The organism is Terribacillus sp. JSM ZJ617 (genome assembly GCF_044383785.1).
In the GTDB taxonomy this organism is placed as follows: Bacteria; Bacillota; Bacilli; order Bacillales; family Amphibacillaceae; genus Terribacillus.
Genome location: NZ_JBISEQ010000007.1, coordinates 57672 through 114503 on the forward strand (window position 1 = coordinate 57672; position 56832 = coordinate 114503).

General features: G+C 43.6%; 57 protein-coding genes, 1 pseudogene and 1 riboswitch (2 of these 59 running past the window's edge). Of the genes and pseudogenes, 39 read left to right on the forward strand and 19 right to left on the reverse strand.

What is annotated here, in order from left to right:
• The 5 genes and pseudogenes from ACH6C1_RS17820 to ACH6C1_RS17840 all read left to right on the forward strand — a co-directional run.
• A pseudogene (locus ACH6C1_RS17820) lies at positions 1–349 on the forward strand (GNAT family N-acetyltransferase); its annotated part reaches 155 nt to the left of the window's first position; the annotation flags it as partial.
• Between the two features lie 37 nt (positions 350–386).
• Entirely contained in the window at positions 387–578 is a 192-nt protein-coding gene (locus ACH6C1_RS17825) for a hypothetical protein (protein WP_374079518.1), read from the forward strand.
• A gap of 117 nt (positions 579–695) precedes the next feature.
• Positions 696–1124, forward strand: a complete 429-nt coding sequence (locus ACH6C1_RS17830) for a hypothetical protein (protein WP_374079520.1) — start codon at positions 696–698, stop codon at positions 1122–1124.
• 179 nt (positions 1125–1303) lie between these two features.
• Positions 1304–2173 carry a methyl-accepting chemotaxis protein gene (locus ACH6C1_RS17835; protein ID WP_141230061.1) on the forward strand — a complete coding sequence of 290 codons (870 nt, stop codon included), beginning with the start codon at positions 1304–1306 and terminating at the stop codon, positions 2171–2173.
• Between the two features lie 14 nt (positions 2174–2187).
• Entirely contained in the window at positions 2188–3648 is a 1461-nt protein-coding gene (locus ACH6C1_RS17840; protein ID WP_374079523.1) for an aldehyde dehydrogenase family protein, read from the forward strand.
• Between the two features lie 51 nt (positions 3649–3699).
• Here the strand turns inward: ACH6C1_RS17840 and ACH6C1_RS17845 are convergent, their stop codons facing one another.
• The 4 genes from ACH6C1_RS17845 to ACH6C1_RS17860 form a co-directional block, all read right to left on the reverse strand.
• Positions 3700–4176 carry a cupin domain-containing protein gene (locus ACH6C1_RS17845; protein WP_095218754.1) on the reverse strand — a complete coding sequence of 159 codons (477 nt, stop codon included), beginning with the start codon at positions 4174–4176 and terminating at the stop codon, positions 3700–3702.
• 117 nt (positions 4177–4293) lie between these two features.
• Complete coding sequence (locus ACH6C1_RS17850; RefSeq protein ID WP_483887695.1) at positions 4294–6186, reverse strand: rhamnogalacturonan lyase; 1893 nt, start codon at positions 6184–6186, stop codon at positions 4294–4296.
• A 142-nt stretch (positions 6187–6328) separates the two neighbouring features.
• Complete coding sequence (locus tag ACH6C1_RS17855) at positions 6329–7681, reverse strand: M20/M25/M40 family metallo-hydrolase (protein ID WP_374079525.1); 1353 nt, start codon at positions 7679–7681, stop codon at positions 6329–6331.
• Between the two features lie 18 nt (positions 7682–7699).
• Complete coding sequence (locus ACH6C1_RS17860) at positions 7700–8911, reverse strand: hypothetical protein (protein WP_374079527.1); 1212 nt, start codon at positions 8909–8911, stop codon at positions 7700–7702.
• 158 nt (positions 8912–9069) lie between these two features.
• Between ACH6C1_RS17860 and ACH6C1_RS17865 the strand changes: the two genes are divergently transcribed.
• On the forward strand, positions 9070–10257 hold the full coding sequence (locus ACH6C1_RS17865) for a GGDEF domain-containing protein (protein WP_374079529.1): 1188 nt from the start codon (positions 9070–9072) through the stop codon (positions 10255–10257).
• On the opposite strand, the gene ACH6C1_RS17870 is transcribed toward ACH6C1_RS17865, so the two are convergent.
• The gene (locus tag ACH6C1_RS17870) at positions 10246–11196 is read right to left on the reverse strand and encodes a LysR family transcriptional regulator (protein ID WP_374079531.1); all 951 of its coding nucleotides are present in this window, start codon (positions 11194–11196) and stop codon (positions 10246–10248) included. The two genes, ACH6C1_RS17865 and ACH6C1_RS17870, sit on opposite strands and share 12 nt — an antisense overlap.
• 179 nt (positions 11197–11375) lie before the next feature.
• Here ACH6C1_RS17870 and ACH6C1_RS17875 point away from each other — a divergent pair, with 179 nt between their 5' ends.
• The 3 genes from ACH6C1_RS17875 (at position 11376) to ACH6C1_RS17885 (ending at position 13269) form a co-directional block, all read left to right on the forward strand.
• A complete protein-coding gene (locus tag ACH6C1_RS17875; RefSeq protein ID WP_095218749.1) occupies positions 11376–12278 on the forward strand; it encodes an RluA family pseudouridine synthase in 903 nt (300 codons plus the stop codon).
• Positions 12279–12406: 128 nt separating this feature from the next.
• Positions 12407–12742, forward strand: a complete 336-nt coding sequence (locus tag ACH6C1_RS17880) for a PadR family transcriptional regulator (RefSeq protein ID WP_095223520.1) — start codon at positions 12407–12409, stop codon at positions 12740–12742.
• The gene (locus ACH6C1_RS17885; RefSeq protein ID WP_374079534.1) at positions 12739–13269 is read left to right on the forward strand and encodes a DUF2812 domain-containing protein; all 531 of its coding nucleotides are present in this window, start codon (positions 12739–12741) and stop codon (positions 13267–13269) included. Before ACH6C1_RS17880 ends, ACH6C1_RS17885 begins: the two co-directional genes overlap by 4 nt.
• 80 nt (positions 13270–13349) lie before the next feature.
• Here ACH6C1_RS17885 and ACH6C1_RS17890 read toward each other — a convergent pair whose 3' ends face one another.
• Positions 13350–16886 (reverse strand): alpha-L-rhamnosidase, encoded by a 3537-nt coding sequence (locus ACH6C1_RS17890; protein WP_374079537.1) that lies wholly within the window; start codon positions 16884–16886, stop codon positions 13350–13352.
• 318 nt (positions 16887–17204) lie between these two features.
• On the opposite strand from ACH6C1_RS17890, the gene ACH6C1_RS17895 reads away from it, so the two are divergent.
• The 6 genes from ACH6C1_RS17895 (at position 17205) to ACH6C1_RS17920 (ending at position 24169) form a co-directional block, all read left to right on the forward strand.
• On the forward strand, positions 17205–18383 hold the full coding sequence (locus ACH6C1_RS17895) for a M20 metallopeptidase family protein (RefSeq protein WP_374079539.1): 1179 nt from the start codon (positions 17205–17207) through the stop codon (positions 18381–18383).
• A 221-nt stretch (positions 18384–18604) separates the two neighbouring features.
• Positions 18605–19786, forward strand: coding sequence for a M20 metallopeptidase family protein (locus ACH6C1_RS17900; RefSeq protein ID WP_374079541.1), 1182 nt, complete (start codon positions 18605–18607; stop codon positions 19784–19786).
• 293 nt (positions 19787–20079) lie between these two features.
• Positions 20080–21333 carry a metal-dependent hydrolase family protein gene (locus tag ACH6C1_RS17905; RefSeq protein WP_374079544.1) on the forward strand — a complete coding sequence of 418 codons (1254 nt, stop codon included), beginning with the start codon at positions 20080–20082 and terminating at the stop codon, positions 21331–21333.
• Between the two features lie 142 nt (positions 21334–21475).
• Positions 21476–23131 carry an SLC13 family permease gene (locus ACH6C1_RS17910; RefSeq protein ID WP_374079547.1) on the forward strand — a complete coding sequence of 552 codons (1656 nt, stop codon included), beginning with the start codon at positions 21476–21478 and terminating at the stop codon, positions 23129–23131.
• Between the two features lie 52 nt (positions 23132–23183).
• On the forward strand, positions 23184–23720 hold the full coding sequence (locus tag ACH6C1_RS17915; protein ID WP_374079549.1) for a Rossmann-fold NAD(P)-binding domain-containing protein: 537 nt from the start codon (positions 23184–23186) through the stop codon (positions 23718–23720).
• 137 nt (positions 23721–23857) lie between these two features.
• Positions 23858–24169 (forward strand): carboxymuconolactone decarboxylase family protein, encoded by a 312-nt coding sequence (locus tag ACH6C1_RS17920; protein ID WP_095223527.1) that lies wholly within the window; start codon positions 23858–23860, stop codon positions 24167–24169.
• Between the two features lie 34 nt (positions 24170–24203).
• On the opposite strand, the gene corA is transcribed toward ACH6C1_RS17920, so the two are convergent.
• A complete protein-coding gene (corA, locus tag ACH6C1_RS17925) occupies positions 24204–25160 on the reverse strand; it encodes a magnesium/cobalt transporter CorA (RefSeq protein WP_374079552.1) in 957 nt (318 codons plus the stop codon).
• Between the two features lie 280 nt (positions 25161–25440).
• Between corA and ACH6C1_RS17930 the strand changes: the two genes are divergently transcribed.
• The gene (locus tag ACH6C1_RS17930; RefSeq protein WP_176465764.1) at positions 25441–25791 is read left to right on the forward strand and encodes an IDEAL domain-containing protein; all 351 of its coding nucleotides are present in this window, start codon (positions 25441–25443) and stop codon (positions 25789–25791) included.
• Between the two features lie 64 nt (positions 25792–25855).
• On the opposite strand, the gene ACH6C1_RS17935 is transcribed toward ACH6C1_RS17930, so the two are convergent.
• Entirely contained in the window at positions 25856–26566 is a 711-nt protein-coding gene (locus ACH6C1_RS17935) for a GntR family transcriptional regulator (RefSeq protein WP_374079554.1), read from the reverse strand.
• A gap of 136 nt (positions 26567–26702) precedes the next feature.
• Here ACH6C1_RS17935 and ACH6C1_RS17940 point away from each other — a divergent pair, with 136 nt between their 5' ends.
• From ACH6C1_RS17940 to ACH6C1_RS17950, 3 genes are read left to right on the forward strand one after another with little or no spacing between them, the layout of a single operon-like run.
• Positions 26703–28031, forward strand: coding sequence for a 6-phospho-alpha-glucosidase (locus ACH6C1_RS17940; RefSeq protein ID WP_374079556.1), 1329 nt, complete (start codon positions 26703–26705; stop codon positions 28029–28031).
• A gap of 11 nt (positions 28032–28042) precedes the next feature.
• Positions 28043–28768: a chitin disaccharide deacetylase gene (gene chbG / locus ACH6C1_RS17945; protein WP_374079558.1), complete on the forward strand. Its 726-nt coding sequence runs from the start codon at positions 28043–28045 to the stop codon at positions 28766–28768.
• A gap of 19 nt (positions 28769–28787) precedes the next feature.
• Complete coding sequence (locus tag ACH6C1_RS17950) at positions 28788–30188, forward strand: PTS transporter subunit EIIC (protein WP_374079560.1); 1401 nt, start codon at positions 28788–28790, stop codon at positions 30186–30188.
• Positions 30189–30195: 7 nt separating this feature from the next.
• On the opposite strand, the gene ACH6C1_RS17955 is transcribed toward ACH6C1_RS17950, so the two are convergent.
• Complete coding sequence (locus ACH6C1_RS17955; RefSeq protein WP_374079562.1) at positions 30196–30432, reverse strand: DUF2164 family protein; 237 nt, start codon at positions 30430–30432, stop codon at positions 30196–30198.
• Positions 30433–30518: 86 nt separating this feature from the next.
• On the opposite strand from ACH6C1_RS17955, the gene ACH6C1_RS17960 reads away from it, so the two are divergent.
• Genes ACH6C1_RS17960 through ACH6C1_RS17970 form a run of 3 tightly spaced genes read left to right on the forward strand, consistent with a single transcriptional unit; the run spans position 30519 to position 31748 of the window.
• Positions 30519–30737, forward strand: coding sequence for a YdbC family protein (locus ACH6C1_RS17960; protein WP_374079694.1), 219 nt, complete (start codon positions 30519–30521; stop codon positions 30735–30737).
• A gap of 1 nt (position 30738) precedes the next feature.
• Complete coding sequence (locus ACH6C1_RS17965) at positions 30739–31371, forward strand: uracil-DNA glycosylase (RefSeq protein ID WP_374079564.1); 633 nt, start codon at positions 30739–30741, stop codon at positions 31369–31371.
• 11 nt (positions 31372–31382) lie between these two features.
• The gene (locus ACH6C1_RS17970; RefSeq protein WP_374079566.1) at positions 31383–31748 is read left to right on the forward strand and encodes a VOC family protein; all 366 of its coding nucleotides are present in this window, start codon (positions 31383–31385) and stop codon (positions 31746–31748) included.
• Between the two features lie 260 nt (positions 31749–32008).
• On the opposite strand, the gene mreBH is transcribed toward ACH6C1_RS17970, so the two are convergent.
• On the reverse strand, positions 32009–33016 hold the full coding sequence (gene mreBH / locus ACH6C1_RS17975) for a rod-share determining protein MreBH (protein ID WP_366249066.1): 1008 nt from the start codon (positions 33014–33016) through the stop codon (positions 32009–32011).
• Between the two features lie 500 nt (positions 33017–33516).
• On the opposite strand from mreBH, the gene ACH6C1_RS17980 reads away from it, so the two are divergent.
• The 3 genes from ACH6C1_RS17980 (at position 33517) to ACH6C1_RS17990 (ending at position 36365) form a co-directional block, all read left to right on the forward strand.
• Positions 33517–34365 (forward strand): CAP domain-containing protein, encoded by an 849-nt coding sequence (locus ACH6C1_RS17980; protein WP_374079568.1) that lies wholly within the window; start codon positions 33517–33519, stop codon positions 34363–34365.
• A gap of 71 nt (positions 34366–34436) precedes the next feature.
• Positions 34437–34808, forward strand: a complete 372-nt coding sequence (locus ACH6C1_RS17985) for a DnaJ family domain-containing protein (protein ID WP_374079571.1) — start codon at positions 34437–34439, stop codon at positions 34806–34808.
• A 12-nt stretch (positions 34809–34820) separates the two neighbouring features.
• Positions 34821–34922: riboswitch (SAM riboswitch) on the forward strand.
• Between the two features lie 78 nt (positions 34923–35000).
• Positions 35001–36365 (forward strand): LLM class flavin-dependent oxidoreductase, encoded by a 1365-nt coding sequence (locus ACH6C1_RS17990; RefSeq protein ID WP_374079573.1) that lies wholly within the window; start codon positions 35001–35003, stop codon positions 36363–36365.
• A gap of 19 nt (positions 36366–36384) precedes the next feature.
• Here ACH6C1_RS17990 and ACH6C1_RS17995 read toward each other — a convergent pair whose 3' ends face one another.
• Positions 36385–37413, reverse strand: a complete 1029-nt coding sequence (locus tag ACH6C1_RS17995; protein WP_374079575.1) for a S66 family peptidase — start codon at positions 37411–37413, stop codon at positions 36385–36387.
• Positions 37414–37536: 123 nt separating this feature from the next.
• On the opposite strand from ACH6C1_RS17995, the gene ACH6C1_RS18000 reads away from it, so the two are divergent.
• Genes ACH6C1_RS18000 through ACH6C1_RS18010 form a run of 3 tightly spaced genes read left to right on the forward strand, consistent with a single transcriptional unit; the run spans position 37537 to position 39222 of the window.
• On the forward strand, positions 37537–38016 hold the full coding sequence (locus ACH6C1_RS18000) for a low molecular weight protein-tyrosine-phosphatase (protein ID WP_374079578.1): 480 nt from the start codon (positions 37537–37539) through the stop codon (positions 38014–38016).
• Positions 38013–38363, forward strand: coding sequence for a hypothetical protein (locus ACH6C1_RS18005; RefSeq protein WP_374079581.1), 351 nt, complete (start codon positions 38013–38015; stop codon positions 38361–38363). Before ACH6C1_RS18000 ends, ACH6C1_RS18005 begins: the two co-directional genes overlap by 4 nt.
• A gap of 37 nt (positions 38364–38400) precedes the next feature.
• Positions 38401–39222, forward strand: a complete 822-nt coding sequence (locus ACH6C1_RS18010) for a YihY/virulence factor BrkB family protein (RefSeq protein WP_366249072.1) — start codon at positions 38401–38403, stop codon at positions 39220–39222.
• Between the two features lie 18 nt (positions 39223–39240).
• Here the strand turns inward: ACH6C1_RS18010 and ACH6C1_RS18015 are convergent, their stop codons facing one another.
• Complete coding sequence (locus ACH6C1_RS18015; RefSeq protein ID WP_374079584.1) at positions 39241–41079, reverse strand: heavy metal translocating P-type ATPase; 1839 nt, start codon at positions 41077–41079, stop codon at positions 39241–39243.
• Positions 41080–41315: 236 nt separating this feature from the next.
• Here ACH6C1_RS18015 and ACH6C1_RS18020 point away from each other — a divergent pair, with 236 nt between their 5' ends.
• The 3 genes from ACH6C1_RS18020 to ACH6C1_RS18030 are packed head-to-tail and all read left to right on the forward strand — an operon-like array spanning position 41316 to position 43791.
• Positions 41316–42197: a transporter substrate-binding domain-containing protein gene (locus tag ACH6C1_RS18020; protein WP_095223545.1), complete on the forward strand. Its 882-nt coding sequence runs from the start codon at positions 41316–41318 to the stop codon at positions 42195–42197.
• 23 nt (positions 42198–42220) lie between these two features.
• Positions 42221–43105 carry a transporter substrate-binding domain-containing protein gene (locus ACH6C1_RS18025; RefSeq protein WP_374079588.1) on the forward strand — a complete coding sequence of 295 codons (885 nt, stop codon included), beginning with the start codon at positions 42221–42223 and terminating at the stop codon, positions 43103–43105.
• A complete protein-coding gene (locus ACH6C1_RS18030; RefSeq protein ID WP_095223547.1) occupies positions 43102–43791 on the forward strand; it encodes an amino acid ABC transporter permease in 690 nt (229 codons plus the stop codon). The genes ACH6C1_RS18025 and ACH6C1_RS18030 overlap by 4 nt, the downstream gene beginning before the upstream one ends.
• Positions 43792–43825: 34 nt before the next feature.
• On the opposite strand, the gene ACH6C1_RS18035 is transcribed toward ACH6C1_RS18030, so the two are convergent.
• Positions 43826–45001: an MFS transporter gene (locus ACH6C1_RS18035; RefSeq protein ID WP_095223548.1), complete on the reverse strand. Its 1176-nt coding sequence runs from the start codon at positions 44999–45001 to the stop codon at positions 43826–43828.
• 134 nt (positions 45002–45135) lie between these two features.
• Here ACH6C1_RS18035 and ACH6C1_RS18040 point away from each other — a divergent pair, with 134 nt between their 5' ends.
• The 8 genes from ACH6C1_RS18040 (at position 45136) to ACH6C1_RS18075 (ending at position 53563) form a co-directional block, all read left to right on the forward strand.
• Positions 45136–45540, forward strand: a complete 405-nt coding sequence (locus tag ACH6C1_RS18040) for an OsmC family protein (RefSeq protein ID WP_374079590.1) — start codon at positions 45136–45138, stop codon at positions 45538–45540.
• A gap of 64 nt (positions 45541–45604) precedes the next feature.
• Positions 45605–46399: a YfkD famly protein gene (locus ACH6C1_RS18045; RefSeq protein WP_374079592.1), complete on the forward strand. Its 795-nt coding sequence runs from the start codon at positions 45605–45607 to the stop codon at positions 46397–46399.
• A 54-nt stretch (positions 46400–46453) separates the two neighbouring features.
• Positions 46454–46600, forward strand: a complete 147-nt coding sequence (locus ACH6C1_RS18050) for an SE1561 family protein (RefSeq protein WP_164072015.1) — start codon at positions 46454–46456, stop codon at positions 46598–46600.
• A gap of 89 nt (positions 46601–46689) precedes the next feature.
• Positions 46690–47481, forward strand: coding sequence for a delta-lactam-biosynthetic de-N-acetylase (gene pdaA / locus ACH6C1_RS18055; protein ID WP_374079594.1), 792 nt, complete (start codon positions 46690–46692; stop codon positions 47479–47481).
• Positions 47482–47750: 269 nt separating this feature from the next.
• On the forward strand, positions 47751–48638 hold the full coding sequence (locus ACH6C1_RS18060) for a LysR family transcriptional regulator (RefSeq protein ID WP_374079596.1): 888 nt from the start codon (positions 47751–47753) through the stop codon (positions 48636–48638).
• Between the two features lie 12 nt (positions 48639–48650).
• On the forward strand, positions 48651–49523 hold the full coding sequence (locus tag ACH6C1_RS18065; protein ID WP_374079598.1) for a DNA-3-methyladenine glycosylase family protein: 873 nt from the start codon (positions 48651–48653) through the stop codon (positions 49521–49523).
• 111 nt (positions 49524–49634) lie between these two features.
• Positions 49635–51215, forward strand: a complete 1581-nt coding sequence (gene mbcS / locus ACH6C1_RS18070; protein ID WP_374079600.1) for an acyl-CoA synthetase MbcS — start codon at positions 49635–49637, stop codon at positions 51213–51215.
• Between the two features lie 212 nt (positions 51216–51427).
• Positions 51428–53563, forward strand: a complete 2136-nt coding sequence (locus tag ACH6C1_RS18075; protein ID WP_374079603.1) for an ATP-dependent Clp protease ATP-binding subunit — start codon at positions 51428–51430, stop codon at positions 53561–53563.
• 38 nt (positions 53564–53601) lie between these two features.
• On the opposite strand, the gene ACH6C1_RS18080 is transcribed toward ACH6C1_RS18075, so the two are convergent.
• The 6 genes from ACH6C1_RS18080 to ACH6C1_RS18105 all read right to left on the reverse strand — a co-directional run.
• The gene (locus ACH6C1_RS18080) at positions 53602–54297 is read right to left on the reverse strand and encodes a hypothetical protein (protein WP_374079605.1); all 696 of its coding nucleotides are present in this window, start codon (positions 54295–54297) and stop codon (positions 53602–53604) included.
• On the reverse strand, positions 54294–54575 hold the full coding sequence (locus ACH6C1_RS18085; RefSeq protein WP_374079608.1) for a hypothetical protein: 282 nt from the start codon (positions 54573–54575) through the stop codon (positions 54294–54296). The genes ACH6C1_RS18080 and ACH6C1_RS18085 overlap by 4 nt, the downstream gene beginning before the upstream one ends.
• Before the next feature lie 17 nt (positions 54576–54592).
• Entirely contained in the window at positions 54593–55153 is a 561-nt protein-coding gene (locus ACH6C1_RS18090; protein WP_374079610.1) for an ATP-binding cassette domain-containing protein, read from the reverse strand.
• Positions 55154–55155: 2 nt separating this feature from the next.
• The gene (locus ACH6C1_RS18095; protein WP_095223558.1) at positions 55156–55509 is read right to left on the reverse strand and encodes a GntR family transcriptional regulator; all 354 of its coding nucleotides are present in this window, start codon (positions 55507–55509) and stop codon (positions 55156–55158) included.
• Positions 55510–55653: 144 nt separating this feature from the next.
• Entirely contained in the window at positions 55654–56205 is a 552-nt protein-coding gene (lepB, locus tag ACH6C1_RS18100) for a signal peptidase I (protein ID WP_374079613.1), read from the reverse strand.
• An 80-nt stretch (positions 56206–56285) separates the two neighbouring features.
• Positions 56286–56832: the 3' portion of a glycosyltransferase family 8 protein gene (locus ACH6C1_RS18105; RefSeq protein ID WP_374079616.1), read on the reverse strand. It continues 305 nt past the right edge of the window; the window shows 547 of its 852 coding nt (coding positions 306–852); its start codon lies beyond the right edge, outside the window — the gene reads right to left on this strand; the stop codon is at positions 56286–56288.

A 56832-nucleotide genomic window follows, 5' to 3' on the forward strand; every position in this document is an offset into this window, starting at 1 on the left:
TTCTGCTGCTGATGATACTGGTTATTATTTTGTCATTCTTATGGATGAAAATATAATCGGTATTGTCATGCTGTCAGAGGTAGTGCGCTGGAATCTTCAGAGCTGCTGGATAGGCTATTTTCTTGATAAGGATCAAAACGGAAAAGGGTATATGACAGAGGCAGTCCGTCAGGTAGTGGCTATTGCTTTTGATGAATTGGAATTTCATCGGTTAGAGGCAGGTGTCATGCCGCATAATATCGGCTCTATCAAGGTGCTGCTAAAGGCAGGCTTCCATAAGGAAGGTATCGCAAAACAGAACGTCAAAATCAATGGAAAGTGGCAGGATCATCAAACTCTTGCTATCATTAACCCTCGGGACCTCATTTGAAGGAGAGGGAAGATAGATGAACAAATGGCTGCTTATAGCTGGGGTATTGGTGGAAATCATCGGTATTCTATTGATATTGTTCTGGCGAGTTGACGATATGGTTGCGATTATTAGTGGTATAGTAATTATTGTTATAGGGATAGTACTTTTCCAAATCGGATATTGGCGTATTATAAAAGCTCGCAAAAAAGGAATGAAGAGAAGATAAAGAAGTCAGCTGGTGGGGAAACTCAATCAGCTGGCTTTTTTTATCTGAAATTTACGCTAGGTCTGCCTGCTGTTCTGCTATGCTAATGTTATCCACTGAAAAGGAGTGTTACCAATAATGAAGAGCAAGTCTTCCTCTATTGCGATCTCTCTTACATGCTGCTGTATCTTCCTCTCTTGTAATACAGTTGAAGCCTCATTAGACCCTAACTCATCTGTATCTATAAATAACAAAAGAGCAGACATTTTTATTTGCAGTTCAGATCCAGTCTATCAAGAGACTAACGGAAAATATTCAACAGAAGATTTCCAAAACGCAATACCGGCTGAAATGCCAGTAGCAGAAGAATCTTGGCTGGAAACTTTGTGGAATACCTTTTTTAATAAAGACACGCAAGAAACAATCTCTTCTGATACAGAACAAGCGGGTCCACAAATGATTCCGTATAAGCGAGAGCCAATAAGCCTTTATCCGCATAATTCCTACATTCATTGTTTGCTGTCTGCCCATATGAACACAGATCCATATGCGAATCTTCCCTATTAAGCTAGTCCATTAAGTCTATAAAATATTAAATATTTGTATGTTTTGTTGATTTAATAGGGATTAATACCTTGAATTATATTATTTATTAATAATCCATTTTTACCAAATTACTTTACAAATGTGGAATATTGCCGATATATAGTAATAGAGTGAAATTTTATGAATAGGGGCTTGATGTAATGAGTATGCAAGTACATGAGCAGACGGAACAGGCAATACATCCGATGTTGGACGCCTTTGTAAAGGTAGGGCCGTTCTTGCAGGATCTAATCAATGAAGATGTCACGATTGGTATCTATAATACGGAGAAGTTGATTATCAATTTCCCTGCCAAGACCTTTTCATTGAATGTTACACCTGGAGACCCATTAATGGATGGGGATATCGTAACAGCGGCTATTCGCCAGAACAAAAATCAATATGCAGTCGTACCGGAGGAGCTTTTCGGAATCAGTATTATCGCCCGTGCTATTCCGCTTCACGATGAAGCAGGAAATGTAATAGGCGGTATCGGAGTCGGTTTGAGCATCGAAAGTGCGAATCAATTGTCCTCAATTGCTTCTAATCTTTCTGATGTTATTGGCGACGTGACTGCAACAATCCAGGATATGGCGCAATCCATCTCTGGTTTGGCAGAAGGCATGAATTACATATCAAAGAAAGCTTCAGAGGTAACAGATAGCGTGGATACGATTGAGGAAGTATCCAACGTCGTTAAGGGTATTGCGGATCAGAGCAACTTGCTTGGTCTCAATGCTGCTATTGAAGCTGCGCGTGCTGGAGAACAGGGACGCGGATTCAGTGTGGTTGCAGATGAAATCCGCAAGATGGCAACTGGCTCCAAGGATCAGGTAACAGAAATCCATCAGATTACCGAGAAAATCAAGACTGTTATCGGCAAGCTGAGCAATTCAATTCAAGAAGCAAATGCAGAATCAGACACACAATCAGCTGCCATCGAAGAGCTGACAGCGACGATGGAAGAGATTAACGCTAATGTACAAACTCTAGCAAATCTAGCAAAAGAGAATATCTCAATCAAAGACTAATAGAGGTGACCGACATGGAAAATTTCAAGCATTTGAACAGTCAGTATATTAATGGAGAATGGCGTGAGGGTCAGAGCAGTGTAAAAATGGAGAATCGCAATCCATATAACGGTGAGCTAATTGCTACCTATCAAGCTGCAAGCTTAGATGATTTAAACGAAGCATATGAAGCATCTGCCCGTGTGCAGAAAGAATGGGCGAAAACAAACCCGGTAGCACAACGCGCTGTCTTCGAAAAAGCTGTTGCTTATCTCGAAGCAAACCATGAAGCATTTGTTGAGACTATCATCGAGGAAATTGGCGGTACAAGATTAAAAGCTGAATTCGAGATCGGTCTCGTTACAAATATCATCAAGGAAGCCTCAACATTCCCATTCCGAATGAACGGCCAAATCCTGCCGTCCCCGATTGATGGCAAGGAAAACCGTGTTTATCGTGTTCCTGTTGGAGTGGTGGGCGTTATCAGCCCATTCAACTTCCCATTCTTCCTATCCATGAAGTCTGTTGCGACTGCATTGGCAGCTGGAAATGGTGTTGTATTAAAACCGCATGAACATACTGCAATTACTGGTGGTACGATGATTGCGAAGCTATTCGAGGACGCTGGTCTTCCAAAGGGCTTGCTCAATGTCATTGTGACAGAAATCAGTGAAATTGGTGATAACTTCGTAGAGCATTCAATTCCTCGTGCGGTATCCTTCACAGGGTCTACTAAAGTCGGTAAACATATCGGAATGGTAGCCGGTAAGAATTTGAAAGAGGCGCATTTGGAGCTTGGCGGTAACAGTGCATTGGTAGTTTTAGAGGATGCAGATATGGAACTTGCAGTCAGTGCAGCTGTATTCAGCCGTTTCACTCACCAAGGTCAGATCTGTATGTCTGCCAATCGTCTGATTGTGCATGAAGATGTGTATGATGAATTCGTTGAAAAATACTTGGCGAAGGTTTCCACGCTTACTTGCGGTGACCCGAAAGATCCAAGCACAATCATCGGACCGCTTATTAACGAACAGCAAGTGAAAACGACTGTAGCGTTGATTGAAAAAGGTATCGAAGAAGGTGCAACACCGCTAATCAAAGGTAAAGTGGAAGGTAACATTGTTGAGCCAGTAGTATTCGGCGATGTAACGCCAGATATGACACTTGCAAACGAAGAACTATTTGCCCCAGTCGTCAGCATTTTGAAAGTGAAGAGCGATGAAGAAGTGCTTGCCTTTGCAAATAACAGCGATTATGGCTTGAGCGGTGCTATACATACAAGAGATGTGGAGCGCGGTGCAGAGCTTGCGAAACAAATGGATACGGGTATGATCCACATCAACGACGGTACAATCAATGATGAACCTACTGTTGCTTTTGGCGGGGTGAAGAATTCCGGCCTTGGCCGCCTGAATGGCGATTGGAGCCTTGATGCATTCACAACAACAAAATGGATAAGCATTCAGCACGATCGCAGACAATATCCGTATAGCTAATGATAGAAGCCCCACAGCTCATAAGGCTGTGGGGCTTTTTTTTATGTGCAGCTACTCTGCAGCCATGGCATCCTGTTTGGTTCGATGAACTGTGCCATATGGATGTTCAGGCGGTGCATAAATAGTATAAAGCTTCAAAGGTGTACGACCGGTATTTATCACATTATGCCATGTTCCAGCAGGGACAAAGATGGCATAATCATCTTGGACATATTGCTGATATTGTAAGTTGTCTTTCCTAGGGCCCATTTGGACTAGTCCATGCCCGGATTCAATGCGTAGGAACTGATCAACATTCGGATGCCTCTCCAAACCGATATCTTCTCCTGGTCGGATACTCATCAATGTCACTTGAAGATGTTTTCCGGTCCAGATAGCTGTCCGGAAGAATCGATTATTTTCTGTAGCTTGTTCGATGTCGACAACATATGGTGAATTTCCGTGATCGTGTATTTGCTGCTGCCACTGATAATTGCGCCAGTCATTTGGACTCGGGGGCCAGTGATAGTGCGGATATCCAGGGTACATTTATCCTTCTCCTTTGATGCAGTTATATCGTATCCTATGCTATTGCTCACTGAGAGTTCTTGGTGGTTTAAAGCAAAAGAAAGAGTACAGGAGGTTTTCCTGTACCCTGAAAAACGATCATTTAGCTTTGATTACGTCAATCCGTGGCATCTCCGGCTGTTTCATATCATTTCCCAAGAAATAACTTGTATGAGGTGGCTGGTTATAAGCAACATTCTGCCAAGCAATGCCTAAGCGGTAAACAGGATCGTGCATTAAGGTAGGGAGTTTTTCTTCGGTTATGTCTGTTGTCGTATAAAGGACGAGAGCGCTGCTGTCTTCTGTACGCCAGATGGCTTCCTCACGCCAGTCACCGATTAAATCAGCCTGCAGGGCAGGATTTCCTTTTGTTCCATTGTTGGAGTAAGTTCCTTCGGCATCGAGTAATGGATCCAATTTTTCTGTTTCCGGGTTCCATTTTCCGATTACGCCAGTACCAGTCTGGATGCTTTCATCGAAAGTATGATCAAGTATTTCACGTGTCAAGTCGCCGTCCCACCAGATAGCAAAATTGGCAGGAGGGATATTTGTGGAAATTTTCTCCCCTGAAGCAGCGTAGAGTCCACCTGTCGGGCTGTTCCATGCACCGTCAATTGCCCACATTTCTGCTCCTGGATAGCGAGGGTCAATGTCAGATGCAAGACCGCGCCCTACATCTATATTTGTAGGGATCCCCCAAATTAGTTCTCCTGTACGGGCATCGCGGAACTCTAATCCTGCTTCATTTGGATATGATTCATGTACTTGGAATACTTCAAGCCCTGGTCTGCTTGGGTCTAAATCGCTAAGATGCATTGCATCACCGTGACCAAGACCAGTCGAATAAAGACCAGTGCCATCGTCGTCCAATGCCATCGCGCCATAGATGATTTCATCTTTGCCGTCTTCATCCACGTCTCCGATACTTAAATTATGATTACCTTGCTGTGCATAAGCTTCGTTTCCAGGTGTTTCACTATTGAACATCCATTGCTTTTTCAGTTTGCCATCTTTATAGGTATAGGCCGCAATTACTGTCTTTTCATAGTAGCCTCTTGCTTCAATGATACTCGGTGTTTTGCCATCCAGATAGGCGACTCCGGCAAGGAAACGGTCCCCTCGGTTCCCGTAACAGTCACCCCAATCACAAATATCCCCCCGGGCTGGTTCATAGTCGACTGTCTGCTTGATCTTACCCGTGTTGCCTTCGAATACAGTCAAATATTCTGGCCCTTCGAGTATATAGCCTGATGCATTGCGATGATCCGCGTCAGGATCGCCGATAACTTTTCCTTTTGAATCTGTTGTTCCGTCAGCTGTTTTGACGACAAGCTCAGATTTTCCGTTACCATCAAAATCGTAAACGAGCATTTGTGTGTAATGGGCACCTGCACGGATATTATGGCCAAGATCAATTCGCCATTTATGCGTCCCATCCATTTCATAAGCATCGATTAAAACATTGCCTGTGTAGCCTGAGCGGGAATTATCCTGTGCATTGGATGGATCCCATTTCAAAATGATTTCCCATTCTCCGTCACCATCCAGATCTCCGACGCTGGCATCATTGGCATTATAAGTATAGGACTTCCCATCCGGTGTTTTACCATCAGCTGGCTTTTGGAGGGGGATATGCAGCTGATTGTTTTGCCATACTTTGATCTTATCCTGATCTACGCCTTTTCCGATTGCTTCTACACGATATACACTATTTACAGTACCATCTTTATCCAGGAAATTCGTGCTGTGTTTCACAGGTTTCCGAGTGATTTTCTTACCGTCGCGATATACATGAAAGGAGGTTTTTTTCGTATCGTTCCCGAGGAATCTCCAGCTTAAGAAGACACCATCCTCTGTCTGGACGGCAACAGCGCCACGTTCCAAATATTCCATTTGCCTTTTAGGCAGTTTCTTGGCATCGGCAGAGAAGGGGATTGCGAATGTCAGAAGCAGGACGAGCAGCAAAAGCAGACATTTTTTCAATATAACCATTCCTCTCCTTATTTGTTGAAGCGCTTTCATTTTAATGCAGTAGGAAGGTTAATTCTTATTAGACAAGGCAGGGCATTCTCAAATATGGTTGTAAATATCTTAAAAGCCATGCCTGAATAGGCATGGCTCATCAGTTAAATTATTATTTAGCAGTCCCTAATGTATGAATCACATGAGCTGTACAATTGATGCCGTTCAGGAAATAATCCACATCAAGATTCTCGTTCGGCGAATGGTTATGCTGATCAAAATTCGCATAAGGAACGATGATAGATGGCAAGCCTAGTATACCTGTCCACACATAATCCGGAAGGGAGCCACCCATACTCGGCTGAATGAGCGGGTCTGTTTGGTAAGCATTCTCGACTGCGCTGATTACTTTCTGAACAATCGGCAGCTCCGCTCTTGTGCGTGAGGGCTGCATGCTGCCCAAGTATGTAACCTCTACGTCAGGGGCATAGGCTTGAACATGCTTTTGGATCTTTTCAAAGATATCGTTTGGATCCTGATCCACAACGAGCCGAATATCCATTTTGAGACGAGCAGTGGAAGGGATGATCGTTTTCGTTCCTTCTCCTGTATAGCCGCTTTCCATACCAAAGATATTAAAGGTAGGCTCGCCAGTCATCTTCTGATAGTAGGAAGGACCATCCATGGACAGGTCCGGATAGCCGATCTTTTCACCTAATGACTTCTTGTCATAAGGTAGCTTCGTAAGCAGCTGCTCCTCATAAGCGGTGAACGGACGGATGCTATCATAGAAGCCTTCTATTTTGACATGACCGTCAGAGTCTCGCATTGTATGCATTAGCTCGATCAGTTTCCAGGCAGGGTTAGGAACAATATTTCCAGTGTTGCCAGAATGGTTATCCCGATCTGCTCCTTTGCTATCGAATTGAATGGAAAGCATTCCGCGTACACCAAGCAGCACGAGTGGGGAAGAGCTGTTATGAGACGGGCCATCAGATGTGTAAACAAGATCGGCTTGCAGCAGATCTTTGTGCTCTTTCACAAATGCTGCAAGATTTGTACTGCCTTTTTCTTCTTCACCTTCGAAGACGAATTTAATGTTGATAGGCAGATCGCCCACTGTATTCAAGTAGCTTTTGACGCCGAACAACTGAGCCATCAGCTGACCTTTGTTATCACCTACACCGCGGGCATAGATTTTGCCGTTGCGGATTTGGGGTTCGAATGGAGGAGATTCCCACGCATCGTAAGGCTCAGGAGGCTGTACATCGTAGTGTCCATAGATAAGTAAAGTGAAAGCTTCCGGATCCTTGATCAATTCTCCATATACGACTGGATGACCGGCCGTCGGAATGATTTTTGTCTCTATTCCTAGTTCCTCCATCATTCCTTTCAATAGTTCAGCGCATTCCTCAATTCCGTCATTCTGCGTACTGATGCTTCGCTGGCGCAGCAAGGTGAATAGCTGGTCCAGGAAGTCTTGTTTATTTGTTTGTATATAATCCTTTAATGCAGATGAGTTCATATAATTCTCCTTTATTTCTTAATTCAATGTTCCAATCAGAACTGTGGCAATCAAGATTGAACAAGTCGTCACAGTTGTGAAACCGCCCATAAGCATGGGTGTCACAATCTCATTCATGATGGCTTCTCTTTCTTCTTCTGTTTCTCCGACTTCACGGCTGATTTCCTCACAAAGGATATAGTCTGCAGGGAAACCGAAAAGTGCTGTCAATGCAACAGGCATACCAAGATACTTTCCGACACCGAGAAGCTTGGAAGCGAGCAATCCTCCTATTGTTACACCTGCCGTACCAAGCAAACATATCAATAGAATTTCTGGAATATAGCTGGCCAAAGCAGCTGGTGTCACATCATCCATTGAAGAAATAACGATGAAGATGACAGCAATCATGGCAATTCCGGTTGCGTTCGCTTTTTCCATTGTCTTGGCAGGATAGAAGCCGATATAGGCACCAATTACCCCGATGATTAAACAGAAGATAGTGTAGTTGACGCCGGTGACAGCATCAAGGATAACAGCGATACCGCTGCCCAAATAAAGCTGAAAAATGAAAATAAGGGATGTCTGATATTTTTCCGGTAAAAGTAATTTGCGTTCGTTCTGGGCTTTGACTACTTTATTTGGCCGTTCTGAAACTTCCTCTTTTTCCAAAGCTGCACCGCTGTGCAGGCGCGCCTGTACTTGCTGTTTCACAACAAGGGCATGCCTTTTTAAGAAGAAGGAAGCAAGTGGGATGCCGAATAGCTTATGAATGCTTAGTACTAATGCTGGGATGATGACAAGGCTGGATAATCCTAACTCGGTCAGTTTTTCACTCGTAACGAGATATGCTACAATTCCGCCGACGACTGGACCTGCACCTGCTACTGCAGTCTCATAATCAAAGAATATCGGAACAATTGCTAGTACTAGTGCTACTGCAGTAAGGGAACCAATCAAAGCGATCAAGATAGGTTTCAACTGTCCTTTGATCAAGGAGAACGGAACAAGTGTACCAAGGTGGACAATGAATGGTGCAACAATCAGGGATCCGAAAGCCGTAATGACTGAATCAGACATTAGTCCATTTGGGATGATTCCTGCCCAAAGGAGGCCAACGTATAGCAGCAAAGCTGCCAGCAGCATTGGAATGCGTGCTTTCGTCCAGATGGAGATGAGTTCTCCTAAACCTAACACAGCAATCAATAAAAGGGTGATCATGACAGGGTTGCTACTGAGTTCACTCCACATGTACATCCTCCTCCATTTTCTATGTAAGAATATTAATAAAAACTAAACTATATTCAGAAAATTGTCAACATACTAATCAATTAAAGCAAAAAATCTGCTAGGCTAAAAGTCTTATTTTCTGTATACTAATCTCATTCAATGGAGAAACGAGGAGAAGGATGGGTATATTACATGCCTTTACACTGCCGTCTGTCCCTAAGGAAAACAAGCAGAAGCTTAAGGAAGTTGTCTTAGAGGAGAATTGGAAAAGAACGAAACTGTTCGCTATCATCATATTGTTCTTTGAAGCTATCTTGATTGTGAGGCAGCTTCCAGGAGGAATTGATTTATATGTAGGGCTGTATCTTGGATTGTTCAGTGCAGCAGCTCTCTTCTTGCTTTGTATATACATAATGGGAAAAAAGAAGATACCTACTGGATACAGAATGTTTATGGTTCATTTCTTTGTATTTCTGTTCCTGGCTTGGGGGACGATGGTTACACTGTTGGATCAGCTGCATTACGGCCACGTCATGGCATTTGTGGTTAATTATATGTGTGTATCGACATTGTTTCTCGCAAATGGTAAGCATTATCTGCTGTTTGCTCTCCCAAACGTTGTTTTTCTTTATGTCGGTTTACCTTTCTACCAGCAATCAGCGAATATGCTGTCAGGTCATTATACGAACCTTACAGTATTCATTTTCTTTTGCTGGCTGGCGTCACAGCTGCTGTATAAGGGGTTCGCTGCAAACTTTTTCAATAAGCTTTTACTGACAGAGATTAATGAAGAATTAGAAGCGCAGATTGCCCAAAATGAAGTGATGAACGAGCAACTGAAGAAACAAGCAATGCTGGATGAGCTGACCGGTGTACCGAATAGGAGGGGCTTCCAGGATTATATTCATTCTGCATTGGCTAATGAATCGAAACGACGTCTCTCTTTATTCCTGCTCGATGTCGATGCCTTTAAAAGCTATAACGATCATTACGGGCATTTGCGAGGAGATGAAGTGCTTCGTCTTGTGGCGCAGTGTGTCTATCAAACTACAGCGATTCCGACAGCGGGCTGGGCAAGGTATGGCGGAGAGGAATTCGTTTTGGCTGTTTTTGATCAGTCTTCTGAAGAGTTGGACGAGCTGGCTGAATCAATCCGGCAGGCAGTGCAGGAGCTCCGTATTGACCATGCATTTTCACCGGTCTCAGATAAGGTGACTGTAAGTATCGGTATATATAGTGCTGCTATATCAAAAGGTATACAGTTATCGTATTTCCTCGGACAAGCGGACGAAGCTTTATACGAAGCGAAACGTTCCGGTCGGAATACTTATATTAAAAGAGAAGAGCTAAGCGAATCATTCGCTTAGCTCTTTTTCCTTATACATAACCTGGACGAATCGTTTCAATTCTTCTGTCAATCCGCTGATTGGCTCTTGGAATCGGGGATTTTCCCGGTATTCAAGAGCTACTGAAGCCCTATAATTCAAATCGTCAATCGGCAGAATAACGATATTGGACATTCTCTGCTCACTTATATGATACAAAATTGACCGCGGCAGTACTGTAAATCCATGACCGCCTTCCACGAAAGCAAGCATGTTCTGAACATCATCGACCATTTGATAATCTTTGGCCTGTACCAACCTTAAAAGAGAGCTGATCTTATCCAAATTATTCGTCAATGCTGCGTGCTCGAAGACAATCAATTTCTTATCGAGTTTGACTGAATTTGCGAGCTTGTCGTCCAAAATTGTAACATCATCCTTATGACAAAGGAAAACTAACTCGTCCTGGAGCAGCGGCTCACAGAGAAACGGAGTCTTTGCTTTGTTTTCATAATGGATGGAAAACTGGATGCTGCCATATTCCAAAAGCTTCTTCAAGACATTAGTCGGTCTTGTAATGAACTTGAATGGAATGTGCGGAAAGTGTTCCTGCATGTAGGGGATGATAATGTGGTTGAATACCGGTGCAAGCCAAATGTTGATTCCAATCCGCAATTCATCTTTGCCTGCTGTAATACTGCTCAGCAACTGATAGCTTATTTTATTATCACCAGTAAGTGCAAACGATGCATCCTGCAGTTCCCCGAGAAGCTCAATCGCATAGGGAAGGAAAAAATAACCTTCTTCGGTCAGTTCGATTCCGTCCCAGCTCCGTTTCAATAAGACGAAGTCAAGTTCTTCCTCCAGTTTTCGAATTCGTGTACTCAATGTAGGCTGTGTAATATGTAAGGCTTTTGATGCTTTGGATATACTTTTATTGGAGACAACTGAAAGAAACGACTCCAATCCGTCAATGTTCATTATCCTTCACTCCTGCTGTTCTATACTGTTCATATTATATTTTTTTGGGCAAAATGTATAGGAAACTGTATAAAATTCCTTTATCTTCAAGAGCAGTGCTTGTATTTCCAATCGAGAACAATTAAGATGAAAGGATGCACCAATGACGCCATAACGAATGGCATAGAAAGGATTTAATTATGAAAAATAAACGTCCACGCTCTCGTGGGTTCCAGCCTGCGAAGCCGAAAGTATATAACGTTACAGAAGAAGCAGAACTATTACCTTTCCTGTTGGAGGTTGTAGGCAAAAGCCGTAATTCAGTGAAATCTATCTTGGCCCGTGGTCAGGTTTCTATTAATGGGCGTGTTTCCACGCAATTTAATGACAAACTGCAACCAGGTCAGGAAGTTACCATCCGAACAGATATGGTAACAGAAGCAGCACCGCTGCAGGGCATTACAATCATGTATGAAGATGATACCCTCATTGTTATCGAGAAAGCTTCTGGACTGTTGTCAATCGCTTCCAATAATGAAAAAGAGAATACAGCTTACAGACAGCTATCTGATTATGTAAAAGCGCAACATAGTGATAATAAGATATTTGTCGTCCACCGTCTTGACCGCGATACATCCGGTGTGATGGTGTTCGCTAGATCAGAGAAAATTAAAAAGATAATGCAGGAATCATGGCAAACAACGAAGGAACGAGCTTATGTTGCGCTCGTTGAAGGCGATGTTTCAAAATCAGAAGGAACCATTACCTCCTGGCTGAAGGAAACCAGTACACATAAGATGTATTCCAGTAAGTACGAGAACGACGGATTGAAGGCAGTGACGCACTACCAAGTACTTCAAGGGAACAAGGACTTTACGTTAATGGAAATCAGCTTGGAAACAGGACGAAAAAACCAAATTCGTGTCCACATGCAAGACATCGGGCATCCGATTGCAGGGGACAAAAAGTACGGAGCGGAAGATCGTTCCATCAAACGCCTTTGCCTGCATGCACGCAAGCTGAACTTCAAACATCCTGTCAATGGCATGCCACTAAGGTTTGTATCGGATATTCCGAAGCTATTTACTTCTAAATCCAGATAACATGAAAAGCAGAGCAGATATGCTCTGCTTTTTTTATAAAAAATATTTATACCTATTGCCAACAGTTTCCAAATGCAATATTATATCCATAAGTAATATATCATAAATGGATATAAAGGATGGGTGTTATGGCTAAAGGAAATTCCCTGGAAGAACTGACGGATCCGGTTTTCTATATTCTAGTCGCATTAGTGGAGCCCAGACATGGGTATGCCATTATGCAGTATGTAGAAGAAGAAACAGATGGGACGTTTAAGATAGGGCCTGCAACATTGTATACCATCATAAAGAAATTGCTGGATGCCGGCTTGATTGAAGCTGAACCTGAAAGCGAGCCGAGGCGCAAAACCTATGTTACGACTGCTGCTGGTATTTCCAAGTTGGAAGAGGAAGTTGAAAGACGGAGCAGGATGCTCGACCTGGCGACAATTGTACTGCAGACGAAGGGGAGGAAGGGACAATGAGACAACGAAAGTATATATCTTCAGGCGGACTGGCTTTTTCGGAAAAAGAGGATATGCAGAAGCTTGCCAAACAGGCAGCCAAAGGCTGGCATTTACAGGATTTTGCCTTCATGGGCTACCGACTTGTCCGCGGGGAACCGAAACAGGTACAATACATGATCGATTACCGCACCCTGGATGAAGCAGAGGAACAAGAGTATCTGGATATGTTCAAGCACGCAGGCTGGACAATTGTGTGCAGTTCTTATGGAATGTATATCTTTGTAGCTCCTATCGATGCAGCTCCAATCTATACGGATGCAGATACGAAGCAGGATAAGTTGAAACGCGCGTCTTCGTTTATTCCTAAGATGGCTTTGATTACCACTATTATGACTCTCGTCAGCTTTTGGATAAGCCAGGAAACCAACAGCAGGACAATCTCTGTTATTAGTTTATTATTACTCATTGTAGCTGTCTGCAGTATCGCAATGACAGTGTCCTTTAGTTTCCGGATGCTTAAGCTGATGAGAAAGGGCGAGGATTGATGCATCATAGTCGTAGACGTACATCAGAGGTAAGAGGATAGCATGAAAAGAAGGCTCCCATTGAGGAAGCCTTACGGTAGTTATGGCAAAATGGATTCGAATGTATAGCTGCCTGACTCTGCATCGAAGGAAACCTCTCCATTTTTATGCTCCTTGAAGGAGACACCAGTTGCCTTATGGATCGGTTTTCCATTAACTCGAACCGACTTCGTATCTTTTGCCGGGATTGTGATTGTTGCTGTCGTATTCGACGGAATGACAGCATTGTAGCTGAAGGCTTGATCGTCTGCTTTCCAGCTGCTTTCAATACGGCCATACATGGAATCAACATGTCCCTTCGCCCATGTCATCACCTGATCCGGATCTGGTGTAGGCTCGAGCAGGAAGTGCTTGAAGCCTGGGTGATCAGGATCTCGTTTGATTCCTAATGATTCTTTGTACATCCACGCTCCAACGGCACCGAATGAATAGTGATTGAAGGAATTCATGCTGTTATTGCCGCCAAAACCGTCTTCTTCTGTATAAGAGTTAAGTCGTTCCCAAATTGTCGTTGCACCGTTCTCAACTGAATACAGCCAGGATGGATAGGATTCCTGCTGCAGCAAACGATAAGCGATATCATCGTGGCTGTAATCAGAAAGTGCTTGGCTGATTGCTGCTGTTCCAATGAAACCTGTCATGAGAGAGTACTCTGGACGCTCCTTACCTAAGTCATCCGTATTCTTTCTCTGGACTGTGGCTGCCAGATGATCAGCAGCAGCGTCTGCATTGGTCTCATTCAATACGTTGAGAGCCAAAGGTACAGCATAGGAAGCTTGACTATCCGAAATGGAACCGTCAGATTTCAATGTCTTTTTCGTTTCCGGATCAATGAACTTGTCATTGAAGAATTGCTTCCGTTCTTCGTAGCGTTCCCAATAATGTGCAGCATCGTCATCATTACCAAGAATCTCAGCTGTCTTCGCCATGATCTCCAAATCATACACATGGTACGCCGCCCAGAGGAAAACATTTTCTGTCTTACTGTTTTCAGGGCTGAGCCAGTCACCTAATGGACCTTCGTTTATCAATCCTGTCGCTGCATTCACTTTTGTATCCAGATAATCGACATATTGCTTCATGCTGTCGTAATGTTCCTGCAGAACAGTTTCATCTCCATATTGCTGGTAAGACTGCCACGGGACAGTTAGACCTGCGCTTCCCCACAGGATACCGCCAAAGCCAGGGCCGATTGGTGTTACGTCGGAATAACGCCCGTCAGCGCGCTGCAGATCACGATTAGCCAGATTGTGCCTGCGGAGGAATTGGTTCACGTTATCCATATAGGTGGCTGTTTCCGAGAAAACGGATATATCGCCATTCCAGCCCATGCGTTCATTCCGCGCTGGTGTGTCTGTCGGAATAGAGAGGAAGTTTCCTCGCATGCTCCAAGTTATGTTTTCCCATAGCTTATTCACAGTTGAATTGGATGTCTCATAGCTCGAATCAATATCATGAATGGAGCTGATCACCAACCCTTTCACATCCTTGAGAGCAGGTGGCTTATCTACACCAGTAATCTCGATATAGCGATAACCATGGAAAGTGAAACGAGGCTGGATCGTCTGGTTACCCTTTTTCGTTACATACGTATCTTGAACCAAAGCTGCGCGCAGATTTTCCAGCATGAGCATACCGGTATTCTCACCAGATTCTTCGCTGTCCGGGTAAAGCATTTCGGCATAGCGCAAGGTAATCTTCTCATCAGCTTTCTGTTTCTTCAGATTGATTTGCGGAACACCGACCATATTTTGGCCCATATCATATACATATACGCCTGGTCGCACTTCTTCCATGCTTTTTGCTGTCAATGTATCGACAATCCGGGCGTTTTCTCCGACCTGTCCCGTAATCTGCATATCACTATAATCCAGATTCCCGGCGGTTGTCGTTTCATCTAACGGCACTTCTACAGCCTGTTTCCAATTCTTTGGCTTAAAGCCAGCTTTGCTCCAATTCTTCATTTCTTTATTTGCATCGTACACTTCCCCTTGGAAGAAGCTGCCGTAAACGAGCGGTCCATCTGTCGTGTACTCCCAGTCAGGGTTCGTTGTGATGGTTTCTGTCGAGCCATCTTCATAGTTGATAACGAGCTTTGCCAGAAGGGAATTGCGATCGCCGAAATAGTTCCAGTTTTCGGTCGTGAATGTGCTGGCACCACTCCACCATCCTTCTCCCAGCATGGCTCCGAAGGCATTTGCCTTGCCAGACTTAAGCTGATCTGTCACATCATAGGTTTGGTACATCTGTGTTTTGTTGTATTGTGTCAAACCCGGGTTGAAGTAATCTTCTCCGACACGTTTTCCGTTGAGATAGAGTTCATATATTCCTCGGGCTGTTGCATACAGTCTGGCATCTTTGATTTTCTTTTTATCTGTTTTGAACTCGGTTCTCAGCAGCGGCGTGGAATGACCACTCGGATCGGCAACAGCAAAGACGCCTTTGTTGCCCCCAGCAACGTTGTAAGCACCTGATGTAACAGTTACGCCTTTCGCTTTTGCAAAAATGCCTTTATAATTTTTCGCCTCTGTATTTTCTTCAAAAAGGGTGTTGGATGGCTTGCGGTAGTTCGTCACTTTCAGATTGCGGAAGCTTGCCTGCTGCTTCTTATCCACTGAAAACCCGATTTCGGACAGCATTGGGAAAGCGATATAATTACCGCCTGATCCGACGGGGTTCACATTGAACCCATTCACAGGAGTGATTCGATTCTCCCCATCCATGAATATATGGAAGACACCTGAATTTCCCCAGATTGATATGTCATGGGCCTTATGCTTATTTTTGTTATCGATCAATTCTCGGGAAATATCCAATACTGTAATTGGGCTGGCAGGATCATCTTCCGGTTCATAGCCCGCCCGATAGATTAGCAGCTTGGCATTCCCAGAATCTCTCTTTACATCCGAGACATCCAGCTCGAATTCCACATAGCTTTCATTCACATCATTCTCGAGATTGTACATGTTCTTATTCTTATCCATCAGTCTTGGATCATTAGCGCCGAGGATGAAGCTGGCTTTTTCTGTATTTGTTTTCTTATCCAGCTGTAAGCTGTAATGCACTTTATACACATTGAAATAATGCGCTTGGAGCACCATATCTTCTGCTTCGGTACCAATCCATTCGGCACCGTCCCAAGCAGAAATATCTGTATCCAATAGTCCTGTTTCGAACCAGCTGGCGGCTGTTGCCTTCTTACCATTTTCGTTCCAAACAGACACTTCCCATTCATAACGAGTAGCTGGTTTCAGTTCTTTTCCTTCATATTGAATAGCGACAGACTCATCAGAATGCTGTTTTTTGGTATTCCATACAGTTTTCCCTTCTGGATCCTTTACAACAAGCTGATAAGCTTTTTGTTTGGCTCCTTGGTGGTCGGCTTGCATTTGCCAGCTGAAGGTAGGGTTTGGATTGTCCAAACCAAGCGGTGTTGAACTGAAATCAGTTAAAAGATTAATAACTTCTGCTTTCTGTTTTTTGGCATCTACTGGGCTGGAAACAAAGGGTAGAAACGTGGTTAGGACTAGGAGCATTGAGGTAACCCACACAATACGACGATAAAACCGGGTCTGCATACGATTCCTCCTTCATAATGGTTAATGAAATTGCTGTAAGGCAGTCCAATCGGTGCATACGTGGAGGCAGCTCAAACTTTTACACGTCAATTGTTAGCGCTTACATATTTAAATTCTACCGTAATCTTGCACATATTTAGAGGGGGCATTTCTTGGTTAAGGGGGAGAATCATAAGGTGTTATAAAGAAAAAATTGGAAATAATCCCGGGCGTCTGTACTCGATCCATTGTCTCTTGATGCTTCCCTTTATAATTCATACAATTGAATAATTCATTTATATAAAATATTTAAGGGAGCTAGTCTCGAGGAGGATCATTGTGGAACGAAACGAAATAGTATTAGAAGCTAATGACTTGCACAAACAACATCTATTGAATTGGAGAAGGCACTTACATGCAAACCCCGAGCTTTCTTTTCAGGAGGAGCGTACTTCACAATTCGTTTACGATACATTAGCAGGTTTTGGGAATCTGGAGCTGAGCAGACCAACAAAGACCAGTGTCATGGCAAAGCTGAAGGGAGCGAAACCGGGTAAAGTAATTGGTTTCCGAGCAGACATGGATGCCTTGCCTATACAGGAAGAAACGAATCTTCCTTTCGCTTCAAAGGTCGATGGTGTGATGCACGCATGCGGTCATGATGCGCACACTAGCATCTTGCTCACAGCAGCAGAAATCTTAAGTGCCAAGCAGGAAGAGATGAGTGGGGAAATCCGCTTCTTCTTCCAGCACGCAGAAGAGCTGTTTCCTGGCGGGGCTAAAGAAATGGTAGAAGCAGGTGTTACCGAAGGATTGGATATGGTGTTTGGACTGCACGTTGCTTCTCAATTGCCGCGCGGTAAGGTTGGTGTCATTTATGGACCAGCAACATCCAATTCCGATCAGTTCCATTTGACTGTAAAGGGAAAAGGCGGGCATTCTTCACAGCCCGATAAAACGGTGGATCCAATTGTTATCAGTGCCCAGATTATCACGAATTTGCAATCAGTAGTATCACGGATGACTAGCCCAAAAGAAGAACTGGTCGTTTCACTCACCACTCTCCAGGCTGGAGATGCAGTAAATGTTATTCCGAATGAAGTGCATATGGGAGCATCCTTGCGTTCGCTTAAGCAAGATGTGCGGAAGAATGCGATAACTGCCATTGAGCGTATGGTAAAGGGTATAACGGAAGCAAATGGTGCCGCATATGAACTGGAAGTTACGTATGGATATGATTCTGTCATCAACGAAGAGGAAGCAACTGCAATAGCAGAGCGAGCACTCAAGCGGAAGCTTGGGGAAGGAGCAGTACTTCATGGCAGTGCGATCATGGGAGGAGAGGACTTTGCTGCTTTTGCAAATGCCGTTCCTGGATGCTTTGTATTTGTCGGTGCTAAGGAGGAAGCTAATCCAACTCCTGCACCTCACCACCATCCACAATTTCGAATAGAGGAAGAAGCAATGCAAGATGGTGTGCAATATTTCCTTGGTATTGCAGAGGATCTTGTTTTCTAGAGAGGAGTCTTTGTACTCCTCTTTTTTCAATGTTTCTCACTTAACGTTAACAATCGCTGACTTAAAAACTTTTTATAGGTAATATCTAAACTGATTTTTATCAGGAAAATTGAATGGATATTCATCTAGGGTCTTTAATACGAGACTAGGGAGTGCTATGATAGTGAACATACAAATTTTCTGAAATATTTCATTATTGTAATTATTGAAGGGGAGATCTTATGCTAACGAAACAGACCGAAATTGAATTGTCCAATGAACAAGTAGAAGAGATTGTCAGCTGGAGAAGATATTTGCATCAGTATCCGGAGCTGTCTTTCCAAGAGTATAAGACATCAGCCTTCCTTTATGAAACGTTAAGCACTTTTCCTAATCTGGAAGTGACTAGACCTACTGAAACAAGTGTATTGGCGGTACTGAAGGGGGCTCATCCTGGTAAAACGATCGGCTTCCGGGCTGACATGGATGCCTTGCCGATACAAGAAGAAACAGGTCTTCCTTATGCATCAAAAAACGATGGTGTCATGCATGCTTGCGGACATGACGGTCATACTGCCATTTTGCTTGGAGTCGCGAAAGCACTAAGTGCAAAACAGGATAAAATCCATGGTGAAATACGTTTCTTCTTCCAGCACGCAGAAGAATTGCTTCCAGGAGGCGCTAGAGAAATGGTTGCAGCCGGCGTGACCGAAGGTGTGGATTATGTGTTCGGTTTGCATCTTTCCTCTCTTACGCCATTAGGTCAGCTGACGATTACACCGGGAGCTGCTACGTCCAATTCAGACATGTTCCATGTCACGATCAAAGGGAAAGGAGGACACTCTTCTCAGCCGGAGAACACAATTGATCCAGTCGTTACAAGTGCTCAGATCATCACCAGCCTGCAGACGGTCGTTTCCCGCATTACGAGCCCGAAAGATGAATTGGTTGTGTCTGTCACAACATTACAAGCTGGAGACGCTGTCAATGTCATTCCAGAACAAGTGAAAATCGGGGCTTCCGTTCGCTCCTTTAGTCAGGACGTCCGTAAACGGGCAGTCGAGGCGATTGAACAAATTATCAAGGGTGTATCCGAAGCGAATGGCTGCCAGTATGAATTTAATTATACGTACGGCTACGATTCAGTCGTCAATGATGCGGATGCAACTGCTATTACGTTTGAAGCAATCCGACGCAAGCTGGGCGAAGGGGTAGCAGTCGAAGGAGAAGCAATTATGGGAGGCGAGGATTTTTCAGCCTTCTCAAACGTTGTTCCTGGCTGCTTCGTATTCGTAGGAGCTTGTTCTCCGGATAACCAGACACCAGCTCCCCATCACCATCCGAAATTCCTTATTGACGAAGCGGCATTGGCGGATGGGGCGAATATGTTCCTTGCTATTGCTGAAGACTTGTTGCTGGAATAAGAAAACTGTAACAGCGAAACTGGTGACTTTGGCTATCATCGTCGCTGCAGAAGACGTATTTTAAATTATTTCCCGGGCAAAGATTCCATTTGGAATTACATCAAAGGACTAGAGTTATGCTGACCGAGTTGTGCTACTTAGGTTACTTAATAAGTAACAATTAGTGTCAGCATCAGGGTGAAGGTAATGATTTAAGTCAGCTGCGGCTGCTTTTCAAGGGCGGATTCGCTTCTTTTCCAGCCGGATCAGTAGTCGTCAGTACATTGTGTACATACATTTAGGGAGGCTGTAAAATGGACAAGCTTATTCGCAATGGTATCGTAATTAATGGAACAGGAGAGGTAATAGAGGATGCTGTGATTGCCATTAAAGAAGATCGTATCGCTGCTATGGGGCCATCGGCTGACTTTATCGGTATTGATGCCAAAGAAGTCATTGACGCACAGGGCGGTTATATACTGCCAGGTTTGATCGATACACATGTGCATATGATGATGGAAATTAAAGACGTACGGGAATCACTTATCACCCCTTTCTCGATGCGTTTCTATGAAGCGTTGACGTACATGAAACGCACATTGGATGCAGGCATCACGACAGTAAGAGATGCTGGTTATGCCGACCTTGGCGTAAAACAGGCCATCGAACATGGCTTGATTAGCGGACCGCGTATGCAAATAAGCGTTAATCCGCTTACGATCACAGGTGGTCATGGTGATAATTGGATGGTGTCCGATATGGATTTGACTAATAAAGCTTATCCAGGATTTCCATCAGGTATTTGCGACGGACCGGAGCAAGTACGTCAGAAGGTCCGGGAGATGCTCCGGGCAGGTGCGGATATTATTAAAGTACATGCGACTGGAGGCGTCATGAGTCCGACCGATCATCCGGAATTCACACAATTCTCCATGGAAGAGTTGCGCATCATCGTAGAAGAAGCCACTTATCGGAAAGGGCGTAAAGTGATGGCGCACGCCCAGGGAGCAGAAGGTGTAAAACAAGCTGTCCGAGCGGGCATCCATTCTATCGAGCATGGTATCTTCCTTGACGATGAAGCAATCGAGCTCATGCTGGAGCATGGTACGTACCTTGTTCCAACGTTGCTCGCCCCTGTCAGTGTCGTGGAAGCAAGTGAAGCGAATGAAAGCATGCCTGCTTATGCGGTTGATAAGGCGAAGGAAGTAATGGAAATCCATCAGAAGAGCGTAGCAAGAGCATATGAAGCAGGTGTCAAAATTGCGATGGGAACCGATGCAGGTGTTATGGCACATGGCATGAACTTGCGTGAGCTGGCACTGATGTGTGATATTGGCATGAGTCCGATGGAAGCAATTATTGCGACAACTAAAGTAGCAGCAGAGTGCTTGGGCTGGGAAGATAAAATCGGGACAATAGCTGAAGGGAAATTAGCAGACATAGTCATCGTGCAGGAAAACCCATTGGAAAGTATCGCTTCCTTGGCTGACACAAATAATATAAAGACGGTAATACAGGGAGGGAAGCTGAAGAAACAGCTTTCCATCCAGTCAGGTATTCCAAGTTGACAACAAAACAGCGGGCAAACGCCCGCTGTTTTATTGTACAAATATTTGACAGAACAACCAGGAGTCTAATAGGCTTAACATGTAATTTTATTTAGTTGCTTACACTATTATGTAAGCGCTTAAATTTGAAGGAGGCGATTGAATGAAGTCTAGTATGCTATCGTTATGGGAAGGGCTATGGCATGCGCATGAAAGAACCAAGCAATTGCTGCTTTTCGCTGTACCAACCTCAAAGAATAAAGTGTCAGATCGATCCTCGAACCAATCAGGCACTTCCAACAAGGCACCTCGTACGTATAAACGTCCCCAGTTAATTGGTTTGTTGTTAGGTCCTCTATTGTTTTTCTCTGTCATTTTGTTTTATTACCCCGAAGGATTGAGCTATGAAGGACGCATGGTATTGGCTACGACATTATGGGTTGCGACATGGTGGATCACAGAAGCCATTCCAATACCAGCTACTTCCTTACTGCCGCTGATTCTCCTGCCAATAACACAAGGTCTTGATGGAGACACAGCGGCTTCAAGCTATGGAGATCCGATTGTATTCCTTTTCCTTGGCGGTTTCTTGATTGCTATGGCAATGGAGAAATGGAATTTGCATAAACGTATTGCATTGAATATCATCAGTGTAGTCGGAACGAGTACCTCACGTATCGTACTTGGATTCATGATTGCTACTGGTTTCCTCTCGATGTGGGTATCTAATACGGCAGCGGTCATGATGATGCTGCCGATCGGGACAGCTATTATTTATCAAGCCAGTCAAGCGGCAAAAGCCAGCAAGCAAGACATCGGTGAAGATAATCGGAAGTTCGAAAAATCACTTGTGTTCGCGATTGGGTATGCAGGAACGATTGGCGGTCTCGGAACGCTGATCGGTACGCCCCCGAACATTATCCTGGCGGCAATGGCAAGCAGTTTGTTTGGCGTAGAGATTTCCTTTGGCGGCTGGATGCTGATAGCCGTACCGATTGTTATTGTCCTTTTGTTTTCGACATGGTTTTATCTGACGAAATTTGTTTTCCGAATCAAGATGAAGGAATTGCCGGGTGGAAAAGAGCTGATCCTTAAGCAAAAACGGGATCTGGGCAAAATGTCATTCGAAGAAAAAGCCGTGCTTGCCGTATTTACATTTGCTGCATTCATGTGGGTCAGCCGCACCTTTCTTTGGCAAGAGGATGCTGTGTTGGAGATACTAGCTATCCCGGGTATCAGTGATACGACAATAGCAGTCTTGGCAGGTGTAATATTATTCTTGATTCCTAGTTCAAGTAAAAAAGGGCAAAGGATTCTTGATTGGGACGTTTCGAAAGAATTGCCGTGGGGAGTTCTGCTTCTATTCGGAGGTGGGCTTGCAGTCGCAGCTGGCTTCACTAGCTCCGGGCTTTCCCAATGGATCGGTGATCAGCTTACAGTCTTGGAAGGATTAAATATTTTTGTGATCATCGTTATTTCGACAACACTCGTATTGTTCTTGACCGAGATTACATCCAATACAGCGACTGCTACTATGATCCTGCCTGTAATGGCATCATTGGCTTTAGCTTTGGATGTTCATCCATATGCTATCATGGTGCCTGCTGCGATGGCTGCCAACTGTGCATTCATGCTTCCGGTTGGAACGCCGCCGAACGCTATCATATTTGCAACTGGTAAAATTACGATAGCAGAGATGGTCAGGATAGGCTTTGTGCTTAACATATTTACCCTCGTTCTACTCATTCTAGGAGTCTTTGCGCTTGTCGGTCCGCTATGGGGACTTGATTTGAACATGTACCCTGAATCGTGGAAATGAATTTGATAGGAGTCTGCCATTGGCAGACTCCTGTTCATTAAAGGAGACCACCATGAAACATTATCTGGTAATTGGAGGAACGGGCATGCTCCAAGCAGCTGTCCTTGACTGGAATCAGGAGGGGCATAAGGTGACAGTCATTGCTCGAACGGAGAAAAAACTCAGGCGTTTAGCTGAATGTGCTGCCCATTCAGAGCGCCTTCGAACGATACAAGCAGATTACCATCAGCTTGAAAGTTTTCAAAAAAAGCTGGAGGATGTTCCGCCGCCAGATATCATTGTAAGCTGGATTCACCGCAGCGGAAACAGTGCAATACAAGCTCTTTGTAACACATATGGCAATGCGTCAAAGAGGATAGAGCTTTTTCATATAAAAGGGAGCAGTGCTCATGATCCGCTACAAAACTATGTACCTCATTATCCCGATACTATCGATTATTATGAGGTCATCTTAGGTTTCCAGCTGACCGGAAGCACTTCCAGGTGGCTTACAAATGAAGAAATAGTAAAAGGAGTAGAAAAAGCAGTCAAACAGAGACATTCCCGCTATATCGTCGGAACAATCGAGCCGTGGAATGCCAGGCCATAATCTTTATTCTCGCTTTATGAAGAATTTGAATTATTTTCTTCTGAATTGTTCATAACTTAAGGATTCTACCGATAATAGAAATGTGCAACTAGGAAAATAGGTCTAGTTATGCCCAAGGATTAAGCGGAGGGTTCCCGATGAAGGAAGCAAAAGATCAAGGTTGGGCGTTGGTGGCTAAGCTGATGAAGGAAGAAGAGAACCTTGCTGTTGATAGTGGAGAGATTGGATATACCGGGCTTAACGGTAAATTCCTGGCATTGCTCAGTATAGCTGTTTTCGTTACAAACGGAGATGAGCGTGCACTTCGGCAGCAATTCGAAGCTGCTCTCCTGTCCGGCATATCTGTCCAAGAGATGATGGAAGCAATCCAACATTGTGCATTGTTGAATGGGTTCCCGCCTTCGCTGAAAGCTATGTCATTATTAAAAGAAGTAGTGGACGACCAATGACAAAATGCGTGCAGATGATACTGCACGCATTTTGTCATTTAAAGATATTGAACCAGCCTTTTCGTTTGAAGCGCCACAGCATTACTACGGCAATGACAGCCATCAGCAGCATGGCAACCGGATAGCCGTATTTCCAGTGCAGCTCCGGCATATAGGCGAAGTTCATCCCGTATACACCGGCAATAAAGGTTAAAGGAATAAAAATGGTGGAGACAATAGTCAGTGTCATCATGATTGCATTCATTCGATTGCTATTGATCGACTCGTAGCTGTCCCGCATATCAGAGGTGAGCTCCCTGTTGGAATCAACGATTTCCGTAAGTTTCAGCAAATGATCATAAATATCATTGAAGTAGGCCTTTTGATTTTGGACAAAATCGAATTTCTGAATGCTGAGAAGCCGGTAGATCAGATCTCTCATTGGTGCAATCGTACGCCGGGTTCTAAGCAAATCACTGCGGATATCGAATACTTCATTGATTAAAGTTTGAGGTGATTTGTGGCTGTCTTCATCCTCAATCTCGTTCAGCCGATCCTCCATTTTATACAACGGAGGGAAGTAATCATCAACCAATTTATCTATTAGATGATAGACGATTTTTGATGGAGAGTGCTCCTTTGGACCTTCGTTCATGACTCGCTGCCAAACGTGGTCCGCAGCCATTGATTCTTCAAGATGAAAAGTGACTACATAACGTTCAGAGAGAAAGATATCCAATTCATCTGACATGAACGATTCGTGATTCAGCTCATGAAGAACGAGGAAATGGTACCCGTCATATTCATCGAGCTTCGGTCTCTGAAGGAAATGGAAGCAGTCCTCAATTGCCAGTGGGTGGAAATGGAAGATCTCGCCGAGTTTTTCTGATTCGGCCTCTGTCGGTACGCTAAAATCGACCCAGTACCAGAGAATGTCGGGACTGTTTAGTTCCTGATACGGCAGATCTTTGAGTATTTTTTTGTCACGTGTTATCGCTATGCTGCGTATCATGGTACAACCTCCTGCAATATATAGTCACATTATAGCGCATTCGGAGGCAGAGAGAAAACGACAAGCAGTGTGATTAAAGAAAAGGGCTATGGGGTATAAAATGAATATACAGCCAAGCATTGTAACTGTTGTGAAATTGCTGAAAGACTATTTGTCTGAATATTTTAAAATTTTATATGCAAAAGTATTGCGCTTTTGGTATGAATCTTTTATAGTATTCAACAACCTACAACAATCACCATTGCTTAGCCAGCCGGTTAAGCTGAAGGAGGACAACGATATGTCTGATAATCAAAGCTTTGTAACTGTTGGTGACTGGGTAACAGGACATTCGATAAATGATGAATTATTTACCGGGTTCGTAGAAGCAGTGAATGCGAAACTGAACACGGTGAAAGTATACGTAACAGAAAGTGACCATAAAAATACGATCGGTAAAACGATCGAAACATTCCAAAGCAAGATCAAGTATTTTCCGCCAAGCGTAGAACCGAGCAGGGCGCATCTATTGAATCTTATTGATTTATCTCTTATTTCTGGCGATAAGGACTGGTTCTTGCATCTGACAGAAGAATTGAAAATACTAGACGAAATGGAATCTGAGTCTAATACAGAATATATCCCGAATTAACTGGACCGAGCAGATATTGCTCGGTTTTTTTATGTGGATAAAATATTTATGCCCCAACCTTTATTCAATACCGCTTCGAACTGAATTTAAACGTATAACGATCACTGCGATAATACAATTTTGTGTATTCGAACGGAATATCATTATCCAAATAAGCCCACAGATGCATGGATAAAATAGGGGCTGATTCTTTTATTTCGAGAAGCTTCATAAGGTCGGCTGATGGCAATGCTGGAATGATTTCTCCCAGCCGTTCTTTAATAAGAAACCCTTTGTTTTCTAGATAGGCATATTTAGAGTTCATCATAATTTCTTCTGTCAGGTCAGGGAACATGGCAATCGGCATGAAAGTTTCCTCTAGAATAATAGGCACATCATCCGCACATCGCAATCTTTTTATATAAAAGACTTGGGCCTCCACTGGTAACTGTAAACGATCTCTGATTTCTTCTTCAGGCTGCATGATTGTAAAAGTTAATAATTTATTTGAAGGTACCTTACCTAATTTGATTATCTCTTCTGTGAAGCTCTGAAGTCGGTAGATGTCATGCTCGATTTTCTGCTGCTTCACATAGGTGCCGCTTCCATGTACTTTATACAGCAGGTTCTCGTCTACTAACAACTGTATTGCTTGTCTTACTGTTACTCTGCTTGCCTGGAATGCAGCAGCCAGTTCCTTTTCAGTAGGTATGGCTTCATCCTTTTTAATATTTCCTCTGGCAATATCTTTTTTTATTTCATTTGCTATCTGACGATAGAGGGGCGTACTTTTCATGATCCCTACATCACCTCTCGTTTAATATCTCTGTGTTGTATTGTAATGAATCATAAAAAAACATACAACTATAATACATTGTATTGAATAGCTTTCAAATTTGTATTATAGTTGTATTAATTAAGGAGGGAGATAAGTGAAGAGAAAACTGAAAATTGCGATCGTTGGCGGAGGAAGTACGTATACGCTAGGATTAATTAAAAGTCTAATTGCTGAAAAAGAATTTTTTCCTTTAAAAGAATTAGTGTTATTTGATCAGGACGAAGAAAGACAAAAAATCATTGCAGATGCAGCTGCGATTTTACTTAAAGAGCAATATGGCGGTAATCTTATCTTCACAAGCACAACCAATCTGGAATCAGCGTGTAAAGATGCCGACTCTGTATTTGTCCAAATACGCACAGGCGGTTTGGAGATGCGGGAATTGGATGAGAAAATCCCCTTATCTCATGGTGTGGTCGGTCAAGAAACTTGCGGACCAGGAGGTATGGCTTATGGCATCCGTTCTATAAAGGATATGACAGACTTGGTCAGAGATATCCGGGCTATATCAAAAGATGCATGGATATTGAATTATACGAATCCGGCAGCCATTGTAGCTTATGCGCTAAAACGGGAGTTTCCCGACGACAGCAGAATTTTGAACATCTGTGATATGCCGATTGCCATTATGGTGAGTTATGCGAAATTACTAGGAGTAGATATCTGGGACTTGACAGCGGATTATTTTGGTTTGAACCATTTCGGCTGGTTCACCAAAATAGAGCATAAGGATGGAACTGATTATACAGAACGTCTAAAAGAACTAATTATTGAAGAAGGATTTAGGCCTGAAGATGAGGAAATAGCCAATGATGTTTCCTGGCAGGAGACGTTTGCGCAAGCTCGCCAGACTTTACTTGATTTCCCGGAATATTTACCAAATACTTATTTACAGTACTACCTTTACCCAGACAAGATAGTGGAAAAGTCAAATCCGACTTCTACGAGAGCCCGACAGGTCATAGAAGGAAGACAAAAGCGTGTTCATGATATGTGCAGACGGATAGTCACTGCTGGTTCTGCTTCAGCAGAGGATTTGAAAGCAGACATCCATGGCATATTCATCATCAGAGCTGCTGCGTCTCTTGCATATAATTTAAAAAATCGATACATCGTGATGGTGGAGAATAACGGAATTATTCCAAACCTGCCCTCCGATGCCATCGTGGAAGTACCTGCATTACTCACTGCCAATGGGATACATGCGTTCGCTGTAGGGGAGATTCCAGTCTTTCATAAAGGATTGATAGAAGGTCAATATGCGTATGAGCGTCTTGTCTGTGAGGCCTATTTTGAAAAGGATTATAGGAAATTGTTACAAGCGATGACATTGAATCGTACGGTGGTGGATGCAGATAAAGCAAAACGTATATTGGTTGATTTACAAAAAGCGAATGAAGAATATTGGCCATCTTTTCAATAGGGGGAAATCTAATGAAGAAGCTCATTATCAATGCAGACGATTTCGGTTACTCTAGAGCAATAAATTATGGGATTATTGATTGCTTTCAACATGGTGTTCTTAGTTCAGCGACATTTATGGCAAATATGCCAGGAGCGGAACATGCTGCTGATTTAGCAAAGCAAAATCCAGGATTAGGAGTAGGGGTACATCTTGTATTGACATGTGGGGAACCCATTTTGAAAGATCATCAGACAATTGTAGATGTACACGGAAGATTTAGAAAGCTATCATTTTATGAAAGCGCTTTTAATATTGAGTTAGCTGAAGTATATGATGAATGGAAAGCACAGATTGAACGCTTTTTGTCATTTGGTATCAAGCCGACGCATCTTGACAGTCATCACCATATCAATACGTATAAAGGAATAAAGGATGTTTTTTGCCGGCTTGCAGAGGAGTATCAGCTGCCTGTGAGAAACAATATGGATTTGCCAAGTCACCTGCGGCATCCGAATCGGTTCGAGTATTACGTAGAAAAAGTATTGAAGGATGAAGTGAGTATTGCAAATGCGTTCAAAGATGCAGATACAGTGGAAGTGATGTGTCATCCAGGCTACCTGGATAAGGCTGTGATGGGAGGATCTTCTTATACGTATCCGAGACTGGACGAATTGGAATTGTTAACATCGAATGTAGTCAAAGAAGTATTAAATAACTGTAAAGATGTGGAGCTTGCAACTTTCAAAAGTCTATAATACCGGGAGATGAGAAAGTATGCGCAATTTCTTGCAGAGATTAGGGAAATCATTACTCATTCCGATTGTAGCTTTACCGATTGCTGGTATCCTTTATAGACTCACTGCTGAAGATTTACTGGATATACCCTTATTCCAAGCAGCTGGTGTCATACTGACGCAGATGGATGCACTGATTGCCATCGGTATTGCAATGGGACTTGCGAAAACAAAAGATAAAGGGATACCGGCACTGACCGGTTTCCTTGCCATTATCGTACTAAAAGAAGGTCTCGCGTTAATGAATCCTGAACTGAATATGAGTGTATTTGGAGGGGTTCTTGCTGGTTTGATAGCTGCTTTTGTCTATAACAGATTTAAAGACACAAAACTGCCGAATATGTTTGCTTTCTTCAGCGGGGAAAAGTTCCCGATTACGGTCATCATTTTCACCATGGTACTAGTTGCCGGGCTGATGAGTTGGTTGTGGCCGTATGCTCAAATGGGAATCGATGCGTTTAGTAAGACGCTGATGGACTTAGGCGCAATCGGTGTCTTTATATTCGGTTTCCTGAATCGTTTCCTGCTGCCATTCGGTTTGCATCACGTATTAAACACATATGTCTATTTTGGACTTGGTGAGTATACGACGGCTTCAGGTGAAGTGGTCAACGGTGAAATCACCAGATTCTTAAGCGGAGATCCAATGGCGGGATTCTTCATTGGCGGATTTTATATCACCATGCTTTTCGGTGTACCGGCAATTGCCCTGGCAATTGCGCGAGCAGCTCGATATAAAAAGCAGGAAACAAAAACATTGATGTCATCGGGTGCTGCTACATCAGTGATAACTGGGATTACAGAGCCTGTAGAATTCACCTTCTTATTTACCTCACCGTTGCTTTATTTCGTCCATTCCGTCTATACCGGATTGGCTGGTGCTACACTGTACATCCTGCATATACGTCATGGTTTTTCTTGGGGAGCCGGACTGATCGATTATATTGTGAACTTAGGATTGAGCGATGGAGGACTTCTTATCCTCCCGGTAGGTATTGCTTTCTTCTTGTTGTATTATTTCACTTTCTATTATGTCATCAAAAAACGTCGAGTGGCGGTAATTGGACAAATTGAAGATAAATTGTATGAAGCAGCCGCAGGCGAAGAGGAAAAAAATCTGGAGTTAACTCATAACAATTACAGATATATGGCACAGAAGCTGGTAGAGAACTTGGGAGGAAAGCAGAACATTCTTATAAACGACAATTGTATGACACGACTGCGGCTGGAAGTGAAGGATATGAATGAAGTGAATCAACAAAAAATCAAGCAAATGGGAGTTCATGGTGTTGTGGAGGTTGATAAACACAACCTGCAAATCATCATCGGGTCTCAGGCTACTATTGTGAAAAAGGAAATTGACGATATTTTGGAAAGCTGAGGAGCACTCATTGCTCCCGCACCTGAATCCCAAATAGATCCTCAATTTTTTCATTCATAAATTGATAGGATGCTTCGATACCAGCATTATAAAAAATAGGACCTAGTTCTTTGATAATGAAGTCGAGCAGCAGACCTGCGGCCAGGTCGCCTAGCTGCTCGTCTTTTTCTTGTTCAAAATACGTCTGCAGGGAACTTATCATTTCGTTGCGCTGTGTATCATTCAATCGAATTGGGTTTTGCATCTGTTTTTCCTCCCTAAGCTCATTTTCGTTTCATTATATCAAAAAGTTCTGCTAGACTTTAGAAAAGGGAAAAGGTGGGAGTAATGATGGCGGAATTATCTTATGAGATTGTAAAAGAACTCGAAGTGCTATCCGTTTCACCGAAAGGATGGCAGAAGGAACTCAATTTGATCAGCTGGAACGGGCGGGACCCGAAGTATGATATACGGGACTGGGCTCCGGATCATGAGAAGATGGGGAAAGGTATCACATTATCAGCTGAAGAAGTCGGTGCCTTGCTTCGCGTGCTGCAGGAGCAGGATTGACATGCTGCCGGAGGAGTTGGTTCAGTTAGCCAAAGAAAGGATGGCTCCTTATCCTTGTGAAGGTTTCCTGCCCGGGAGAGGGCCGAAGCATCCGGTTCTCTTCTTTATAGGAGAAGCACCGGGAGAGACGGAGATACATAGCCTGATGCCATTCAGTGGGCGAGCAGGCAAGGAGCTGGATCTGTTTCTGGAGCGAGCAGCTGTGGATAGATCGGAAGTTTTTATTTCAAGCGCAGTCAGAAGCAGACCTTATCAATATAAAACAAAACAAATACGCGGTGAGACTGTCACGAAAAAATATAATCGAACACCGACCAAGGCTGAAGTGCTTGCACATGCGCCTGTGCTTGATTATGAAATTGCCCAGACGGAACCGGAAATTCTCGTGACACTGGGGCGAATAGGCTGGGAGAGGATAACCGGTTCGAAGGAAAAAATCACGGAAGTCGCTGGAAAGCTGATAGAACAGCCAATACAGCAACTGAAAAGCATAGAGGAGGATTCCTTTGTGCTTTCCGAGAAGATATATCGTATCTTCCCGACCTACCATCCAGCGTCTGTATTCTACAATCCAGGTCTGCGGCCGGTAATTGAAGAGCATGCATACAGTATTCGCGAACTTCTGAACAGATAAGGAGAGGTGTAATGGAGAAAATCAGGGGTAAAGTGACAGGGTTTGAGCTGAATAGCCAAGACCCGGAAAAGGCAGCTAGCTTCTACGCTAATGTTTTTGGCTGGAATATTGGCGCTCCGAGTTGGGGTTATCAAAATATGGAGACAGCCGGAGGAATTGATGGCGGAATAAGTAAAGGACCGCATGATTTTCCGCATGGAACAAGAATCCAGATTGAAGTGGAAGACTTGGATAAAGCAATCCTAGCAGCCAAGCAAGAAGGGGCAGTTGTTGTCAGAGAAAAGATGGAGTTTGATTCTTTCCATCTCGCTTATTTGGTTGATCCAGTCGGAATCGGCTTCGGATTGGTACAGTCTAGCACCAAAGAAGGCCAGTAACTGCGGCTTAAGCGATAAAGCCATGCGGGAGGAAAAAGCTCCTCACGCATGACTCTCACTTACTCCTCCGTTTCAAGCAGTTTTTTCGCTTTTCCATGTCTAGCTCCAAAGACCAAAAACTGCGGCTTAAGCGATAAATCCTTGCGTGAGGAAAAGGCGCCTCACTCGAGGCTTTCTCGCTTATTCCTTCGTTTCTAAGCGGTCTTTTTCGTCTTTCTGTAAAAAAAACAGGCGTATCAGCTGACTGATACGCCTGTTTTTTATTTTGCTGCTTTTTGCAGTTTTGTGATCATCTGCAGGGCACGGCCAGTACCGATTGCAACGGATTCCAGTGGATTCGGAGCCAAATGAACAGGGACGCTGATTTCAGATGCAAGCCATTGCTGCATGCCTTTAAGCAATGCGCCTCCGCCAGTCAAGATGACACCATGGTCAACGATATCTCCGCTTAGTTCAGGCGGGCAGTCTTCCAATGTCATGCGAATTGTTTCAAGGATCTGTTCCAAAGATTCCTTAAGAGCTACTTGTACTTCCTTAGAAGAAATACCCACAGTCTTAGGTAATCCTGTTACCATATCACGGCCGCGGACATCCATCATCAATTCATCATGGTCAATCAAGGCATAGCCGATTTCCATTTTGATCTGTTCAGCAGTTCTTTCTCCAATGAGGATATTGTACTGCTTGCGGATATATTGGATGATCTCTTCATCCATTGAATCTCCGCCGATGCGGACAGAACGGCAAGATACAACGCCGCCGAATGATATAATACCTACTTCACTTGTACCACCGCCGATATCGACAATTACATTCGCAACTGGCTCATCTACTGGCAGATCAGCACCAATTGCTGCCGCAATTGGTTCTTCAATCAAGTGGACTTGTTTTGCACCATACGATTTGACCGCATTATGTATAGCGCGTCTTTCAACGGATGTGCTGCCAGACGGTGTGCAGACAACGATAGTTGGTTTGCGAAGGGAAGAGCCCATCACCTTGCTCACTTTTTTCAGGATTTCTTTCAGTAATTGAGCTGTTACATCATAGTCGGCGATTACGCCATCTTTTAATGGACGAATCGGTACGATATTCTGTGGTGTTTTACCAACCATTTCTTTCGCTTCTGCTCCAACTGCCACAACGTTTTTTGTTTCCATATCAATTGCAACCACAGATGGTTCATTCAATACGATTCCTTTTTGTTTCGTATACACAAGTATATTTGCAGTGCCAAGGTCTATTCCAATTTCGGGATTAGCAAACATTATATTTCCTCCAATAATGACATATTTCTACTATATTCATTCTCCCCCGTATAAAGCTTTATGGGGGTAGATCTGTCAAAGAGCCAAAAAGGCGCTTAAATTCGACATAATTCATTCTATCACCTGGTATAGAGGTGTTAAAGAGATACCTTTATCCTAATTTGGCAGATTAAACTAAATAGATTAGGAGTAAAGGATTATATGCAAGGGTTAAGCGTAAGTCAATTTACAGATAGATTACAAATACTGATCTATTGTTACAAAAACTAGGAATGAAAAAGGTGTCAATCCTAATTTACATCCAATAAATAGTAAAGCGTCTGTTTATTACTAGTTTCATAGTCGGCTAAACGGGTACGATTTCGCATAAGAATCGGACTTTTCGCAGTGCTGTACAGGTTTGAGTGCCTATTGGAAATTCTAGGCTGCAATATTACACAAAAACCCATGCTATGATGTTGCTGCAACAGGAAAACATACATCTCGAAAGGAGCAACATCATGTTTAAGAAAGTATTAGTAACAACACTATCTACAGCTATTCTAGCGGGAGGCGCATTGGCAGGAACAGCAAATGCTGCACCAGCTCAACCAACGAAAGAAGAAGCTCAAGTGCACGTAGCACAAGTAGTGAAAAGCGGATCTTTCTCTTCTATCGAAGATTTGAATAAATGGGTGAATGAATATCTATCTGCTTATAACATTCACATTAATACTGATAGCTTGCTAGCGAAGTACAATGTTCAGCAGCCAGCTCAGCAAGAAAAAGCACAGACTCCTGCTCAAGCAGCACCTCAGCAAGAGCAAGCAAAAGCACCAGCTGCTCAGAAAGAAGAGCAAAAAGCTGCTGCTCCGAAAAAGGAAGAAAAAGCTGAAGAGCAAGCAACTGAACAAAAAGCTCAAGCTCCAGCACAAAAACAAGAAACTGCTTCTGATAACAAGCAAACAGAAGAAAAGCAAGCTGCTGAAGGCCTGAGTGCATTCGAACAGCAAGTAGTAGACTTGACTAACAAAGAGCGTGAAAAAGCTGGTCTTAAAGCTTTGAAAGCCGATACTGAACTAAGCAAAGTAGCACGTGCGAAATCCAAAGATATGGCTGACAATGGTTACTTCGATCACAACAGCCCGACTTACGGTTCTCCGTTCGATATGATGAAATCTTTCGGTATTTCTTATAAAACTGCAGGTGAAAACATCGCTCAAGGACAAAAGACTCCTGAAGAAGTCGTTGAAGCGTGGATGAACAGCCAAGGTCACCGTGAGAATATCCTTAACCCTGAGTACACTAACATCGGTGTAGGTTATGTAGAAAACGGTAACTACTGGACACAGCAATTCATTGGTAAATAATTCAGATTATTGTATAATGAAAAGCAACCGATCATGATCGGTTGCTTTTCTTGTATGCAGGGAGTGATTATATGGATCTGATTTCGCTGCTTGCGGAGGAGCGAATCAAGCAGGCTGAAGCAAATGGAGAGTTCCGTAATCTTCCTGGTGCTGGAAAACCTTTGGAGCTGGAGGATCTCTCCGGTGTACCGGAGGATATGCGTATGAGCTATAAGATCCTGAAGAATGCTGGCTACATTCCGCCAGAGATGGAGCTGAAGAAAGAGATTGTAGCACTGCGTGATCTGGTGCGTGTTTGTACGGACGACACAGAGCGGGCAGCTTTCCGGAAGCGCATTAGTGAGAAAGAGATTCAATACGAAGCGCTGCTTCAAAAGCTCAAGCGAAATTCGCCAGGAACACTCAGTCAATATCGGGAACAAATTGAAAACAATCTAACATAATCAAATAGTATTTTCTTATCACGAGAGGTGGAGGGACTGGCCCTTTGAAGCCTCGGCAACAGGCAGTAATGCACTGTGCCAATTCCAGCAGACGAGAAGTCTGACAGATAAGAGGAGCATTTTACCTTGGATAAGGAGCCTCTTCTGTAAAACGGAAGAGGCTTTTTTTACATAAATAGAGGAGTGGAAGCGATGACCAAACAAATTATCCTGCAAGCATTTGATATGACAGCCGCCAATCATAACGCCCATGGCTTATGGAAGCACCCGGAGAACAGAAGACATCGGGAGTATAAGTCGCTGGAATACTGGATGGAGCTTGCGCGCCTTTTGGAAAAAGGAAAGTTCGATGCGGTGTTCTTCGCTGATGTACTTGGCGTCTATGATGTTTACGGAGGAGATGAAAAGGCAGCCTTGCGTGATGGCGTGCAAGTACCGCTTAATGATCCAGCCTTCGCTATCCCGGCCATGGCAGCTGTGACGAAGCATTTGTCCTTCGCTGTCACAGTCAGTACTTCGTACGAACAGCCTTTTCATAATGCACGTAAATTTTCGACGCTCGATCACCTGACCAATGGGCGAGTGGCTTGGAATATCGTTACTTCCTATTTGCCGAATGCAGCCCAGAATTTTGGACTGGAGAAGATGGTAAAGCATGATGAGCGTTACAGAATAGCTGATGAATTCCTGGAGGTTTCTTATAAGCTGCTTGAGGATAGCTGGGAAGAAGATGCTGTTATTTCGGACCCGGAAAGAGGGGTTCTGGTGGACGCAGAAAAGGTGCACCGCATCAAGCACAAGGGTACATATTTCTCGGTGGAGGGACCACATGTAAGTGAGCCATCCCCACAGCGCACACCGGTGCTCTACCAAGCAGGTACTTCCGAAAAAGGCAGGGATTTTGCCGCAAAACATGCAGAGTGTGTGTTTGTCGGCGGACCGACACCAGAAAAAATCAACTATTATATAGAGGATATCAAAGCGCGTGCGGAGGCTTATGGCAGAAGCCACGATGAAATCAAGGCCTTTACCTTCCTGCACGTCGTTGTAGCTGAAACAGAAGAGAAGGCTCATGCTAAATATGACGAGATCAAGCAATACTGGAGCGCAGATGCTGCCAAAGCCCAGTATGGCGGATCCACAGGCTATGATTTAGCTTCCTATGAAAATGAAGAAGAACTGTTCATGTACAAGCATACGGAACAAGGTCAATCGCGAGCTGCTTATCTGACAAAGGATGCTGCCAAACCATTTACGGTAAAAGAGATCCAGGAGAAATTCAGTCAGCCAGCTGAAATGGATATCATCATTGGCAGTCCTGAGCAAGTAGCGGACAAGATTGAGGATTTCTTTGTGCGAAGCGGAGTGGATGGCTTCAATCTGACACATTACATTACACCAAAAGACCTGCAAGACTTCGTGGAATTGGTTGTACCTATCTTGCAGGAGCGGGGATTATATAAAAAGGATTATGCAGAAGGAACTTTTAGGGAGAAATTATACGGACAACCGCATCTCGCTGCGGCACATCCGGCAAAACAAGGAAAGAGGAGCTGAGCTTTTAGCTCCTCTTCTCCTATTCCAGATAAGTGAGAGTTCCCTTGCCGTTTTTATATGATACATTTGCCAACGCACCATTGATCATCGTGAACTGCGGCGGCATATGTCCAATATCGGCGTCGTAGATTATCGGCAATCCAATTTCATCTGCGAATTCATGAATCATCTGTTCGTCTGTATAATCCTCTGAAGGAGTGCTTCGAGAAGGCCTACCAAATAGTAATCCGCTCGCACCGTTGAACCAGCCGTGTTCCTTCAAATGCCAAAGATTCCGGTAAGTTTCAGCAGTACTCCAATCCAACCATTCCAAGTAGACGAGCGTATCTTCTTTAAAAGATTCCCGCCAAGTTTGAATAGGAGCATATTTCGTCCCGGCGATAGCGGTCAGGGTATTCAAGCAGCCACCGATTAAGCGGCCAGTAAAGGAAACGGCTTCACCTGTCGTGGTTTTCCATTCTGTTTTGCTGTCCAAGTCGAAGCCCTCAGGATTGTCTTGATCAAATAGCGCATCCCATGATGATTGATACATAGGGGATGAGTGCTGCGCCATGTGCTTGCGGGACGTTGCAGATAATATCTTATGCCATTGCTTCGTTGTTTCATCGAGTGCTTCCATATTCAAATCAAAAAAGTTAGTCGTATGGGCAGTTGCAAAATTTGTTTGGAGTGTATAGCTGCATAGAAGTGTGCTTGTGTCCGAATAACCAATCAGCCATGTGGGCTTGCTCTTGGATAGCTTGTCCCAATCAAGCATGGGCAATACTTGTACAAGCAGTTCTCCTCCCCATGGCGGCATGATTGCATCGATTTCCGGATCACTCAGATAAGCCATCAGCTCGTTAGCTCTAGTTTCAGCAGAGCTGCTTCTAGCGGCTTGCTGTGTCCAGACGGTTTCTCCAATGATCACATGATCACCGAGTTTCTCGAGCTGCATTTTAGCTTTATGTATTTTGGAATGCAGAGGAGCAGGAACTCCGCTTGACGGAGCAGTAATTGCGAAAGTGGAGTTGGGAGTCAAAGCGCTTGGATACATGGTCGTCATCATTATCACCCTTTCCTTTTCCATATTATAGCATTATCTCTAGGTCGTTTGATTCGTTGTTACATGGGGAATGGAATACCAGACATTCGCACATTTTCACATTTATAAAACGAGGGAGTTGAGTGAATGATAAATGTGTTGTTTATTTCTTTAGGCAACATCTGCCGCTCGCCGATGGCTGAGGTGATTTTACGCAAGCGTATAGAGGAACAAGGGCTATCTGCATTTGTAACAGTCGACTCAGCCGGTATCGGCCACTGGCATGAAGGGAAGGAGATGCACCCTTCGGCTCGTGAGCTTCTCGGCCATAAGGGAATTTTGATGGTAAATCATGTGGCTAAGCAAGTCCAGTCAGAAATTTTAGGAGCATACGATTATATCTTCGTAATGGATCAGCTTAATTTGCGGGATTTGTCAGCTATAGCTCCTGCTCATACGTCACGTTATCGGCTTTTCTCAGATCTTATTCCAGAGCGTGCTGGAGAGGATATCGAAGATCCATTCTTCACTGGTGAATTTGAAGCTGTGTATGAGATGCTCGAGGCTGGGTGTGCGGAATTGTGCGAGATAATAAAACAACAGACACAATGGAAGGAGCCGGTATGATGAAAAGTAAATTCACGTTAGGTTTAACGATTGGTGCTACTGTCGGCGGCTTGATTTCGTTATGTGATGCACAGACAAGGGATCATGTACGCGGTAACTTGATGCGTGCAGGTTCTGAAGCAGTGTTCTACCTCCGCAATCCTGGCGTCTTAATGGATGATGTAAAAACCTCCTATGCTCGAGTGGCGACTAGTTTATCCACTACGGCTGATAAAGGCTTGAGAGGACTAGAGGAAGTACAGACTGCTCTTCAGAAAGTGAGCAAGCTGGACGATCAGATCGAATTACCGGCCGGACAGCGTCCGAAAGAATTGGCAAGCGGTGGTAATACAGTAGCAGCCAGATAAAGAAAAGGCGGCTTTAGAGAGAGAAGGAGGAGAAACCATGGGGAGCTTTTTGAAACAGCTTGGGCAGCGGGTCAGCAATGACGAAGTGACTGGCTTGTCTGCCCAGCTGGCTTATTTTTTATTGCTATCACTATTTCCATTTATCATCTTTCTTGTGTCCTTGATCGCATTCTTACCGGTCAGCCAACAAGATATCATGAATACTTTATCAACATTTGCACCAGAATCGACCATGGATTTGCTTGAGCAAAATATTACGGGTCTTGTTAATGAGCGTAACGGCGGACTATTATCCATTGGTATTCTAGCAACACTATGGTCCGCATCAAATGGTGTTAATGCCATCATCCGTGCATTGAATAAGGCTTACAATGTCAATGAGGATCGTTCATTCATCGTAGCTAGAGGAGTAGCCGTAGTACTGACAATCGCGATGGTGCTCGTTATTGCAGTCGCATTCCTGCTGCCGATATTCGGAAAAACAATTGGTCTTTACATTTTTTCCATTTTCGGATTGGATGAAGGATTCCTGACTGTATGGGGAGCATTGCGCTGGGTCATTTCTTTTGTAATATTTTTCATTGTACTACTTGCATTGTATGTCCTGGCACCTAGTAAGAAAATCTCAATCAAAGAATCAATGGTCGGTGCAGCCTTCGCGGCTATCGGCTGGATGATTGCATCCCTGTTATTCTCCTTTTATGTTGATAACTTTGGTAACTATTCCGCAACATATGGATCTCTTGGGGCTGTCATTGTCCTGATGATCTGGTTCTATCTTTCCGGCATCATCATCATCACTGGCGGTGAGATCAATGCCATGCTGGATGAGCGGAAGAAAAATAAAGCGGCAGCCTGATAAGGGCGCCGCTTTTTTTTATCTCAAGAGCCGGAGACCGTTCAATATGACTAAAATAGTACTTCCCTCGTGCCCGACCACACCTAGCGGCAACCCAAGGTATTGGCTGATATTTGCCAGTATGAGCAGCAGAATGACAGCGACTGAGAAAATGATATTTTGTTTGATAATTCTACGCATACGCTTCGATAGCTTAATGGCATCGGCTAGTTTACGCAGATCATTCTTAATGAGAACCATATCGGCAGTCTCGAGTGCGGCGTCAGTTCCATTTCCCATGGCAATTCCGACTTGAGCAGTAGCGAGGGCGGGTGCGTCATTAATACCATCACCAACCATGGCTATCGTTCCGTAGCTGCTTTCCAGCTCTTTAATTTCTGCAACCTTCTCATCAGGCAGGCAGTTGGCGCGGTACGTTGTGATGCCTGCTTCTTTGGCGATGGCTTTTGCAGTCTGGTCGTTATCACCAGTTAGCATGATAGTGGAAATACCGAGCTTGGATAAGGAACGGATTGCAGCTTTTGCCTCCGGTCTGATTGTATCCTGCAGAGCGAATACGCCGGCTAATCCTTGTTCGTTCTCTATATAAACAAGGGATTTCCCGGCAGCGGCCAATGCATCAGCTTGATCAGTTAATCTTTGATCAGCCGGTTTTTTCTGCATATAGGAAGCTTTTCCGATCCGCCATTCCTCTCCCAGCCATATCCCTTTCATACCTTGTCCAGCGGCATCCTTTACCTGCTCGGCTTGCTCGATGCTATCAGCATGGGCATATGCTGCAACAGCTTTAGCAAGAGGATGAGAGGATTGGGATTGGATAGCATAAGCTGCCTCTAGCACAATACATGCTTCAGCGTTTTTACTGACAAGGAAATCTGTGACAGACGGTTTCCCGACTGTCAAACTGCCTGTCTTGTCAAATGCGACAGCTTTTACTTGCCCGAGTGTTTCCAGATGAGAACCACCTTTGACCAAGATCCCGTTTCTTGCTCCTTTTGAGATAGCGGATAGGGTGGCTGGCATGACCGAAGCCACCAGCGCACATGGAGAGGCAACGACAAGCAGGATCATAGCTCGGTAAAAGGACTCGGTAAACGACCAATTTATTATAAAAGGAGGAATGAGGATAAGGAGCAGAACCAGCATCAGAACCGTTTTGACATAGGGACCTTCGAAGCGCTCGATAAAATGCTGAGCAGGTGATTTTTGTTCCTGGGCTGTTTGCACCATTGTGATGATTCGCTGGAACAATGTTTCTTGCGCAGGCTTCGTGACACAGATTTCCAATACAGCGCTGCTATTGACGGTGCTGGCGAAGACTTCGTTTCCTTCTGCTTTTGTCACCGGTATACTCTCCCCGGTAATGGCACTTTCGTCAATGCTTGTAACTCCTTTTAGGATGATTCCATCGGCGGGAATACGTTCCCCGGGCAGCACGATTACAAGATCGTCGACTTGAAGCTGATCGACAGGAACACGCTCTTTCCCGGAGGCGGTCATTCTGGTCGCCTCATTTGGCTGAAGGGATAGCAATGCACGTAATTCCTGACTGCTTCTATTCTCTGTATATGTTTCCAAAGCTCCGGAAAGGGCGAAAATGAAGATGAGCAATGCACCTTCCAGCCAATGACCGATAATAGCAGCTCCTATAGCGGCAAAAATCATGAGCATTTCCACATTAAGCTTTCGTTCTGTAATAGTTTCTATCACACCTTCTTTCGCTTTAAAGAATCCACCGATGAGATATGCTGCACTATAAAGGAAAGGTGCCGCTTCCGAGTCATGAAAAGTGAAATACGTTATTACAATCAAGGCACCGCTGAATAATGCGGCAATCAGTTCAGCATGTTTTTTCATGTCGTTAATAACCCTCCTTATGTTGGATTGTGGTTTGTTTATAATTATTATAATTTAATAGTAATTCTACTATAGTTGACCGCTAGTTTAAAATCAATATAAAAAAATAATAAATTATTGTATATAACAGTTTGATATTTAAAATGAAACAGTTCAGAAAAATATTGAAATAGAAGTGATTACCTGTTATCTTTTAGGATATATGAAAATATAACAAGGGGAGAGTGTGTGACTTCATGGGTAAAAGATTAGGTATTATATGTAGCTTATTTGTAATTATGCTTCTTCTGGGAGCTTGCGGAAGCAATGATGAAGGCAAATCTGAAAGCGCTGGCAATGATAAGGTATGGGAAAAGATTCAGGACTCAGGTAAGCTCGTAGTTGGTACATCCGGTACTTTATTTGCTGCTTCTTACTACCCGGAGGGTTCTGATGAGCTTTCGGGATATGATGTAGAAGTAATCAAAGAAATTGCGAAGCGTCTGGATTTGGAAGTGGAATTCAAGACATCCGATTTTAACAACATGCTTGCTTCTGTACAAAACGGCAGGATAGACGTTGCGGCAAATGATATAGAGATAACGGACGAACGAAAAGAGCAATTCGCTTTCACAGAGCCGTATAAGTATTCCTATACATCCATGATCGTTCGGAAAGATGATTTGTCTGGTATTCACAGCTTAGCGGATTTGAAAGGAAAACGTGCTGGAGGAGAAGCTTCAACAAACCACAGCAAGGTTGCAGAGCAGCTTGGAGCAGAGGTTGTAACTTACAGCAATGCAACAAATGATGTGTACTTACGCGATGTCGATAATGGCCGGACTGACTTAATCATTAATGACTTTTATTTGCAATCCTTGGCGTTGCAGGCTTTTCCTGATTTCAACATCATGATTCATCCGGATTTCAAATTCGACCAAATTGAACAAGGCGCGATCCTTTCAAAGGATGCTCCAGAACTTAAAAAGCAAATGGACAAGGCTCTTGATGAAATGCGGGAAGATGGCACATTGTCTAAGCTGTCAGAGGAATTTTATGGTGGTGCGGATGTTTCCAAAAAGCCAGATGAAGAACTGCCGACAGTTGATGAATTGTTGAAACAAGAAGCTAATAAGTAAATCGATAAAGGAGAAACATCATAATGAAGAAACGATTACTTGTATTTTGCAGCTTACTGGTCGTCCTTGTTTTGAGTGCTTGCGGTTCTTCTGCCAATGATAGTTCTGATCAAGCCTCTGAAGATAAAGTATGGGAAGCTATTCAGGATTCCGGAAAGATAACAGTTGGAACTTCAGGTACTTTGTATCCAGCTAGCTATTATCCAGAAGGTTCGGATGATATTACTGGATATGATGTAGAGGTAATCAAGGAAATCGCGAAACGTCTAGACTTGGAAGTGGAATTCAAGACATCTGATTTCAATAACATGCTTGCTTCGGTCCAGAACGGACGAGTGGATCTCGCAGCGAATGATATTGGCGTGACAGATGAGAGGAAAGAAAAATTCGCGTATAGTGAACCGTACAAATACTCTTACACAACAATGATTGTGCGTAAAGATGATTTCTCCGGTATCAATTCTTTGGAGGATCTGCAAGGGAAAAAGGCTGGTGGTGAGGCAACGACTGGCTACAGTGAAATAGCTGAGGAATTAGGTGCCGAAGTAGTAGCGTATGGTAATACAACAAATGATGTGTATTTACGTGATGTCGATAATGGACGGACAGATCTGATCATCAATGATTATTATCTGCAGTCATTGGCACTGCAAGCCTTCCCGGATTTCAATATCACAATCCATCCTGACTTTAAATTCGATGAAACAGCCAATGCGGCCATCATGCCGAAGGATGCAACAGAATTGAAGAAACAGGTGGATAAGGTCTTGAGTGAGATGAGAGAAGATGGTACATTGACGAAGCTTTCTGAGGAATTCTTCGGCGGTGCAGATGTTTCGAAGCAGCCGGATGAAGATATTCCGACAATAGAAGAAGTATTGGAGAAACAGCAGGAAGAAGCGGAATGATACCATTCGAGCTAGTGGATATCGGCAAATTCTTTGATGCAGAATTAGCGTGGGAGAACCTTCCCTTTATACTTGAAGGACTGCCCATGACGATAGCAGTTGCTTTCGCCGGTATGGGAATGGGTTTGATTCTCGGCTTTTTCCTGGCGGTTGGCCGCAGCTCCCGATTCTTTGTCCTTCGATGGCCTGCAAGGTTTTATATCTCGTTTATGCGCGGGACACCGATACTGGTGTTTTTATTCATCTTGTATCAAGGGCTGCCTGTCGTACAAATCAGGCTTGATGCTTTCACCTGTGCTGTTCTCGCTTTCGGCTTGAATAGTGCAGCTTATATCGCCGAGGTAAACCGGGGGGCGCTGAACAGTATTGCTTATGGCCAATGGGAATCCTCCTATGCACTTGGTCTTAACTATTGGCAGACATTGACGCGGGTCATTGTCCCGCAAGCTGCACGAGTTGCGATGCCGCCGCTTACGAATGTATTTCTTGATTTGGTGAAAGCGACGAGTCTGGCAGCAGTTATTACGGTGCCGGAAATGTTTCAGAAGGCGCAGATTGTAGCTGGCCGTACATTCGATTCCATGACGATGTACATTACGGTGGCACTTGTGTATTGGCCGCTTTGTATCATCATTTCTTATTTCCAGGAACGGCTGGAGAAGCGATTCTCCCGATATATCAATTAAAAAGGGATGTGCCCAGACGGGCCCATCCCTTTTACTATTGTTCTGCTACGACAGCTCGTTTTGTGAAAATCGCATGAACTAGTAATGTTGTAAAGATACCCGCGAAAATGACTGTCATAATAACGAAGAAACTGAGATCGGGCAATTTTTCGATAAACACGCCACTGATATAAGGACCACCAAGACTGCCGATACTAAAGGTGATACTGCAAAGCAGATTACCTGTCGGCAGCAAATGTCTTGGAGTCAGATCGGTCATATAGCTTATGCCGAGGGAGAAGGTGGAACCTAAGACCATTCCGGCTGCAAATAAACAGATGAACAGGGCAATATAATTTTGTTCTGTAAATACAGCAGTCCCGAAAAAGATTGTTCCAAGCAATATTACGGTTAACAGCGTGTACTTACGGCCGAACTTATCGCTAAGCATACCAAGCGGTATCTGAAACACAATCCCGCCAATGGCAAATCCGGTAAGCAATATAGATACTTCTGATACGCCGATGTCCTGACGTAAGCCATAGATAGGAAAACTTCCGTTCAAAGAAGATTCCAAAAATCCATAGCCGAGCGGCGGCAGGAAAGCGACCCATGCATATTTCAAGGTGGATCCAAAGCGCTGCAGAAGCCCTTGCTGCTGGGATGATTGCGTATTTTCTTCCGTTGGAAACTCATTGCGCAGTTGAAAAAGGGTGAACCAAGCGACCAAGCAAAGCGCGCCAGATAATATAAATGGCAAAGATTCTGAAACCTTAACTAGTGAAGTCATAAGCGGACCGACAGCGAAGCCAATTCCAAAGAAAAGTCCATAAATCGAAATATTCCGCCCGCGTACCTTCTCAGGAGATGAAGATGTAATCCATGTCTGGGTTCCAAAATGAAGGGCATTGTCGCCAATTCCAATCAACAGACGAAGTACAAACCAGAACCAAAATGACTTCCATAATGGAAAAGCGAGCAGTGCTGCCACGACAATTAGTCCACCTGCCATAATGACTGGCCGATAACCGAATTTGCGGAGCGGCGCTTCCATAAAAGGAGATACGAGCAGGATACCGATGTAGATGGCAACTGCATTTAATCCATTCATGGAGGAAGAAAGACCATCTTGTTCAAATATGATGGCGATCAGCGGAAGCAGCAGCCCTTGACTGAAACCGGAGACTGCGACAATACTGACTAAAATCCAAAAACTGTACGCATTTCTCATATGTCTATTACCCCTGTATGTAAGATGATTTCCCAATCCTACTGTATAGTTTTTCCTGGATTTGGTCAATCGTACGGATGTAGGTTAGAAAATCATACAAGAGGGAATATAACGCATAAAGCATTCGCAAGGAGATGAGGAAATTGAAGCTGACAATGAAACAGCATGGATTCCGTATCGAACTACCACATCAAACTTTGGATATAGACGGAAATGAGCAATTCGGTATCCGGCCTTATCAGCTAATGGTTTCCTCGATAGCAGGCTGCAGTGCGTCAGTATTCCGGAAGATCATGGAAAAACAGCGGCTGGAAATTGACGATATGGAAGTGTCAGCAGAGGTAGAACGGGATGAACTGGCAGCAAACCGTATTACTAAGATCACGCTGACTTTCGTTATACGTGGTTTTCATTTGGACAAGGGGCAACTGGAGAAAAATCTCCAGCTTGCGCACAACAATTGTTCCATGGTGCAATCAGTCAAGGATAGTATCGAGATCGAGGAAAGATTGGAAGTCATTCACTTGAACCATTATTAAATGTATAGGATAGCCCTTGTCTTCAGATACTAGAAAAAAATCTGAAAGGCAGGGGCTTTTCTTTATGAAATTCGCTAGAATCATCATAGCAATCATGGCATTGACTTTGCTTACTCTTCCTTTCTCCATAGCAGGGAAAGCTGAGAATGTACAAAAGAAGGACACTGATATACCAAATCACGTATTAAATATTTCAAAGGAAAATACTTATCCGAACTCAAATAAGGATCAAATTGTTCTGGAACCAAGTGATCTTGTCAAAGAACTGACGGAAGAAAGTGATATTGTCATCCAAAATCCAGAACTGATTCGCATTCTTAATGAATCGACTCTGAAACCATCTCCGTTGGCAATCGGGTATCGAGGGATGATCTATATGGGGCATTGGCCGCTTGAATACCAGTCTGCAGAGACAAATATCAACTGGCAATATCAAAAAGTGAATACGAACCAGCTGAGCAATGCTGGTGGAGAATCGGCTAAGCAAATGAATTACGAGCAGCAGGAAGAACGATATGTGAAGGGTGGACTTACAGCTGAAATAGATAACCCTAGGGATATCAAATTAATGATGCTGCAGCAGGCCCAGAAGAATACTAAGCTTCCGCTTTCCTTCCAAACGGTAATAGGAAGAGGTACCAATAAGGAAAATGCTTACGGTGTTCCTTTGAATAAGTCTGGAATTCTTACGGCTTATGCACCGGCAGTGAATGAAAAGGGTACGATTACTTTTGGGGAAGTCTACCTGGAGTTAAAGGGATCAAGAAAGCAGATTGTTGTTAAAAATGTTACCAAACAGGGAATTGGTGCTTGGATTCCGATTCAAGATCATCTGTCTTTCACCTTCAACGTACAATAACGAACAGCGCTGTGGTATACTGAAGCCAGATAATGCGGTAAAGGGGTTTTATCTTTGGCAACGAGTAAAGTGGATGACTTGAAGCAGCGTCTGTCTGCTTTCATGGATTATTTGGATAGTATCGAACCGGAGGAGACTTCCTTGGAGGAAATCGATGAAATGCTTCGGATGCTCGATGAAATGGAAAATAAATTAAAGTAAGGCCGTGCTGATGCACGGTCTTTTCTAATTTTTGCATCGCATAGGGGACGTGGATATGGCGCAATCTATCCGTAAGGAGAGTGTGCCATATGCGATGGAAATCATTTATGCTGCTGTTATGTCTGCTGCTTGTCTCACCATCCTTTGTATCGGCAGAAAGCCCGGTCAGCTATGGCTGGGGATTTGTTAAGAGCAAGGATGGCAGTATACCAGAAGTAGGCAAATATCAGCAGCTTTTGGATGAATATCATAGTTATTATTTGGATGGTTCTGGTGAGAAAACGGTATATATCACGTTTGATAACGGCTATGAACAAGGATATACAGGAGATATTCTGGATGTATTAAAGAAGCACGAAGTACCGGCTGCTTTCTTTATTACAGGTCATTATGTATCATCAGCCCCAGATTTGGTGAAAAGGATGGTCGACGAAGGTCATATTGTCGGCAATCATTCGTATCATCATCCAGATTTGACGAAGGTTTCTAAAGAAAAGATGGAGCAAGAGCTTGAAATGCTGGAGGATGCTGTCGCTGATTTGACAGATCAAGACGACATGCACTATTTAAGGGCGCCACGAGGTACCTTTAGTGCCCGTTCGCTGAAATGGTCTGAAGAACTTGGCTATACGAATGTATTCTGGTCCCTTGCTTATGCTGATTGGAAAACAGGCGAACAAAAAGGCTGGCAGTACGCGTTTGATCAAGTGATGGACCAAATGCATCCGGGTGCAGTCGTCTTGCTGCACTCTGTATCTGAAGATAATGCCGTTGCTTTGGAAAAATTGATTATTGAACTGAAGAAGCAAGGATATACCTTCCGTACATTGGATGACCTGGTCAAACAGGATATCCTGCCGAAAGCCATTACGCAATTTTAAGCTGATCCGAATTGGGTCAGCTCTTTTATTTGGTTTGGATGATAGCATGGACGATTTCCATGAAGTAGTCCCGCCAAGTTTTTTTAGATGTGTCCTTCATCGTTTTCTCTCCTTTCAGCAATTAAGTCAATCTTAAGAGGAGCTACTCCAAGCCAGCTGGCGTAACCTTTTCCAATATTTTATATAAAAGTGTATACTGCATTCATGCATAGGAAAAGCTGAATAATTTGATTATTATGATCGGAAAAAGCGATTTAGGGAGTGTATATATGCATATCAACCATTTGAAGACTTTTACTGTAGCGGCTGAAACACTTAATTTCACAAAGACTGCTCAGCTGCTGGATTACGCACAATCCAGCGTTACCGCACAAATAAAAGCGCTGGAAAAGGAATATGGAGTTGATTTGTTCCAGCGTCTTGGAAAGAGGATTTATCTTACTGAAGCGGGAATTAAAATGCTGAGCTATGCTAAAAGAATCTTGGCATTGCATGATGAAATGCGACATGTATTTGCGGATGAGCTAGAGAATAAAGGCACAATTCTGATAGGTGCCTGCGAGAGTCAATGCATCTACCGGCTGCCTGAACTCCTTCGCTTTATACGAAATCAGTATCCACAGGTGCAGGTTATTCTGAAACCCGTACCGTCTAGTAAAACTGCGGAGAAAATGCTCCAGGAAGGCGAGTTGGATATAGCATTTATTATGGAGCGAAATCATCACAATGCTTTACTGGAGTCAGTCTCTCTATTTCAAGAGGAGATCGTTTTGATAAGCTCCCCGAACCATCAGCTGGCAGTTTACCCCTCCGCTAGCTTGGCTGAGGTGATGCAGCATCCCTTGATCTTGACGGAGAAAGACTGTGCTTATCGAACGGAATTAGAGCAAGCATTACAAAAACAGGATTTGCAACCGGAAAATGTCATTGAATTCGGCAGTATAGAAGCAATCAAGCAATGCGTAATGGCTGGTTTGGGTTTATCTTACTTACCGCTCATGACAGTGGAAAAAGAATTGCAATCAGGCGAGTTAAGCACTGTAGATCTTGATGAACCAATCAATCAGCCCACAACAAAGCTCCTTTGGCATAAAAATAAGCGTTTGACGAAAGTGATGCATGATGTAATTGATTTTGCGATAAAACAAATAGGATAGGAGATGCTACTGATGTGGGAAAAGCAGCTTAAAGGATTACATACATACGATTATCATTATTTAATGAAAAGATGGAGTATGGATCAGCTGAATATTGTTGATGCAGAAGGGCATGAGCTGAAGCTTCCTGTTGTATTGGGAGATGAATCGCGTCATATCGTCGTGCTCCAGTTCAATGGAACAATTACATCACCTCTTGTCAAAGTGTCTTCTGCAGATTCTTCGAGACAGGAGGACATACTTGCTTGGGTGGAGAACTGGCTTCAATGGGATATTGACCTTACAGAAGTAGCTGCTCATTTTATCGGTTCAGATTTGGAGCGGCTTTTTTATGCACACGCAGGAACACCTATCGTAAAAGATACAGACTTATACTACTGTTTGATGAAAACAATCATCCACCAGCAGCTTAATTTGAAGTTCGCCTACACACTAACAAATCGGTTTGTCGAAGCATTCGGGACAAAAGAGGAAGGTATCTGGTTTTATCCAACACCGCAAAACGTTGCTTCCTTGGAATATGACGACTTACGGAAGCTGCAGTTTTCGCAAAGGAAAGCTGAATATGTAATTGATACAAGTCGTCTTATTATAGAAGGGAAGCTGGATCTCGCAGAGCTTGCTGCTGCTTCTAATGAAGAAATTGCTTCCGAGCTTACGAAGATCAGGGGGCTTGGAAGCTGGTCCGCGCAAAACTGGATGCTGTTCGGGTTAGGGCGTTCCGACTTATTACCAGCTGCTGATATCGGGGTACAAAACGCCTTGAAATCATATGACAATCTCTCTGAAAAACCGACTCCAGCAGCAATACATACGCGAGGAGAAAGGTGGGCTCCTTACCGCAGTTATGCGACTATGACGCTTTGGAGAAGTATTGAGACCTGATACTAATATCAAGTTTTATAATTTGGTAACAATTATTACTGGGAAGTCGTGCTTTGGTCTGCTATAATTAGTGCATTAGTTAAAACAGGCAGCCATTTAGGAGGCGTAAGTATGGAAAGAAAAGATTTGATTGCACCAGAGCAATACAACATCGTTGATGAAATGGAGCGATTCGTTACAGATGAAGATCGTAAGGCGCTCATTTGGATGGACGAGGCGGGTAATAAGAAGGAAGTAACGTATAAAACGTTATTCCAGGATGTAAACCGCACAGGTAATGTTCTGAAAGAATTGGGCTTGAAAAAAGGGGATGCGATACTGGTTATGGTACCGCGTGTCGTTGAGGCGTATCATATTTATGCAGCAGCCTTGAAGCTCGGACTTGTGATCATCCCTAGCTCCGAAATGCTGAAGACGAAGGATTTGCAATACCGTATCGATCATGGAAAAGTGAAGAGCATCATCAGCTATCATGCCTTTACTGCGCAATTTGAAGACATCGAGAATCAAGATAGCTTAGTCAAATTTTCAGTCGGTGGAGCAGTCGATGGCTGGAAGGATCTCGGGAAGCTCAAAACAACAGCTTCAGAAAAACTGGAAACGGTAGATACTTCCAGAGAAGATATTGCATTGATGTCCTACACAAGTGGTACGACAGGTAATCCCAAAGGTGTAGTCCATACACATGGCTGGGGATATGCACACTTGCGGACAGCTGCAGAAAACTGGCTGTCGGCTTCCAAAGGAGATATCGTATGGGCAACAGCTGCACCAGGCTGGCAGAAATGGGTTTGGAGTCCATTCCTTTCTGTTTTAGGTACTGGAGCAACAGGCTTTGTCTACATGGGACGATTTGATGCTAAAACTTACCTTTCCCTACTCGAGGATTACAAAATCAATGTACTTTGCTGTACACCAACGGAATATCGTCTGATGGCCAAAGTAACTGATCTTGGCAGCTATAATATGAGTGCCCTGCATAGTGCGGTATCAGCAGGTGAACCATTGAATCGGGAAGTGATTGATGTCTTCCAGAAACATTTCAACATCATTGTACGTGATGGATATGGCCAAACAGAGAGCACATTGCTGCTTGGTATTATGAAAGGTATGGAACCAAGACCAGGTTCCATGGGTAAACCGACTCCAGGAAATGAAGTTGTTGTAATCGATGAGGACGGAAATCGCGTTAAAACGGGTGAAGTTGGTGACATCGCCTTGAAACTCGATAGTCCTGCATTGTTTAAGACATATTTCCGTGAGCCAGAACGCCGTCAGCAAGCGGAACGCAACGGCTATTTCGTGACAGGTGACCAAGCTTCTGTAGATGAAGATGGCTACTTCTGGTTCGAAGGCCGCAGCGATGATATCATCATCAGCTCTGGCTATACAATTGGACCATTTGAAGTAGAGGATGCTTTGGTGAAACATCCGGCTGTAGCAGAATGCGCGGTTGTAGCAAGCCCGGATGAAATCCGCGGTAATGTAGTTAAAGCATTCGTCATCCTGCGTGAAGGTGTAGATGAGAATGATCCAAACCTTGTGAAGGAATTGCAGACGCATGTAAAGAATACGACTGCACCTTACAAGTACCCACGTAAAATTGAGTTCGTTAAAGAACTTCCGAAAACTTCGTCTGGTAAAATTAGACGTGTGGAACTGCGAAATCAAGAAAAACAAAATATGAAGTAATTGAGAGCATCGCCTAATAAAGGCGATGCTTTTTTTATTTCTTCATTAATTATTCACTAAATACCTTTTCTGAAAAAAATAAAAAAATTAAAGCATAATACTTGAAAGTCAAAGAAGGTCAGACTATAATAAAGTCACAAGGTCAAAGATAGTCAAAGTCAGACACTTGACCAAATAAATTAAACTAACCTAATCGGGGAGGTAATTGTATTATGAAATGCCAACATTGTGGTGAACGAGAAGCTAACGTGAACTTGTTAATGCAATTCAATAATCAAAAACAGCAATTACAGCTCTGCCATACTTGCTATAATGAAATGAAAAATATGTCTAAAAACCCTGCCGGTTTCGCTTCCAATGGCGGAACAATGGATGATTTCTTTAAAAATATGTTTGGCGGAGCACAATCCGGCTTCCAGACTGGTGCAAACAGCCAAGCACAAGCTGGCGGCAATGGCCGCGGAGGATTGCTAGACTCACTTGGTAAGAACCTTACTGATGGAGCGCGTGCTGGTCTGATAGATCCAGTCATCGGCCGTGAACAAGAGGTCAAACGTGTCATTGAGACGCTAAACCGACGCAATAAGAACAACCCAGTACTAATCGGGGAACCAGGGGTAGGTAAAACAGCAATAGCAGAGGGGTTGGCTTTACAGATTGTTGAAGGCAATGTGCCTGTGAAGCTGCAAAATAAAGAAATTTACTTGCTTGATGTTGCTTCGCTAGTTGCGAACACAGGTGTGCGCGGTCAATTCGAGGAAAAGATGAAACAGCTTATTTCCGAATTGCAGCAGCGTAAGAATGTCATTCTCTTTGTGGATGAGATTCATCTATTAGTCGGTGCTGGAACTGCTGAAGGTTCCCAAATGGATGCAGGTAATATTCTGAAACCAGCACTTGCTCGCGGTGAGCTGCAGCTGATCGGAGCAACAACATTGAAAGAGTACCGTCAAATCGAAAAGGATGCAGCGCTTGAACGCCGTTTCCAGCCGGTCATCGTAAAAGAACCGACAGCAGAACAGGCAATCGAGATATTGAAAGGGCTACAGGAGAGATACGAAGCGTATCATCAAGTGTCCTACACAGAAGAAGCAGTCAAAGCGAGCGTGAGCTTGTCTCAGCGTTACATCCAGGACCGCTTCTTGCCGGATAAAGCGATCGACTTGCTTGATGAAGCCGGATCCCGTATCAACCTGCTTACAGTGACGACTGACGAAGATGCCATTCAGACTCGTCTTGCACAAATTGCGAAAGAGAAAGAAGAAGCTGCAGGTCGCGAGGACTATGAACGTGCTGCGTATCTTCGCCAGGAAGAAATTCAGCTTGAACAGAAGCTTGAGCAACCAAAGAATGAAGACAAAGCTGAAGTGACAGTTGAGGTAATCCAGCAGATTGTGGAAGAGAAAACAGGTATCCCTGTGACGAAAATCCAGTCTGAAGAACAGAACAAAATGAAGAACCTAGCTGCTAACCTGTCCAGCAAGGTAATCGGTCAACAACAGGCAGTTGAACGAGTTGCTAAAGCGATCCGCCGCAGCCGAGCTGGATTGAAATCCAAGCAGCGCCCAATCGGTTCCTTCCTATTCGTCGGACCGACTGGTGTAGGTAAAACAGAACTTACTCGCGCACTGGCGGAAGAGATGTTCGGCACACGAGAATCCTTCATCCGTCTGGATATGAGTGAGTACATGGAGCGTCACTCCGTTGCGAAACTGATTGGTTCTCCTCCAGGATACGTTGGACATGAAGAAGCAGGTCAGCTTACTGAGCGCGTACGCCGTAATCCTTATACGATCGTCCTTTTGGATGAAATCGAGAAAGCACATCCGGATGTACAGCATATGTTCCTGCAAATCATGGAAGACGGTCATTTGACTGACAGCCAAGGCCGTAAAGTGAGCTTTAAGGAGACCGTCATTATTATGACGAGCAACGCCGGAACTGGAGACAAACAGATTTCTGTCGGTTTTACGAAATCTGCAAATGAAGCTGTTTCTGTGATTGAGAAACTAGGAGCTTACTTCAAACCAGAATTCTTGAACCGTTTTGATTCCATCATCAGCTTTGAAGAGCTGAAAGAGGAAGATTTGGTGCAAATCGTTGAGCTTATGCTTTCTGATTTGACGAAGAATATGGAAGAAGAAGGCTACCAGCTTGAGGTGACAGAAGCTGCAAAACACTTCCTTGCGAAAAAAGGCTATGATCCTCGTTTTGGTGCACGTCCATTGCGCCGTGTTATCCAAGACCAGGTAGAGGATAAAATTACTGACTATATCCTTGAGGAAGAGAACGTGAGCAGTATGGTAGTGGATTTGGTTGATGAACAAATTACTGTAGTAAGTAAATAATAGAAAAGAGACTCATGCCCAGGCATGAGTCTCTTTTTTTATGAGGTAGGCTGGGAGTTGCTGGTGCGGATAAAGATCCAGCTTATTACATAGCATACAAGCGCAACTGCAAAAACCAGTCCGAATGCTGGAAGTACAGCTAAGTCTAGTATCCAAGTAATGACGTCAGTTAATCCCTGGATAGTCAGAGACACGGTTATACCAATTAAGGCAATGCCTCCGAGTACCGCACCCCCCAGAAAGCCAAATTTATAGGCGATGATACCAAGTAAAAGTCCGGCAGCAAAGAAAGATAACAGGAGAGCATAATCAAGCGGCAAGCTATAAAAAATACTTTTCAGCTCGGTGCTCGCTCCAATCGGACGGATAATATGGATGTTCGTTACATTAGCTATCTGATACACAGCATCCAATATTAATTGTACCCCAGCAAGAAAAGCGAGCATTACAAGATTGATCAGCAAAATGAAAATACCGACGGCTGTATGATAACTTTTCCTGGTGATACCCCTCTTAATAGCAAATGGGAGACTCTCTTGAATTGTTCTGAAACCGAAGATGATCATAAAGATATATGCTGGTGCTGAGATGGCGATGTACATGATATCCGCAACAGTAACGCCAAGAACAGTTAATGCTGTAATGCACAGCAGCAGAATAGAGCAAAAGATAGTAACTGTACGTTTGCTGTCGACAGCAAAGAAATAGAGTAAAGCTTGTATTTGTTTCATCATGCTCGGACACCTCTTTTTTCTGTTAAATGAACCATCATGTCTTGCAGTGGCACCCCTGAAACTGTCAGGTCACCAGTTAAGGCAGGTGCTTCTGTGGATAGGAGATAGGCTTGTGACGTACCGGCAAAGCTTTTTTCTTTGATTATTTGTTTGCCGTCCGTAAAGGCCTTGACCTGTGCTGCCGGTCCTGAGATACAGAAGCTTTGCGCTCTAAGTTCTTCTGCACTTTTATGCAAAAGGATACTGCCTTTATTAAAGATAATCACTTCTTCGAACAAGCTGCTGACCTCATCAATTAAGTGTGTAGACAGGATGATGATGCGAGGATTGCTCTGGAATTCTTCCAGCAGTACTTCATAGAAATAAGCACTGATGCGGCATCGAGTCCGATATAAGGTTCATCCAGCATCGTAACAGGTGCTTTGCTTGCCAGGCCAACAATGATGCCAAGAGCAGACTCCATGCCTTTGGAGAGACTTTTCACGCGTCGTCTTTTGTCTAAGTCGAATCCTTCTAAAAGGTCGGCCGCCAGCTTTTTATCCCAATTGCAGTAGAGCATAGAAGCGATTTTCAGCACTTGCTGAACGGTAAGCTCCTTTTTGAAATTATCTGCTTCCTTAATCAAGCAAGTATTTTCTGTAACCGCCCGGTTATCGAAAGGCTTCATACCATTGATACGTAAATCTCCGCTTGAGGGTTTATCGTAGCCAGCCAGCAATTGCATGAAGGTGGTTTTTCCAGCACCGTTTCTACCAAGCAGACCGTAGATTTTCGGTTCTGAGATACGAAGGTCAATTCCTTTCAAGGCTGTCGCAGTTTTATATTCCTTTATCAGGCTTTCAGCTACAATTGTCATCTTCATTGTTCCTCCTTCAGCATGCGAATGATTTCTTCCCTCGGAATATGGAGCTTACTGGCTTCCTGTTTCATCGGAACGATATAAGCATCAAAAAACTGCTGTTTCCGCTTTTCAAGAAGAATATCCTGTGCTGTCTCTGTTACAAACATACCTACGCCTCTTTTCTTGAATAATATACCTTCGTCTACTAGCTGGTTGATCCCTTTTCCTGCAGTGGCTGGATTTATCTTGTGGTGTTTAGCAAATTCATTGGTTGAGGGCACTCTTTCTCCAATTTTTATGGAGCCATTGAGGATGGAGTCTTCTAGTTGTTCTTTAATCTGGATAAAGATTGGCTTTGAATCATCAAGCATACTTTTGCTCCTTTAATAATCTTGGATAATTGGTTCATTACTCATGTAACTAACTATATAACCTGGGGGGAGGGGAGTCAACCATAATTTGGAGAAAATAAAAAAACAGTGCAATTGCCTGCACTGTTCGTCAGCTCAACTTATTTAATTGGTCAATCCCATTTGAGGAAATGGATAATAGCGGAACTTCACTTCTCCGATGACTGAGCTTTGTGAAATCAAGCCGAACATCCTGCTGTCTTTGCTGTTTCTGCGATTATCTCCCATGACGAACAGGTAACCATCAGGAATTGTGTCTTCTCCGATGACATCACGAAGCTTGAAGTTATTCGTAAATAACGCATCTTCCTGCATCATTTCCTTCATTTCTTTCAGGTAAGGCTCTGCATGCTTTTTGCCATTCACATAAAGCACATCATCTTTATATTCAATCCTGTCTCCGGGAATCCCGATCACCCGTTTTACATAGCTTGCATCCTGGTCTGGTGCATGGAAAACAACTTCATCAAAACGATCAATGTTGCCAACGCGGCTAATGAGAATTTTGTTTTGGTCTTCCAAAGTCGGAGCCATTGATTCACCATATACGGTACTAGGGAAATAAAAATAAGAGCGAAAAATGAATAGGGCGATTATGGCGATACCAATCGGCAGCAGCACAGCATAACGCGTGCGTCTAGCTTTCAGAAAAAGCACCCCCTTTTGTACTAGTGTAACATATGCGAAGAACGCATAGAAAAAACCGGAGTTATCTTAACTCCGGTTTTACAAACAGTTTATACAGATAAGGGATTTTCAGATTTAGCGGCAGTTTTAAATGCAGTTTTTGCTAAATATTCATAGTAGCCATCTGTGTAAGGGTGTATGGATCCTTCCTGCCAAGGTTTCTCTTCTCCGCAGAAATGGACAATTGACGGTGTTTCTCTTACTGTTCGAAGCACGCGTTCTTCCTTGAGTGACTTCGCTTTATATTCTTTCAAGATAACATGAGTTTGAGCATTCCATTTCGGATGAAGCATCAGCCAGTCATTCCATAGGATGGCGTTAAGGGCATCCTGATCATGCCAAGCCAGCTTATCCGGATTTTCGTTGATGAATGTCAGCACCTTATTTGTAATATCATTGTCGCGCCAAGCCTTCATATCAATTAGGATCAGACCGGAGTTGAAATAACGATCTTCTTTTGTGATTCCCATTTTCTCCAGACGGCGGTGTTCCCCATAGTCTCCTACGGCTGCAACGATATTGCCTTCCATATCGATTTCGAATAGTTTTTTGACATCATCTAGTACCAGCATATCGCAATCAACATACAGCGTCCGT

Excerpts from the sequence above, each read along its gene's own strand:
- ACH6C1_RS17825 (WP_374079518.1), top strand. The coding sequence starts at position 387 with ATGAACAAATGGCTGCTTATAGCTGGGGTATTGGTGGAAATCATCGGT.
- ACH6C1_RS17830 (WP_374079520.1), top strand. The coding sequence starts at position 696 with ATGAAGAGCAAGTCTTCCTCTATTGCGATCTCTCTTACATGCTGCTGT.
- ACH6C1_RS17835 (WP_141230061.1), top strand. The coding sequence starts at position 1,304 with ATGAGTATGCAAGTACATGAGCAGACGGAACAGGCAATACATCCGATG.
- ACH6C1_RS17840 (WP_374079523.1), top strand. The coding sequence starts at position 2,188 with ATGGAAAATTTCAAGCATTTGAACAGTCAGTATATTAATGGAGAATGG.
- ACH6C1_RS17845 (WP_095218754.1), bottom strand. The coding sequence starts at position 4,176 with ATGTACCCTGGATATCCGCACTATCACTGGCCCCCGAGTCCAAATGAC.
- ACH6C1_RS17850 (WP_483887695.1), bottom strand. The coding sequence starts at position 6,186 with ATGGTTATATTGAAAAAATGTCTGCTTTTGCTGCTCGTCCTGCTTCTG.
- ACH6C1_RS17855 (WP_374079525.1), bottom strand. The coding sequence starts at position 7,681 with ATGAACTCATCTGCATTAAAGGATTATATACAAACAAATAAACAAGAC.
- ACH6C1_RS17860 (WP_374079527.1), bottom strand. The coding sequence starts at position 8,911 with ATGTGGAGTGAACTCAGTAGCAACCCTGTCATGATCACCCTTTTATTG.
- ACH6C1_RS17865 (WP_374079529.1), top strand. The coding sequence starts at position 9,070 with ATGGGTATATTACATGCCTTTACACTGCCGTCTGTCCCTAAGGAAAAC.
- ACH6C1_RS17870 (WP_374079531.1), bottom strand. The coding sequence starts at position 11,196 with ATGAACATTGACGGATTGGAGTCGTTTCTTTCAGTTGTCTCCAATAAA.
- ACH6C1_RS17875 (WP_095218749.1), top strand. The coding sequence starts at position 11,376 with ATGAAAAATAAACGTCCACGCTCTCGTGGGTTCCAGCCTGCGAAGCCG.
- ACH6C1_RS17880 (WP_095223520.1), top strand. The coding sequence starts at position 12,407 with ATGGCTAAAGGAAATTCCCTGGAAGAACTGACGGATCCGGTTTTCTAT.
- ACH6C1_RS17885 (WP_374079534.1), top strand. The coding sequence starts at position 12,739 with ATGAGACAACGAAAGTATATATCTTCAGGCGGACTGGCTTTTTCGGAA.
- ACH6C1_RS17890 (WP_374079537.1), bottom strand. The coding sequence starts at position 16,886 with ATGCAGACCCGGTTTTATCGTCGTATTGTGTGGGTTACCTCAATGCTC.
- ACH6C1_RS17900 (WP_374079541.1), top strand. The coding sequence starts at position 18,605 with ATGCTAACGAAACAGACCGAAATTGAATTGTCCAATGAACAAGTAGAA.
- ACH6C1_RS17905 (WP_374079544.1), top strand. The coding sequence starts at position 20,080 with ATGGACAAGCTTATTCGCAATGGTATCGTAATTAATGGAACAGGAGAG.
- ACH6C1_RS17910 (WP_374079547.1), top strand. The coding sequence starts at position 21,476 with ATGAAGTCTAGTATGCTATCGTTATGGGAAGGGCTATGGCATGCGCAT.
- ACH6C1_RS17915 (WP_374079549.1), top strand. The coding sequence starts at position 23,184 with ATGAAACATTATCTGGTAATTGGAGGAACGGGCATGCTCCAAGCAGCT.
- ACH6C1_RS17920 (WP_095223527.1), top strand. The coding sequence starts at position 23,858 with ATGAAGGAAGCAAAAGATCAAGGTTGGGCGTTGGTGGCTAAGCTGATG.
- corA (WP_374079552.1), bottom strand. The coding sequence starts at position 25,160 with ATGATACGCAGCATAGCGATAACACGTGACAAAAAAATACTCAAAGAT.
- ACH6C1_RS17930 (WP_176465764.1), top strand. The coding sequence starts at position 25,441 with ATGTCTGATAATCAAAGCTTTGTAACTGTTGGTGACTGGGTAACAGGA.
- ACH6C1_RS17935 (WP_374079554.1), bottom strand. The coding sequence starts at position 26,566 with ATGAAAAGTACGCCCCTCTATCGTCAGATAGCAAATGAAATAAAAAAA.
- chbG (WP_374079558.1), top strand. The coding sequence starts at position 28,043 with ATGAAGAAGCTCATTATCAATGCAGACGATTTCGGTTACTCTAGAGCA.
- ACH6C1_RS17950 (WP_374079560.1), top strand. The coding sequence starts at position 28,788 with ATGCGCAATTTCTTGCAGAGATTAGGGAAATCATTACTCATTCCGATT.
- ACH6C1_RS17955 (WP_374079562.1), bottom strand. The coding sequence starts at position 30,432 with ATGCAAAACCCAATTCGATTGAATGATACACAGCGCAACGAAATGATA.
- ACH6C1_RS17960 (WP_374079694.1), top strand. The coding sequence starts at position 30,519 with ATGGCGGAATTATCTTATGAGATTGTAAAAGAACTCGAAGTGCTATCC.
- ACH6C1_RS17965 (WP_374079564.1), top strand. The coding sequence starts at position 30,739 with ATGCTGCCGGAGGAGTTGGTTCAGTTAGCCAAAGAAAGGATGGCTCCT.
- ACH6C1_RS17970 (WP_374079566.1), top strand. The coding sequence starts at position 31,383 with ATGGAGAAAATCAGGGGTAAAGTGACAGGGTTTGAGCTGAATAGCCAA.
- mreBH (WP_366249066.1), bottom strand. The coding sequence starts at position 33,016 with ATGTTTGCTAATCCCGAAATTGGAATAGACCTTGGCACTGCAAATATA.
- ACH6C1_RS17980 (WP_374079568.1), top strand. The coding sequence starts at position 33,517 with ATGTTTAAGAAAGTATTAGTAACAACACTATCTACAGCTATTCTAGCG.
- ACH6C1_RS17985 (WP_374079571.1), top strand. The coding sequence starts at position 34,437 with ATGGATCTGATTTCGCTGCTTGCGGAGGAGCGAATCAAGCAGGCTGAA.
- ACH6C1_RS17990 (WP_374079573.1), top strand. The coding sequence starts at position 35,001 with ATGACCAAACAAATTATCCTGCAAGCATTTGATATGACAGCCGCCAAT.
- ACH6C1_RS17995 (WP_374079575.1), bottom strand. The coding sequence starts at position 37,413 with ATGATGACGACCATGTATCCAAGCGCTTTGACTCCCAACTCCACTTTC.
- ACH6C1_RS18000 (WP_374079578.1), top strand. The coding sequence starts at position 37,537 with ATGATAAATGTGTTGTTTATTTCTTTAGGCAACATCTGCCGCTCGCCG.
- ACH6C1_RS18005 (WP_374079581.1), top strand. The coding sequence starts at position 38,013 with ATGATGAAAAGTAAATTCACGTTAGGTTTAACGATTGGTGCTACTGTC.
- ACH6C1_RS18010 (WP_366249072.1), top strand. The coding sequence starts at position 38,401 with ATGGGGAGCTTTTTGAAACAGCTTGGGCAGCGGGTCAGCAATGACGAA.
- ACH6C1_RS18015 (WP_374079584.1), bottom strand. The coding sequence starts at position 41,079 with ATGAAAAAACATGCTGAACTGATTGCCGCATTATTCAGCGGTGCCTTG.
- ACH6C1_RS18020 (WP_095223545.1), top strand. The coding sequence starts at position 41,316 with ATGGGTAAAAGATTAGGTATTATATGTAGCTTATTTGTAATTATGCTT.
- ACH6C1_RS18025 (WP_374079588.1), top strand. The coding sequence starts at position 42,221 with ATGAAGAAACGATTACTTGTATTTTGCAGCTTACTGGTCGTCCTTGTT.
- ACH6C1_RS18030 (WP_095223547.1), top strand. The coding sequence starts at position 43,102 with ATGATACCATTCGAGCTAGTGGATATCGGCAAATTCTTTGATGCAGAA.
- ACH6C1_RS18035 (WP_095223548.1), bottom strand. The coding sequence starts at position 45,001 with ATGAGAAATGCGTACAGTTTTTGGATTTTAGTCAGTATTGTCGCAGTC.
- ACH6C1_RS18040 (WP_374079590.1), top strand. The coding sequence starts at position 45,136 with ATGAGGAAATTGAAGCTGACAATGAAACAGCATGGATTCCGTATCGAA.
- ACH6C1_RS18045 (WP_374079592.1), top strand. The coding sequence starts at position 45,605 with ATGAAATTCGCTAGAATCATCATAGCAATCATGGCATTGACTTTGCTT.
- pdaA (WP_374079594.1), top strand. The coding sequence starts at position 46,690 with ATGCGATGGAAATCATTTATGCTGCTGTTATGTCTGCTGCTTGTCTCA.
- ACH6C1_RS18060 (WP_374079596.1), top strand. The coding sequence starts at position 47,751 with ATGCATATCAACCATTTGAAGACTTTTACTGTAGCGGCTGAAACACTT.
- ACH6C1_RS18065 (WP_374079598.1), top strand. The coding sequence starts at position 48,651 with ATGTGGGAAAAGCAGCTTAAAGGATTACATACATACGATTATCATTAT.
- mbcS (WP_374079600.1), top strand. The coding sequence starts at position 49,635 with ATGGAAAGAAAAGATTTGATTGCACCAGAGCAATACAACATCGTTGAT.
- ACH6C1_RS18075 (WP_374079603.1), top strand. The coding sequence starts at position 51,428 with ATGAAATGCCAACATTGTGGTGAACGAGAAGCTAACGTGAACTTGTTA.
- ACH6C1_RS18080 (WP_374079605.1), bottom strand. The coding sequence starts at position 54,297 with ATGATGAAACAAATACAAGCTTTACTCTATTTCTTTGCTGTCGACAGC.
- ACH6C1_RS18090 (WP_374079610.1), bottom strand. The coding sequence starts at position 55,153 with ATGACAATTGTAGCTGAAAGCCTGATAAAGGAATATAAAACTGCGACA.
- ACH6C1_RS18095 (WP_095223558.1), bottom strand. The coding sequence starts at position 55,509 with ATGCTTGATGATTCAAAGCCAATCTTTATCCAGATTAAAGAACAACTA.